The sequence below is a fragment of the Gammaproteobacteria bacterium genome, from assembly GCA_013214945.1.
In the GTDB taxonomy this organism is placed as follows: domain Bacteria; phylum Pseudomonadota; class Gammaproteobacteria; order Enterobacterales; family Psychrobiaceae; genus Psychrobium.
Genome location: JABSRT010000021.1, coordinates 1 through 57,671 on the forward strand (window position 1 = coordinate 1; position 57,671 = coordinate 57,671).

At 42.3% G+C, this 57,671-nt stretch carries 42 protein-coding genes and 1 tRNA gene (1 of these 43 running past the window's edge); 31 read left to right on the forward strand and 12 right to left on the reverse strand.

Annotated features, from left to right (window positions below):
• Positions 1-2,440: ribonuclease E (rne, locus tag HRU23_15290; protein NRA55504.1), on the reverse strand; the 2,440-nt coding region annotated here is incomplete at its 3' end.
• 821 nt (positions 2,441-3,261) lie between these two features.
• Here rne and rluC point away from each other — a divergent pair.
• Complete coding sequence (rluC, locus tag HRU23_15295) at positions 3,262-4,221, forward strand: 23S rRNA pseudouridine(955/2504/2580) synthase RluC (GenBank protein ID NRA55505.1); 960 nt, start codon at positions 3,262-3,264, stop codon at positions 4,219-4,221.
• 54 nt (positions 4,222-4,275) lie between these two features.
• Positions 4,276-4,923 (forward strand): HAD-IA family hydrolase, encoded by a 648-nt coding sequence (locus tag HRU23_15300; GenBank protein NRA55506.1) that lies wholly within the window; start codon positions 4,276-4,278, stop codon positions 4,921-4,923.
• Here the strand turns inward: HRU23_15300 and maf are convergent.
• Positions 4,900-5,499, reverse strand: a complete 600-nt coding sequence (gene maf / locus HRU23_15305) for a septum formation inhibitor Maf (GenBank protein ID NRA55507.1) — start codon at positions 5,497-5,499, stop codon at positions 4,900-4,902. The genes HRU23_15300 and maf overlap by 24 nt on opposite strands.
• A 145-nt stretch (positions 5,500-5,644) precedes the next feature.
• Between maf and yceD the strand changes: the two genes are divergently transcribed.
• From yceD to HRU23_15345, 8 genes are all read left to right on the forward strand, one after another.
• The gene (gene yceD / locus HRU23_15310) at positions 5,645-6,166 is read left to right on the forward strand and encodes a 23S rRNA accumulation protein YceD (protein ID NRA55508.1); all 522 of its coding nucleotides are present in this window, start codon (positions 5,645-5,647) and stop codon (positions 6,164-6,166) included.
• 21 nt (positions 6,167-6,187) lie between these two features.
• On the forward strand, positions 6,188-6,358 hold the full coding sequence (rpmF, locus tag HRU23_15315) for a 50S ribosomal protein L32 (protein ID NRA55509.1): 171 nt from the start codon (positions 6,188-6,190) through the stop codon (positions 6,356-6,358).
• Between the two features lie 12 nt (positions 6,359-6,370).
• Positions 6,371-7,396, forward strand: coding sequence for a phosphate acyltransferase PlsX (plsX, locus tag HRU23_15320; protein NRA55510.1), 1,026 nt, complete (start codon positions 6,371-6,373; stop codon positions 7,394-7,396).
• A 172-nt stretch (positions 7,397-7,568) separates the two neighbouring features.
• Entirely contained in the window at positions 7,569-8,495 is a 927-nt protein-coding gene (gene fabD / locus HRU23_15325; protein ID NRA55511.1) for an ACP S-malonyltransferase, read from the forward strand.
• 34 nt (positions 8,496-8,529) lie between these two features.
• A complete protein-coding gene (gene fabG / locus HRU23_15330) occupies positions 8,530-9,270 on the forward strand; it encodes a 3-oxoacyl-ACP reductase FabG (GenBank protein NRA55512.1) in 741 nt (246 codons plus the stop codon).
• A gap of 196 nt (positions 9,271-9,466) precedes the next feature.
• A complete protein-coding gene (gene acpP / locus HRU23_15335; protein ID NRA55513.1) occupies positions 9,467-9,703 on the forward strand; it encodes an acyl carrier protein in 237 nt (78 codons plus the stop codon).
• 267 nt (positions 9,704-9,970) lie between these two features.
• Positions 9,971-11,215, forward strand: coding sequence for a beta-ketoacyl-ACP synthase II (fabF, locus tag HRU23_15340; protein NRA55514.1), 1,245 nt, complete (start codon positions 9,971-9,973; stop codon positions 11,213-11,215).
• A gap of 204 nt (positions 11,216-11,419) precedes the next feature.
• Positions 11,420-11,995 (forward strand): DUF3047 domain-containing protein, encoded by a 576-nt coding sequence (locus HRU23_15345; protein NRA55515.1) that lies wholly within the window; start codon positions 11,420-11,422, stop codon positions 11,993-11,995.
• A gap of 35 nt (positions 11,996-12,030) precedes the next feature.
• Here the strand turns inward: HRU23_15345 and HRU23_15350 are convergent, their stop codons facing one another.
• From HRU23_15350 to HRU23_15370, 5 genes are all read right to left on the reverse strand, one after another.
• A complete protein-coding gene (locus HRU23_15350) occupies positions 12,031-13,278 on the reverse strand; it encodes a leucine-rich repeat domain-containing protein (GenBank protein NRA55516.1) in 1,248 nt (415 codons plus the stop codon).
• A 317-nt stretch (positions 13,279-13,595) separates the two neighbouring features.
• A complete protein-coding gene (locus HRU23_15355) occupies positions 13,596-14,795 on the reverse strand; it encodes a trans-2-enoyl-CoA reductase family protein (protein NRA55517.1) in 1,200 nt (399 codons plus the stop codon).
• Positions 14,796-14,944: 149 nt separating this feature from the next.
• Positions 14,945-17,065 carry an EAL domain-containing protein gene (locus HRU23_15360; GenBank protein NRA55518.1) on the reverse strand — a complete coding sequence of 707 codons (2,121 nt, stop codon included), beginning with the start codon at positions 17,063-17,065 and terminating at the stop codon, positions 14,945-14,947.
• 26 nt (positions 17,066-17,091) lie between these two features.
• On the reverse strand, positions 17,092-17,913 hold the full coding sequence (locus HRU23_15365; protein ID NRA55519.1) for a protein-glutamate O-methyltransferase CheR: 822 nt from the start codon (positions 17,911-17,913) through the stop codon (positions 17,092-17,094).
• Between the two features lie 6 nt (positions 17,914-17,919).
• A complete protein-coding gene (locus tag HRU23_15370; GenBank protein ID NRA55520.1) occupies positions 17,920-22,083 on the reverse strand; it encodes a response regulator in 4,164 nt (1,387 codons plus the stop codon).
• A gap of 324 nt (positions 22,084-22,407) precedes the next feature.
• Between HRU23_15370 and recC the strand changes: the two genes are divergently transcribed.
• From recC to HRU23_15425, 11 genes are all read left to right on the forward strand, one after another.
• Positions 22,408-25,824, forward strand: a complete 3,417-nt coding sequence (recC, locus tag HRU23_15375; protein NRA55521.1) for an exodeoxyribonuclease V subunit gamma — start codon at positions 22,408-22,410, stop codon at positions 25,822-25,824.
• A complete protein-coding gene (gene recB / locus HRU23_15380; GenBank protein ID NRA55522.1) occupies positions 25,817-29,461 on the forward strand; it encodes an exodeoxyribonuclease V subunit beta in 3,645 nt (1,214 codons plus the stop codon). Before recC ends, recB begins: the two co-directional genes overlap by 8 nt.
• A complete protein-coding gene (recD, locus tag HRU23_15385) occupies positions 29,461-31,620 on the forward strand; it encodes an exodeoxyribonuclease V subunit alpha (GenBank protein ID NRA55523.1) in 2,160 nt (719 codons plus the stop codon). Before recB ends, recD begins: the two co-directional genes overlap by 1 nt.
• A 79-nt stretch (positions 31,621-31,699) precedes the next feature.
• Positions 31,700-32,353, forward strand: a complete 654-nt coding sequence (pdxH, locus tag HRU23_15390; protein NRA55524.1) for a pyridoxamine 5'-phosphate oxidase — start codon at positions 31,700-31,702, stop codon at positions 32,351-32,353.
• Positions 32,354-32,392: 39 nt separating this feature from the next.
• A complete protein-coding gene (locus HRU23_15395; protein NRA55525.1) occupies positions 32,393-32,854 on the forward strand; it encodes an isoprenylcysteine carboxylmethyltransferase family protein in 462 nt (153 codons plus the stop codon).
• Between the two features lie 123 nt (positions 32,855-32,977).
• Positions 32,978-33,068: transfer RNA gene (locus HRU23_15400), tRNA-Ser, on the forward strand.
• A 1,028-nt stretch (positions 33,069-34,096) separates the two neighbouring features.
• Positions 34,097-34,945: a hypothetical protein gene (locus HRU23_15405; GenBank protein ID NRA55526.1), complete on the forward strand. Its 849-nt coding sequence runs from the start codon at positions 34,097-34,099 to the stop codon at positions 34,943-34,945.
• 688 nt (positions 34,946-35,633) lie between these two features.
• The gene (locus tag HRU23_15410) at positions 35,634-36,995 is read left to right on the forward strand and encodes an AAA family ATPase (GenBank protein ID NRA55527.1); all 1,362 of its coding nucleotides are present in this window, start codon (positions 35,634-35,636) and stop codon (positions 36,993-36,995) included.
• Entirely contained in the window at positions 36,992-37,756 is a 765-nt protein-coding gene (locus HRU23_15415) for an HNH endonuclease (protein ID NRA55528.1), read from the forward strand. The genes HRU23_15410 and HRU23_15415 overlap by 4 nt, the downstream gene beginning before the upstream one ends.
• Before the next feature lie 1,073 nt (positions 37,757-38,829).
• Complete coding sequence (locus HRU23_15420; protein NRA55529.1) at positions 38,830-40,248, forward strand: aldehyde dehydrogenase family protein; 1,419 nt, start codon at positions 38,830-38,832, stop codon at positions 40,246-40,248.
• Positions 40,249-40,314: 66 nt separating this feature from the next.
• Entirely contained in the window at positions 40,315-41,727 is a 1,413-nt protein-coding gene (locus HRU23_15425) for an APC family permease (GenBank protein NRA55530.1), read from the forward strand.
• A gap of 89 nt (positions 41,728-41,816) precedes the next feature.
• Here the strand turns inward: HRU23_15425 and HRU23_15430 are convergent, their stop codons facing one another.
• Positions 41,817-43,205: a sigma 54-interacting transcriptional regulator gene (locus HRU23_15430; protein NRA55531.1), complete on the reverse strand. Its 1,389-nt coding sequence runs from the start codon at positions 43,203-43,205 to the stop codon at positions 41,817-41,819.
• Positions 43,206-43,405: 200 nt separating this feature from the next.
• Between HRU23_15430 and HRU23_15435 the strand changes: the two genes are divergently transcribed.
• From HRU23_15435 to HRU23_15445, 3 genes are all read left to right on the forward strand, one after another.
• On the forward strand, positions 43,406-43,771 hold the full coding sequence (locus HRU23_15435; GenBank protein ID NRA55532.1) for a DUF861 domain-containing protein: 366 nt from the start codon (positions 43,406-43,408) through the stop codon (positions 43,769-43,771).
• 45 nt (positions 43,772-43,816) lie between these two features.
• Complete coding sequence (speB, locus tag HRU23_15440; protein NRA55533.1) at positions 43,817-44,785, forward strand: agmatinase; 969 nt, start codon at positions 43,817-43,819, stop codon at positions 44,783-44,785.
• A gap of 153 nt (positions 44,786-44,938) precedes the next feature.
• Positions 44,939-45,772 (forward strand): helix-turn-helix transcriptional regulator, encoded by an 834-nt coding sequence (locus HRU23_15445; GenBank protein NRA55534.1) that lies wholly within the window; start codon positions 44,939-44,941, stop codon positions 45,770-45,772.
• Between the two features lie 89 nt (positions 45,773-45,861).
• Here the strand turns inward: HRU23_15445 and yjjG are convergent, their stop codons facing one another.
• Positions 45,862-46,539, reverse strand: coding sequence for a pyrimidine 5'-nucleotidase (yjjG, locus tag HRU23_15450; protein ID NRA55535.1), 678 nt, complete (start codon positions 46,537-46,539; stop codon positions 45,862-45,864).
• Between the two features lie 266 nt (positions 46,540-46,805).
• Between yjjG and HRU23_15455 the strand changes: the two genes are divergently transcribed.
• The 3 genes from HRU23_15455 (at position 46,806) to HRU23_15465 (ending at position 50,894) form a co-directional block, all read left to right on the forward strand.
• Complete coding sequence (locus HRU23_15455) at positions 46,806-48,209, forward strand: FAD-dependent oxidoreductase (protein ID NRA55536.1); 1,404 nt, start codon at positions 46,806-46,808, stop codon at positions 48,207-48,209.
• 475 nt (positions 48,210-48,684) lie between these two features.
• Positions 48,685-49,284: an acetate uptake transporter gene (locus HRU23_15460; GenBank protein ID NRA55537.1), complete on the forward strand. Its 600-nt coding sequence runs from the start codon at positions 48,685-48,687 to the stop codon at positions 49,282-49,284.
• A gap of 362 nt (positions 49,285-49,646) precedes the next feature.
• On the forward strand, positions 49,647-50,894 hold the full coding sequence (locus tag HRU23_15465) for a threonine/serine exporter family protein (GenBank protein NRA55538.1): 1,248 nt from the start codon (positions 49,647-49,649) through the stop codon (positions 50,892-50,894).
• 72 nt (positions 50,895-50,966) lie between these two features.
• Here the strand turns inward: HRU23_15465 and HRU23_15470 are convergent, their stop codons facing one another.
• Positions 50,967-51,323, reverse strand: a complete 357-nt coding sequence (locus tag HRU23_15470) for a hypothetical protein (GenBank protein ID NRA55539.1) — start codon at positions 51,321-51,323, stop codon at positions 50,967-50,969.
• Between the two features lie 10 nt (positions 51,324-51,333).
• Positions 51,334-52,662 (reverse strand): amino-acid N-acetyltransferase, encoded by a 1,329-nt coding sequence (gene argA, locus HRU23_15475; protein NRA55540.1) that lies wholly within the window; start codon positions 52,660-52,662, stop codon positions 51,334-51,336.
• A gap of 199 nt (positions 52,663-52,861) precedes the next feature.
• On the opposite strand from argA, the gene HRU23_15480 reads away from it, so the two are divergent.
• Positions 52,862-53,713 carry a chemotaxis protein CheV gene (locus HRU23_15480; GenBank protein ID NRA55541.1) on the forward strand — a complete coding sequence of 284 codons (852 nt, stop codon included), beginning with the start codon at positions 52,862-52,864 and terminating at the stop codon, positions 53,711-53,713.
• Here the strand turns inward: HRU23_15480 and HRU23_15485 are convergent.
• On the reverse strand, positions 53,710-54,432 hold the full coding sequence (locus HRU23_15485; protein NRA55542.1) for a methyltransferase: 723 nt from the start codon (positions 54,430-54,432) through the stop codon (positions 53,710-53,712). The two genes, HRU23_15480 and HRU23_15485, sit on opposite strands and share 4 nt — an antisense overlap.
• Before the next feature lie 214 nt (positions 54,433-54,646).
• Between HRU23_15485 and HRU23_15490 the strand changes: the two genes are divergently transcribed.
• The 3 genes from HRU23_15490 to HRU23_15500 all read left to right on the forward strand — a co-directional run.
• Entirely contained in the window at positions 54,647-55,675 is a 1,029-nt protein-coding gene (locus HRU23_15490) for a site-2 protease family protein (protein NRA55543.1), read from the forward strand.
• Positions 55,675-56,367 carry a pseudouridine synthase gene (locus HRU23_15495; GenBank protein NRA55544.1) on the forward strand — a complete coding sequence of 231 codons (693 nt, stop codon included), beginning with the start codon at positions 55,675-55,677 and terminating at the stop codon, positions 56,365-56,367. Before HRU23_15490 ends, HRU23_15495 begins: the two co-directional genes overlap by 1 nt.
• 82 nt (positions 56,368-56,449) lie before the next feature.
• Positions 56,450-57,671: the 5' portion of a methyl-accepting chemotaxis protein gene (locus HRU23_15500; GenBank protein NRA55545.1), read on the forward strand. It continues 1,103 nt past the right edge of the window; the window shows 1,222 of its 2,325 coding nt (coding positions 1-1,222); the start codon lies at positions 56,450-56,452; its stop codon lies off the right edge, out of view.

Genomic DNA, 57,671 nt, shown 5'->3' on the forward strand with positions numbered 1-57,671 from the left:
CTGCTACTTCAACAGTTGCTTCAACTTCAGGTGCTGCTACTTCAACAGTTGCTTCAACTTCAGGTGCAGCGACTTCAACAGTTGCTTCAACTTCAGTAACTGGATACCTAGCTTCAACGGCTGCGGTTGGCTCATCACTGTTGCGTTCTTGACGTTGACGACGTTGACCTGAAGATCGTAGGTGACGTGGTGAACGACGATTGCGGCGACGGTTCTTTTGCTGTTGCTCATTACTGGCTTCAATCGAACTTTGCTCGGCAGAGATATCAGTTACCGGTTGTTCGGCATTTAATTCCTGCTCATTTGAGTTGAAAACAGCAGTTTCTTTAGTAGCTTCTTGCGACGTTTCATTTGTCGCCGAGTTATTAGTACGGACTTTACGGCGTAAGTTACGGCGTTGGCGGCGCTGAGCTACTTGCTCTTCTTGTGCTACTTGTGGTACTTCAGTGGTTTGTTGTTCAGTTTTTGGCTTGTTGCGCTGACGTTTAGGTTTGCTGGTTTGAACCTCTGAACTTATTGCTTGTTCAGCAGTTTCAATGTTCTCTGAGCTAACCTCTTCACGTGCTGTGCTGGTACCACGAGAGCGCTGCTGATTACGGCTACGATTACGGTTGCGGTTACGGTTTCTGTTTGGTGACGGTCTTGGCGTTGGCTCCTCAACGACTTCAGGCTTAACTTCAACAGGCTCTGATGCAAATAGTCCTTTAACAAAAGTGCTAAACTTTTTAAATAGTGTTTCAGACGGTGCTGTTACTGCAGTCGTCTGCACTGGAGCGACTGGAGTTACTGGAGGCGCTGTAGCTATCTCAGGTTGCTCTACATTAATAGGTGTATTAGCTTGGATTGGTGCTGACATCCCTTTTAAAATAGGCTCATTTTTACTAATTTCAGTTTTTAATAATCGTGACTCATAATTATTCTCTGAACTCGTCTCTTTAACCATCTCGTAGCTATTGGTTGCTAATTCGACGTCATTGCGATGTCTAATCACTTCAAAGTGAGGCGTTTCCATATTAATGTTCGGTACGATAATTACTCGTACATTATGGCGGTCCTCAATGACACCTAACGCTTTACGTTTTTCATTGAGTAAGTAAGCTGCAACATTAACTGGTACTTGTGCTTCAATGTGTCCAGTAGAATCCTTGATTGCTTCTTCTTCCATCAAGCGTAAAATTGACAGTGCAAGAGATTCGTTGCCACGAATAGTACCTTGGCCAACACAACGTGGACATACGTGAGTGCTGGACTCACCTAAGCTTGGACGGATCCGTTGACGTGACATTTCCATCAGGCCAAAACGAGAAATTCGGCCAACTTGAATTTTTGCTCGGTCAATTTTTAACGAATCACGCAGCTTGTTTTCGACATCGCGTTGATGGCGCACAGAAGACATATCGATATAATCAATAACGACTAATCCGCCTAAATCACGTAATCGTAGCTGTCGAGCAATCTCTACTGACGCTTCTAAATTGGTATTGAAAGCCGTATCTTCAATATCTGTGCCTTTAGTTGCACGGGCAGAGTTAATATCAATTGATGTTAATGCTTCGGTAGGATCGATAACAATAGAACCACCTGAAGGTAAACGCACTTCACGTTGAAAAGCTGATTCAATTTGCGTTTCGATTTGATAGTGAGTAAATAGTGGCACTTCACCTTGATAAAGCTTTAATCGATTAAGGTAGTCAGGACGAACTAATGCAACGTGTTCTCTGGCGCTTTCATACACACGAGGATGATCGATAAGAATTTCACCGATGTCACGACGTAAATAATCACGCATAGCTCGTACAATAACGTTACTTTCTTGATGAATTAGAAACGGAGCAGCACTTGACTCGGAAGCCTCTTTAATTGCTTGCCAATGATTGCCTAAGATATCAAGATCATACTGCAATTCTTCAACAGCTTTGCCGACGCCAGCAGTACGAACAATTAATCCCATGCCTTTTGGCAGAGTTAATGCAGACAGGGTTGCTTTTAATTGGGTGCGTTCATCACCTTCAATGCGACGTGAAATTCCGCCAGCTCGAGGGTTATTTGGCATTAATACAAGGTAACCACCAGCCAGGCTGATATAGGTCGTTAAAGCCGCGCCTTTATTGCCACGTTCTTCCTTGTCGATTTGCACGACAACTTCCTGACCTTCACGCAAAACATCTTTAATGCTTGGGCGACCTTGAAAGGTATAACCTGCAGGGAAATACTCTCGTGAAATTTCTTTTAGTGGTAAGAAACCATGACGATCAGCGCCATAGTCAACAAAGGCAGCCTCTAAGCTAGGTTCAACTCGGGTGATCTTACCCTTATAGATATTGGCTTTTGTTTGCTTGTGTCCTGGACTTTCGATATCAAGATCATACAGGTTTTGGCCGTCGACAAGGGCGACGCGCAACTCTTCCGATTGAGTTGCATTAATTAACATTCTTTTCATTTGGAAACTCTTATATTTGTGAGTTGCCAAAAGATCTAGTAATAACGCTCCGGTGCCATTGCAGGCCGTCTCTCGACGGGTATTGGCTAATAACAGACTAAATTGTGCCAAAATACGAGTTGTAATTGTATTAATAAATAATCTGTCGGCGCTTGAAGCGTTTGACGCTACTTATTAAATATCCATTAACAACAGCTGGTTACAGGCGTTTGCCGTGGTGCTGTTGAACAAGTAATGCTTTGCTAATTAATAAAAGTCGACTTCGTATTGCTTGTGGGGTCTGACTTTTACCGGACGAACATCGGTTCGTCACTTTTATCTGTTCGATTGAATATTGCCTCATCATCTCGACGGGCCAAATCGTATACCGGGCACAATTCTATTGATCTTCTATGCAACGGGTCAGTGTAATTCGTGTTTGTTGTCTTGTTGTGATAAATAACTGAAAATAAAGGCGAGCATTCTTTCCATTTCTCTTGATGAATGGAGTTTTATTTGTTTATTGCTAATGCTGTCTTTATAACATTCTACTTAAGGGCAATTGAATGCAAATAATAAAATCAGAGGCCATAGTGGGAACTTATTAACCATAGTGGACTTTCCAACGTGATGGCGTTCCACCTTACCTTATGAAATATAATTCATTCCGTGTTGGATAAAGGTATTAAACTATTTTTACTGATTTAAAAGTAGGTATTGCAACAAGAGTCAAGATTATCACATTAAACTCGTGAAACTGCTACTAAATATTTCGATGTAATCACATTATTTAGTCGTATTATCTTTGCCCGCTTGACGTTGGATAAGGTACAATTAAGACTATGACAACGATACCAGAACAAGTCGCGACTAAAGTGCAATTTGTCACAATTGATGACAATCATGCCGGTCAGCGCATCGACAATTTCTTAGTAACCCTGTTAAAAGGGGTTCCAAAAAGCCGGGTATACCGTATTTTGCGTAAAGGTGAAGTACGGGTTAATAAAAAACGGATTAAGCCTGTTTATAAATTACAAATTGATGATGTGGTACGGATACCACCAATCAAAATAGACGAAGAAAAACCACTGCCTAACCCTAAACTCGCCAAAATAGCGGCATTAGAATCGCACATAATCTTTGAAGATGATTATTTGCTTATTATGAACAAACCGTCTGGAATTGCAGTGCATGGCGGTAGCGGACTCAAATTTGGCCTGATCGAAGGGTTGCGAGCACTACGACCTGACGCTCGATTTTTGGAACTGGTTCACCGACTTGACCGAGATACCTCAGGTTGCATCATGGTGGCCAAAAAGCGCAGTACTTTACGCGCACTGCATCAACAATTGCGGGAAAAAACAGTCGAAAAAAATTACTTGGCTTTAGTCAAAGGGCAATGGGAAAAAACCGACAAAGCCATACACGCACCACTGCTTAAAAACACCTTAAAGTCTGGCGAACGTCTTGTTCGAGTGGATGAAGAGGGTAAAGAAAGTCATACCAAGTTTAAAATTATGCAACGGTTTGAAGACTGCACGTTAGTTCAAGCTAGCCCGGTCACAGGGCGAACCCATCAAATTAGGGTGCATACCCTTTATGCTGGGCACCCAATTGCATGTGATGATAAGTATGGCGATCAAGGATTTGATAAAGCGATGCAAAAAATAGGGCTAAATAGACTATTCTTACACTCATCAGTTTTACGTTTTACCCATCCAAACACTGAACAAGAAATGCGTTTTGAAGCGCCGATGGATGATTCGCTTAAACGAACTCTTGCAGCATTACGTAAAACCTAAAGCTACTTTGCCCTGCACACGTGGGGTGAGTATCACTTAATTGACGGATGTATCATGAAATATAAGTTAGTTATTTTCGATTGGGATGGCACGATTATGGACTCGGTGGGACGAATTGTCTCCTGTGTTAAAACGGTGCAGCAAGCGTCCGGCCTTGAATTATCATCGGAACAAGCCATTAAAGATATTATTGGCTTGAGCTTAGATAAGGCCTTATTAACCTTAACTCCAGATCTTAATTCGCAACAATTGGCGACAATGGTTGAGGCCTACCGGGTTGAGTATGTCGAAAACGATCTAACACCTACGCCAATATTTACCGCGTTTGAGTTTTTACTCATGGCATTACGTCAACAAGGTACCTTGATCGCTATTGCGACAGGCAAAGGGCGCAGTGGTTTAGATCGGGTGATTGCGCAAAGTGGCTTTGGCCATTATTTTTGCGATACGGTTTGCGCGACAGAGGCCAATTCTAAGCCTGACCCACAGATGATTGAATTATTATTAGCCAGATTAGGGATAGATCAAGACCAAGCCGTAATGATTGGCGACTCAAGTCTCGACATGGCTATGGCGCAACATGCTGGGGTTGATGCTATTGGCGTAACCTATGGTGCTCATACTCGACAATATTTAGCCCAACACCAACCTGTTGCTATTGTTGACCGACCTGAAGAGTTAGTCACGCATTTGGTGATCTAGTACATTAACGCCTTCATTGGCTAACATCTCGATCAGGCTGATAAGAGGAAGACCGACTAATGTATTGGGATCCTTGCCTTCAAGGCGAGAAAATAGCGCAATACCTAAGCCTTCACTCTTGAAACTACCAGCGCAATTAAAAGGTTGTTCATGATTAAGGTAGTTGGTGATCATGGTGTCAGATAGCTCACGAAAGTGTACATTAAATGGCTCAACGATCACTTGGTGGCTTTTTTTCGCATTGTTGAATAGGCAAAGGCCGGTATAAAAGGTTACAATTTTATTACTCGCTGCTGAGAGTTGAGCAAAAGCGTTATCGAAGTTATGTGGTTTACCAATAATTTTCCCATCGATGACGGCAACTTGGTCACCGCCAATGATTAATGCATTGGCACAGATATCAGTTGCAGCTTTAGCTTTAGCAATGGCTAGTCGTTGGACTAGCTGTTCGGCATTTTCTGCCGCTAAAGGTGTTTCATCGACTTGTGGTGCAACACAACGAAATGGCAGATTAATTTTCGCTAACAATTGTTGGCGATAAGGCGAGGTTGACGCCAAAATAAGTGATTTATTCATGATGCTAGCGATAGTTTCATAGTAGGATGCTTGTTAAGGTGAATTTTAAAATATGAATGAAGTGTATCACGTCATTGAAAAAAACCGCTAGTTTTAGCGATTACCCTTTGACTACTACACCCATGATCTATAAGATGCGCGTCCTATGCAACATGTAAAGATACCTTTGACGATAGATCCAAAAAGAGCGGCTAAGATGCATTCTGAATACTCCGGTATTTTAGAAAACAGCAGATTGCCACGATTAATGGAGACGTCCGCCGGATTCTGTAGCGACATACAGGTACAGTTTTCTTGTGACACTGACAGACAGGGCTTAGTGACTTTAATCGGTCATGCAAAAGGTGAGCTCACCCTGACTTGTCAGCGTTGTATGAGTGAATTTAACTTGCCTATGGCAGTTGAATTTAGTTTTACACCTGTGACTGCAAAGACGCAGGTCGAAGAGCTTCCGGAAGTTTATGAACCAGTTGATGTGGATGAACATGGATTTTTCAATATTAGTGAACTCATCGAAGATGAGCTGCTAGTATCGATACCATTTATTCCGATGCATGCTATTGAAGATTGTTCTGTTTCAGGACATGATACTGTAGTAGGTAAAATTGAAGACTTAGTTGATGAACGTCCAAACCCGTTTGCGGTGTTAAAAAATTTAAACAAATAAAGTTTATCAAGGAGACAGCCCATGGCCGTACAAAAAAGTAAGAAATCTCGTTCTAGACGTGGCATGCGTCGTTCTCACGATGCATTAACTGGTGCTCAGTTAAGCGTTGATGCAACGACTGGTGAAACTCATCGTCGTCACCACATCACTGACGACGGTTTTTACCGTGGTAAGAAAGTAATCGAGCTATAATAGGCGATTACTTTGTCTAATCTAACCTTAGCGTTAGATGCGATGGGGGGCGATTTCGGTCCCCAGATAACAGTGCCTGCATCTATGCAGGCACTGTTGCGTTACCCGCAGTTAAAAATTACCCTCTTTGGTGATAAACAACAAATTGAGCGTTATCTCACCCCCGAATTTAGCCAACATCCTCGTCTAACATTAGTGCATTGCGAGCAAGTGGTGACGATGAGTGATAAACCCCTAATAGCTATCCGTAAACGCCGCGACTCTTCAATGCGTAAAGCCATTGATATGGTGCAACAAGGTCAGGCTGATGCTTGCGTTAGCGCCGGTAATACCGGGGTGTTAATGGCCATGGCTAAGTTGATTTTAAAAACCTTGCCTGGCATTGATCGACCCGCGTTAGTTGCTTTACTGCCCAGTGTTAATAATAAACCTGTTTACATGCTTGATTTAGGCGCCAATGTTAGCTGTGATTCAGAAGCCTTGTTTCAATTTGCAGTGATGGGTTCTGTCCTGGCGAACACAGTTAATGCAATAAAATCCCCTCGAATCTCATTACTAAATATTGGTGAAGAAGACATCAAAGGTAACGATGTCGTACGGCAAACAGCCGATTTACTTAAAAACTCTTCAGTCATCAATTACCAAGGTTTTATCGAAGGGCATCAAATATTCGATGGTAATACTGATGTGATCGTTTGTGATGGTTTTGTCGGTAATATCAGTTTAAAAACCACCGAAGGCGTTGCCAACCTTATGCTTGAGCATATTAAGCAGTTGACCAATAAAAACTTTTTTACCCGCATTGTTGGTTTGCTCGTTAAGCCATTTCTAAAAAATGCCTTTTGTAAGATGAAACCCGACCAGTATAACGGTGCAAGTCTGTTAGGATTGCGCGCCATCGTGATTAAAAGCCATGGTAATGCTGACGAAAAGGCTTTTCTTAATGCAATAAAACAGGCAGTCATCGAAGTTGAACAGCAAGTACCCCAACGGATCCAAAGCCGTTTAGAGTCAGTGTTACTTGAGAAAACCTGCTAAAATTGAGTGCGTTCACTATTTATAGTACAAGCGGCCAATGAGCTATAAATAACGATTAATAGGTCTAAAGCCGGAAATTACTTTGTTATATCAATGCTCATAAGTTGTACATTAGCGATTTGTTAGTATTGCTATGATTTGATAATACGGTTAAAAATAAGGAATCTATTGTATGTCGCAACTCGCGATTGTTTTCCCTGGGCAGGGCTCTCAGGCGTTGGGAATGCTCAGTGATATTAGTGAGCAATATCCTCAAATTGAACAAACTTTTTCCCAAGCGTCGCAAGCGCTTGGTTATGATTTATGGCAACTGGTCCAGCATGGCACTGTTGAGCAGCTCAATAGTACCGATGTTACGCAGCCAGCATTATTGGCCGCCAGCGTGGCGTTATGGCGTGTTTGGCAAGATAATAACGGTAAGACACCAGCGTATTTAGCCGGTCATAGTTTGGGTGAATACTCAGCCTTGGTTTGTAGCGGTGCGATTGATTTTCAAGCGGCAATTAAACTCGTGCAGTTGCGCGGTCAATATATGCTGGAAGCTGTGCCAACAGGCACCGGTTCAATGGCAGCCATTATCGGCTTGGCCGATGATTTAATTGCCACAGCTTGTGAACAGGCTGCTCAAGGGCAGGTTGTGTCGCCAGTGAATTTTAATTCGCCAGGTCAAGTCGTGATTGCTGGCCATAAAGAAGCGGTTGAACGTGCATCAGTGTTATGTAAAGCAGCGGGAGCAAAACGGGCATTACCCTTGGCCGTTTCAGTACCCTCACACTGCTCATTGATGTTGCCTGCTGCTGAAAAATTAGCACAACAGCTGGCTAGCATTACGATCAACACGCCAATGATCCCTGTGATTAATAATGTTGATGTGATAGCTCAGACCGATCCTGACGCTATTCGACAAGCGTTAAAGCGTCAATTGTTTAGTCCAGTACGATGGACAGAGATTATTGAATTTATTGCCAAAACAGAGGTCGATACCTTAGTTGAGTTGGGACCAGGCAAAGTATTAAGTGGCTTAACCCGTCGTATTGATAAAACACTTACGGGTGTCGCAACCAATGATTTAGCTGGGCTTGAGAAAGCGCTAGCATAATAGCTGCCCGCGTCTCGGGCAGAAGGAGAATATAATGAGTTTTGATTTTTCAGGTAAAGTTGTCTTAATTACTGGCGCTAGTCGTGGTATTGGCCGCGCTATTGCTCAGGCTTTTATTGAGGGTGGCGCTACCGTCATTGGTACAGCAACAAGTGAACAAGGTGCTGAAAAAATTAGCCAATATTTAGGGCAGCAAGGTAAAGGACTGGTGCTTAATGTTACTAGTTCTGATTCAATCACCCAACTTTTTAGTGATATAAAAGAGGGCTGGGGCGGGGTTGATATTTTAGTTAATAATGCTGGGATTACTCGTGATAACTTAATGATGCGAATGAAAGACGACGAGTGGGACGATATTATAAGTACTAATTTAACGTCGGTTTTTCGTGTTTCAAAAGCAGTATTACGTTCGATGATGAAAAAGCGCAATGGGCGTATTATCAACATCGGATCGGTTGTTGGCACTATGGGTAATGCTGGGCAAGTAAATTATTCTGCAGCTAAATCTGGACTGTTAGGCTTAACAAAATCATTAGCGCGTGAGGTTGCTTCGCGTGGGATTACAGTTAATACTGTATCGCCTGGTTTTATTCAAACTGACATGACAGAAGAGCTTAACGATGAACAAAAACAAGGTATCTTGTCTCAAGTTCCTGCTAAGCGTTTAGGTAAGCCTGAAGAAATTGCCGCTGCAGTCACTTTTCTAGCCTCTGATATGGCGGCCTACATCAATGGTGAAACCTTGCATGTAAATGGCGGAATGTATATGGTTTAACTTCTGTTGTTGATACTCGTTAGTTTTATTGTTGACCTAAGTTGAAAATAGTAGTAAATGTAAACAAATGTAGGGTAACGTCGGTTAAAAGGCGTTATAATTGTGGTTCGACCAGCTGTTCAGCAGTTGATTTGTCTGGTTAAACCTCTAAAATACCCATTAATTTTAGATAGCTGTAATAAACAGGAAAAATATAATCATGAGCATCGAAGAACGCGTAAAGAAAATTGTTATCGAACAACTAGGTGTTAAAGAAGAAGAAGTAGTAAATACTGCATCATTCGTTGACGATCTAGGTGCTGATTCGCTAGATACAGTAGAGCTAGTAATGGCGTTAGAAGAAGAATTTGATACTGAAATTCCAGATGAAGAAGCTGAAAAAATCACTACTGTTCAAGCAGCTATTGATTACGTAAACAGCGCACAGGGTTAATTTAAACCCTAGTGAAAAGGCGGCGCAAGCCGCCTTTTTTGTTTATAGTGGTACAATAATACCAATACCGATAACTAATTGATCATTATTAGTGGTTAAAAAAATGATAACCGCGTTATTTATATTCTGTTTAGAATCACTAAACAAATGCTCTTTCATTCTTTTTTTCCTCACGAATAAACTGACCGCTGAATTACCGGGTGTGGTATATAATTTGTTATGCGTATTGCGCCACCAATAAATATTGCAAGAAATTGAAGGTGAATAATGACTAAACGTCGTATCGTAGTTACTGGTATGGGAATGCTATCACCAGTAGGCAACACAGTTGAACAAAGCTGGGACAGTATTAAATTAGGTCAAAGTGGTATTGCTAACATTACCGCATTTGATACCAGCGCATTCGGAACTCACTTTGCAGGTGAAGTTAAAGGCCTTGATACCCAGTTGTATCTGACCAAGAAAGATGCGCGTCGAATGGATAAATTTATCCAATTTGGTTTAATAGCTGGTATTCAAGCGTTTGACGATTGTGGGATTGACGTCACAGAGGCGAACGCTAGCCGGATTGGGGTAGCGATTGGTTCTGGTATGGGCGGATTAGGATTAATAGAATCTACTCACAACGAAATGGAAAAGTCAGGTCCGCGCAAAATCTCGCCATTTTTTGTACCTGGCACAATCATCAATATGATTTCTGGTAACCTGTCGATTAAATATGGACTACAAGGTCCAAATATTGCGATTACGACAGCTTGCACAACGGGCGTTCATAATATTGGTCATGCTGCACGCATGATAGCCTATGGTGACGCTGATGTGATGATTGCTGGCGGCGCTGAGGCAGCGACAACACAATTAGGCTTGGGTGGTTTTAGTGCCGCTAAAGCGTTATCAACCAACAATGACAATCCACAACAAGCCTCTCGTCCTTGGGACAAAGACCGTGATGGTTTTGTAATGGGTGAGGGTGCTGGTGTGATGGTGCTTGAAGAATACGAGCACGCTAAAGCACGTGGTGCCAAAATCTATGCTGAACTGACTGGGTTTGGCATGAGCGGTGACGCTCATCATATGACCTCACCACCAAGTGATGGTGCAGGAGCTGCTGCTGCTATGGTTAATGCGATTAATGATGCTGGTATTTCGCGTGAAGCAATTGGTTACATTAACGCGCATGGCACGTCAACAAATGCCGGAGATCGTGCTGAAACTGCCGCGGTTAAAGCCGTATTTGGTCCACATGCATATAACTTAGCTGTCAGCTCAACTAAGTCAATGACCGGGCATTTACTCGGTGCAGCAGGCTCAGTTGAAGCGATATTCACCGTGTTGGCCTTGCAAGAACAAATATTACCACCAACCATTAATCTTGATAATCCAGATGTTGATTGCGATCTTGATTATGTGAGTGATGGTGCTCGCTCAAAAACATTTGAGCATGCGCTGTGCAACTCGTTTGGTTTTGGTGGCACTAATGGTTCATTGTTATTTAGTAAAATCAGTGACTAATTAGTATTCGCTGCACTTATTTTGCATGTATAGCGAGATATAGCTGCCTTACTTGGTGATAAGCTTATTGAAATAATCTTTTTATTAGGTGATTATTTCATTGCATAACACAAGAAGGCAGCTCACATGAATCAACTAACCTACCGCCGTTACATTTTATCTTTTCTATTAGTTTTCTCCCTAGCAACTCATGCTAACACCTTACTGATTGATGATTTTTCAGCGCCAGATTTATCGTTGTGGCAAACCAAAGAATTTAAAGGACAAACTCAATATAAGCTTATTACACTCGATGGTAACTCGGTGCTCCAAGCTCAAAGTGTTGCTGCTGCGTCTGGTTTATATAAAAAGTTAACGTTTGACTTGAGCAAGACACCTTATTTAAATTGGCGCTGGCGAATTGAAAATAAACTTGGCACGCGCAATGAAATGGAAAAGTCGGGCGATGACTACGCTGCACGGATTTATGTGGTTGTTTCGACCGGGTTCTTTTTTTGGCAAACTAAAGCGCTTAACTATGCGTGGTCAAGTCAGGAGAGCCCACAGGCTAGCTGGCCAAATGCCTTTGCGCCGAACAATGCCTTAATGATCCCGATTAGAACCAAACGCGATCAGATTGCTACTTGGTACGTAGAGAAACGTAATGTTCACCATGAATTAAGTCAGTGGTTAGGTAATAATAAGTTCTCAGTTACTGGCTTGGCAATTATGACCGACACCGATAACAGTAAGGGCCAAGCGACTGCTTACTATGACGATATCTATTTTAGCAGTGAGTGACCTCTTAATATGTCATCATCAATTATTAATCTGGTTTAATTGCTGCAAGTTCCAATTTGAACGATTTGCTCGCCAATAATTGCCGTTAAGTTCGCTAAATCAGTACAGAAAATGGCTTCATTTTGTTGTAAATTCAGTGCTGATAAATTAGTTAAAGCCAAAAGAGGACTAATATCCCCAAGCTGATTATTAAACAAATTTAGGCTATTGAGCGTCACTAAATTTGCTACTGCACTAATATTATCTAGTTGATTACCTCCAAGATTAAGATCCGTTAATGATGTTAGATCACCTACTGGGCTAATATCAGTAATTTGGTTACTAGACAAATCCAGTGCTAATAATGATATTAATCCGCGAAGTTCCGTGACATCAGCTAGTTGATTCATCGATAAGTTTAAATTCGTTAGGCCGGTTAAATTTGATAAATCAGTTAGGTTAGTAATGTGATTGTCGGTTAATGATAAGAATGTTAATTCGCTGTGATTGCTGATTGCTTCAACATTTTGTATTTTGTTATGTTCTAGCACCAGTAAATTCAAACTCGATAATTGGGCTAACGCGCTAATATCGACAATTTCATTATCGTCTAACACTAAGATGGTCAAATTGGTTAAATTGGAAAGTGCACTGATATTGCTAATTTTATTTTGAGACAACACTAATGCTGTTAGCATTTCTAAATTAGCGAGCGGACTTAAATCAATGATCTCATTTTTTAATAGCCCAATTCCAATTAACGATGTTAAATTTTCGAGCCCATTTAAGCTTGTTATCTCGCGAGAATTACAATTAAGATGACTAAATTGTTCGACTTCTAGCCATTGGTTTTGGGTCACTGTTTCTGTGATACATTGGGCCAAGTATGGATCCGCAATAGCTATTTCACTCACTAGTAAGTTAGGTATGACCGTAATATTTACCGTGTCGATACTTGTAGTGCCAGTATTATCTGTTACAGAAAACTCAAAGGTAAGTAGCTGAGGGCCATCTTCCGCGGTAATAGACGGGGATGAAAAGCTGGCGTTAGCCTGATTGGCATCAATAATAGAGACGTCAATTCCCGATACCTGTTGCCATTGATAATGCTCTATACTGCCATCGTTATCGATGCCACTGCCAGAAAGATCAAATGAAATATTTTCATCAATCGTTTGATCTAGTCCTGCATTGACTAAAGGGGGAGAGTTTTGTCGTGATTGACTTTCATCGCCACCGCCACCGCCACCACACCCAACGAGAACAACCAGAAAAATAAGGTTTAAAATGACATATTTCACCATGGTATATCTCCATATAATCCATCTGCTTTATTAGTACTTTATATTTTTCAAGGAGTTTTGCTAAAGCCATAACGTCATTTGTGGCAACGTAAAATTTAAGATTAACGCTGATTCAAATATAATGCGGCTTATCCCTTGCTCACTCCATAATTATAGTAAAGGAATTGATATTGGGTCTTTATCTTGAGTTAGGGGGTTGGTATTCGTGGCTGAATAGTTGATTGGATGGCGTAAAGGGCAGGTTAGTAAAATTGAAAGCTAGCGATAAAAAAACCAGCCTAGGGCTGGTTTTATCTCAGGAATCAACGTTAACGATATTAAATATCGATGACATCAAAATCAACAAAGGTATTTACTTCAGCGTCATAATCAACACCTGCTACTTCAAAGCCGAAAAGCTGTAAAAATTCCTTTTTATACCCCTGATAATCGGTTAAATCAAATAGATTTTCAGTGGTTATTTTTTCCCAAATTTGGAGACATTCTTGCTGTACATCGTCACGTAATTCCCAGTCATCTAAGCGAAAACGATTTTTATCATCGGTACTAACGTCGGTTTGTTCGGTAAATAGTTTAGTACTAAACAGACGATAAACTTGATCCATACAGCCTTCATGAATGCCTTTTTCCTTCATGACCTTAAAGGCCATTGAAATATATAATGGCATCACAGGAATGGCAGAACTTGCTTGTGTAACGACACTTTTTAGCACGGCAACATTCGCTTGGCCGCCAGTCGTTGCTAAGGTATTGTTGATCGCACTTGCCGCGCGGTCTAAATCTTCTTTGGCTTTGCCTAATGCGCCTTCCCAATAGATCGGCCAGGTTAACTCGGTGCCAATGTAGCTATAGGCAACAGATTTACAACCATCAGCCAAAACACCCGCGTCGTTAAGGGCATTCATCCATAATTCCCAATCTTGTCCACCCATTACCACGGTAGTATCAGCAATTTCTTGCTCAGTTGCTGGCTCTACTGAGGTTTCAATAATTTTATCTTTATTGGTATCGATAGCTGTCGAGGTATAAGTTTGTCCGATAGGTTTCAAACATGAACGCACCACTTCACCAGTATCTGGTAACTTGCGCACTGGCGAGGCCAAAGAGTAAACAACTAAATCAATTTTACCTAGATCTTGTTTGATTGTTTCGATAACTTTGTCTTTAGCTGCATGTGAAAAGGCATCGCCATTAAAACTTTTAGCATAAAGACCAGCTTCATGGGCGGCTTTATCAAAAGCTGCAGCATTATAATAACCAGCTGTTCCAGTTTTACGCTCGGTCGGGGCCTTTTCAAAAAACACACCGATGGTTGCGGCGCCGGCACCAAATGCAGCGCTGATGCGAGAAGGCATACCATAACCACTTGATGAGCCGATAACCAAGACATTTTTAGGGCCGTTGGTTAATTTTGGTTGCGCTTGTGTAAAAGAAATTTGCTGTGCGATATTACTACTACACCCAGTCGGGTGAGTTGTCGTACAAATAAAACCACGAATTTTAGGTTTGATAATCATAAAGTTACTCTTTATTTTGTCTTTTTTACATAATGTTGCCTATTATACAACAATTATTGGATATGCCTGATCTGATTAGTTGTAAATTATTGTCAGAGTTACATAATGACGAAAACTTGCGCCCTCAACAAGCGTGTATATTAGATAAATTAAATCACTAGGATTTTGCGTTTATCTATCCACTCTTCTAGAGCTAGGGCATCGATTGGTTTGGCAAATAGGTAACCTTGCAGGTAATCACAATTACTATTGATCAGATACTGCCGTTGCTGTTCCGTTTCTACCCCTTCTGCGGTAGCGGTCAGGTTTAAGCTGTGTGCTAAATTGATGGTCGCCGTGACAATGGACTCATCGTTTTTATCTTTGCCAATACCATTGACAAAATATTGATCAATTTTTAAATTATTGACGGGTAACTTCGATAAATAGGTTAAAGAGCTATAACCCGTTCCAAAGTCATCAATGGCAATATTTACCCCTAATGCTTGTAATTTATTTAAGACTTTTATCGCATTTTCGATGTCATTCATCATGGTGTATTCAGTGACTTCTAACTCTAAACACTCTGCAGCAAGGCCGCTCGCCTCTAGTACTGATTCTATCGTGGGTACCAGCTGGCCATTACTAATTTGTTTTACTGAAATATTGACCGCCACCTTAATGTTAGGACTCACAATGCCTTGATCTATCCATAATTTTGTTTGGTGGCAGGCCATATTGAGCATTTGTTTGCCCAGTTCAATCACTAGCCCGGTATCTTCAACCAATTCAATAAATTCGCCCGGATAAAGCAAGCCACGAGTTGGGTGCTGCCAGCGCGCTAAAGCTTCATACCCTGTTAGCTCATTATGAATATCAATTTTTGGCTGATAGTGGCAAATAAATTGTTTTTCTTTAAGCGCTTTTATTAATTCTTTTTCCAGTAAATCTTTAGCTAATACACGTTCTTGCATTTCAGCTGAAAAGAATTGAAAAGAATTTCGTCCAGCCCCTTTAGCGTGATACATCGCGGTATCTGCCGCTTTGATAAGTTCTTGAATATCATCGCTACCTTCGGGATAAGTCGCGATACCGATACTCGCTCCGATAGTGATAGAATGGCCATCTAACTGATGTGGCACCTCAAAAGATTGCAGGATTTTTTTAGCAACTTTACCGGCATCGTCAGAAATTCTAATTAAGGGCAAGATAACCCCAAATTCATCGCCACCAAGGCGCGCAACCAAGTCACCTTGGCGCAAACACTGCTGTAAACGCACTGATACTGATTGCAGTAATTTATCGCCGATATCATGGCCTAATGTATCGTTAACCCGTTTAAAGTCATCCATATCAAGTAACATTAGCGCTAAACTTTTGCTATCTCTGAAGCGTTCTTGCAATGAGCAACGCAAAAACTCATGAAACAACGAACGGTTTGGCAACTGAGTTAGTGAGTCTTCCTGAGCTAAACGGACTAACTCATTCTCAGTCCACTTACGCTCAGTAATATCTTGGAACGAAAATACCCCGCCGGGGTTTAATTCCCCTTTATAACTGGCCGTTGAATATTCGATTGGGAAAATTGAACCATCTTGACGACGAAATAAATTGGTTGAATTACGATACTTAGCTTGGCTTGTGAGTGCTTTATAAATAGGGGTATCTTCCCACGTCATCAGGTTGTCATCGCCTTCAAAGTGAAAATAATTGAGTAACTGAGAGCCGATCAGTTCATTGACATTGTAGTGCAATAAATCACTGGCGGTCGGATTGGCCCATTCGATTATGCCTTGGGTATTAATGGCCAAGATGCCTTCACTGACACAGTCGAGCACGGTTTGGTTTTGCGCTGCCATTTTTTTATTGCTGAGAATGGCACTTTCAAGCTTCAATCGTTGGTTTTCTAATTCAAGAAACACTTTGACTTTACTGACTAAAATATCGGGAGAAATAGGTTTAAATAGATAATCAACAGCCCCTGATTCATACCCCTGTTCAACAAACTGGCGCTCTTTCGATATGGCGGTCACAAAAATAACCGGCACATTTTTAGTGCTGTCATAATCTCGCATCAGGCTAACGGCTTCAAATCCGTCCATGCCTGGCATTTGAACATCCATTAGAATTAACGCAAACTTTTCTCTTAGTACCTGTGATAATGCGGCTTCACCAGACGTTGCACGAAACAACGTCGCATTGAGAGGCTTTAAAGTTTGTTCCAGAGCAAACAAATTTTCTGGCCTGTCATCAACTAATAAAATTTTAGGTCTACTGAGTTGTTCTATCATTTTACTACATCCGTATAGTGGTGATACTAATCACATTTTCGATATATGCGTTCTTGCTCAGCAATAGTATTAAAGCGAGATCTTACTAAAGAGTGTGTTATTGATTCATGCGAACCCAAACACATAAATCCAAGAGGCATTAAACTGTCATAAAATAGTGAAAACACTTTGTTTTGTAAGGTGTTATTAAAGTAGATCAACACGTTACGGCATAAAATTAGATTAAACTGGCCAAATACCTGATCGACGGCCAAATTATGTTTAGCAAACACAATATTATTAGACAAGCTTGGGATCATTTTTACGCCTTTTTTATGGGCTACATAATAATCTGAAAATGAGGATTTACCCCCAGCCTTATAATAAAATTCGGTATAACGCTGCATTTTTTGCATTGAAAAAACCCCTGATTTTGCTTGTTCTAAAACGGCGTCGTTAAAATCGGTCGCGTATATCTTGCAGTTATCATATAAACCCTCCTCTTTAAATATAATGGCCAATGAGTAAACCTCTTCGCCCGACGCGCATCCTGCATGCCAAATATTAATGCTCGGATAGGTTCTTAAAACCGGAATTATTTTTTCACGCAAGGTTAAAAAAAAATTCGGATCTCTGAACATATCAGTCACAGGTACTGAAATAGTATTAAGCAAATTCTCAAACTCTTGCTCATTATGTAAAATATCAGGCAACATTTGAGACAAGTACTGATAGCCTAATTTATCACAATGGTACTTAACCCGCCGTTGCAATGAATTACTGGCATAATTGTTGAAATCATGGCCATAACGTTGGTTTATTGCCCGTAATAATAAATTAAACTCTATTGTTTCTGTGTTAGTTAGCATCAGTGTTTATGCAATTTCCTGATAAAGCCACACTCTCATCATCGCGACTAATTTATCGATATCAACGGGTTTGGTGAGGTAATCACTGGCACCGGCTTCAACACACTTGCGGCGGTCTTCCTGCATTGCTTTTGCTGTAAGCGCAATGATCGGTAAATTTTTATATTGAGGCTGTTGCCTAATTCGCCTCATGGCTTCATGCCCATCCATCACAGGCATCATAATATCCATTAAAACGATATCGATTTTTTCGGCTTGCTCTAATTGCTCCAGAGCCATCTGACCATTATCGGCTAAAGTAACATTCATGCCTTGCTTTTTAAGCACCTTTGACAGGGCGAAGGTATTGCGTAAATCATCATCGACCAGCAAGACATTGCAACCTTCAATTGAGACATAACTCGCCTGTTCATGTGACGCATCAGACAGCTCAACATCGTTGGGTAGCTGTGAAGGGGTGATTGTATTGCCCATTGGTTGGGCATTGATATCGGATTGCGCCGTCAGTCCTGGCCAATCAGATTCAGGCGTTGAGGCAAGTTGTGCGCTTTTAAAATGAGACATGTTTAAATCAAGGTTTGATAAAAAATGGCTATCGACTGAGGTTAAAAATAATTCAACCTCATCTTGCAATCGAACCGCCGAGCTCGCGCCATTGATAATGACATGGCATTGATAGTGCTCTAACCATGCTCGTTGCTCATTGCTTGGTTCCTGCTCTAAGCAGAGAATAATTTGAATCTCGATATCGCTATTTAATCGATAGTAATCATCAAACCACTGCTGGGTATCTGGTTTGATCATGGTTAAATTAATAATTATGCCACTAATAGCCAGAGGATTGTTGCCTAATCGATGAGACAGCTCATCAAGCGAATCTACTTTTATTATTTCAGCGACCTCGAGATCGAGGAAAGACAAATCAACCGCTGATTGATCATTAAGCTCCGAATAGACCGCAATTTGCAATTTAACTGATGGATCACTCGCTAACTGAGGATCAACGCGTAGTTGTGACAATATATGCTCGATCTGGTTTTTTTCTAGCGGCTTTTGATGGAAACTATTGGCGCCTCTTTCCGATATTTCACGCGACTTTACTTGCCCTGAAATCACATGAACTGGGATGTTACGAGTCTCAGGGTTATTTTTAAGACTATCAAGAATATTAATGCCAGACATATCTGGTAAGCCAAGATCTAAAATTACCCCGCAAGGATTATAAGTATTAACCAATTCAATGCCTTGCAATCCATTGTTAGCAACGGCCGGTTTAAAGCCTGACTTGGCCGCCAGTTTTGCTAAGATTGCTGAAAATGCGGGATCATCTTCAATAATCACAATAACATCATCACCAACGGCTATTTCATTAGGAGCAATACCAGCAACCTGCACCAGACCATCGTTGCTGCTCTGATTAACTTGCTGGGTACTCATTATGTTCAGTGAGCTTGCAGGTGGTGCAATAAATCTGGCAGGTGCAATGGTTGGCTGGTAAATATCATTGCTTAGTTCACCTTCGACCAGCGGTAATAATAACGTGAAAGTACTACCACGGTTTTCTTCACTCTCGATGACCAGTTCACCACAGAGTAATTCGGTGAGGCGCCGCGAAATTGTCAATCCTAATCCGGTGCCGCCATATTTTCTATTGGTTGAACCGTCGGCTTGCTGGAACGACTCGAAAATAGATTCTTGCTTCTCTTTACTAATGCCAATACCTGAATCTATTACCGCAATTGCCAGCACTTTACTGCCAGCTTCTGCGCCAATCAGCTCGTAATTGTCAGTCACGTAAGCATGTAATTTAACCGAGCCGCTATCGGTAAACTTCAATGCATTAGATAATAAATTTTTGAGAATTTGCTGAGTCTTCTGAATATCTAACACAATTGCTGTTGGAATATTTTGGTCAAGTTCGATTGAAAATCCGAGACTCTTTTCATTGGCCACTGGATTGAACTGACCTAACAACTCATTAGTAATTTCAGCTAATTGCAAAGACTCGACACAAACTTCCATTTTACCGGCTTCAATCTTTGACAGATCTAAAATGTCATTGATTAATGAGAGCAGCTCTTTACCGCTGTTGTGAATTACTTTGGCCGACTCAACTTGATCCGCATCTAAATTCTTTTCATCGTTATCGGATAATATTCGCGACAAAATAAGCATCGAATTAAGCGGAGTTCGCAATTCGTGTGACATATTGGCCAAAAACTCAGACTTATAGCGACTAGAAGCCTCAAGCTGTTCGGCTTTTTCTTGCAGTTCCTGACGCGCACTTTCAATCACTATATTCTTGGCTTTAACCGCCGTATTTTGTTTTTCAAGCGACTCCGTTTTTTGCTCTAAGGCTGAATTAATATTGTGGACTTCTTGTGATTGTTCTTCGAGTTCTTTTTGTGATTGTGCTAACTGACTCGAACGTTGTTCAACCTCATCATTAATCGCCCGCAGTTCTTCTTCGCGAACTTGCAACTCTTCCATTTGCTGTTGCGATTGGTCTAGTAGTGTTTGCAATCTGTTGTGCGACTCGGCTATGCCCAGTGCCGTGGCAACCGATTCGCAAGTCGAGTTTAATAAGTCATAAGTTTGGGGATGCATCTCCGTTAACCAACCAAGTTCCAATACTGCAATGACTTGATCTTCTTTCATGATTGGATAAATTAACAAGGTTCGAGGTTGAATTTCGCCCATGCTTGAGCTAATCGACACATAATCTTCGGGCAATTCAGTTAACACATTCGATTTTTTCGATTGGGCAACCTGACCAATTAGGCCATCACCAAGCTCAATAATTTGGTTGCCAAAGTGAGGCACAAAAGCATAACCACCAATGAGCTCCAATTCTTGATTTTTGAAAATATACAATGAACCAACTTTGGCATTAAGATGATTGGAGAAAAATGCCACGATATTATCGGCCAAATCGGTGCTGATCTGATTGCCACGCATGGTTTGAGACAAGCTTTCGATACCATCTTGCAGCCAACGCTTCGACTCTTTGTCCTTAAAAGATTGGCGAATATGGTTTGACATTTCATTGATCGACGACGCCAATTGGCCTATTTCATCGGTTGAACTAATCTCAAGGTGCTGGTCTAGGTCACCGGCGGTAATCGCATTAGTGGTTTTTACCATGTTAATAATAGGGCGGGTGACGCGTCGCGAAATAAAGAAAGCGATCAATAACGACGGCACAAAAATAGCTAATGCAATCAATAAAACATAAATACGGCGATCGCTAATGTCTTTAAACGCTTCGGCTTTATCTATTTTTACCACCATGCCTAAATTATATTTAGGCAAATAGCGCCACGCGGCAATAATTGGAACATTGCGGTAATCAATCGACAAGCCCATGCCATTAATGCCTTGCACGGCTTCTTGAATCGGAATGCCACTGTTTGAATTTATGTTAACGCGGACTTGATTTGGCGCCGAAGCATTAAATCGTAACGGTGAAATAAACACCGCTTTATTACCATCTAATTTGGCTAACACGGTTTCACCCGTCGCCTGCAAGGCGGTGAAGTCTCGCATAATGTCATATAATATCTTCGGGGTCAGTTGCAGTGCAATTGCGCCTTTAATGACATTGTCGATATATATTGGCGCAGCGATAAAGGCCGAAAATGTGTTGTTATCACCAGCGTAATGGGTGAATTTTGAATGAGTTGGTTTTTGGCTTTTTAATACCTGCTGTACCACATTGGCCAATTGTGTCCGGTTATAGCGACCGCTAATTAGGTTAGTATCGCTATCTTGGCGCCGAGTTACGGAATACACCAAGTCCCCGTTAGCGGCAATAATATGGACATTTTTAAGTTTACCCGACTGTTGGTAATAGCTTAAAAATGGCATTAGCTTTTTGATCGCGTCGTGATAGGCCTCACTCTTGTTCGGCAAATTAAACTGACTAACCAGCAGCGGTAAAGACTCTATAATTTGTGGTGTTTTACTCAGCAGGTTGGCCCGTGCCAGTTGTGCATCAAACTGTTTGTCAATGAGGTTTATTTTTTGGCTTAAGATCGAATCAAGAGAGTCCATGCTATAAGTGGCTTGTGAGTTCTCTGCTGAGCTAATGGATAGGTATTCGGTGACCAACAGGGGGATCAAAGCGACAGAAACCAGGACAATTAATAATTTATCTTGAATTCGTTTCATACTACAATTTCCTTTTGAAAAGTATGATTATTATTAAGATGGTCTCGCTACTACATAAAATTAGTGATCATTAATCGCCACAAGTTTTTAAGCGCTGCACGAGAGTAAATATCCATTTACCATCATTTATTACTAGGTCGATCCAATTTGATAGTATTTTATAGCGACTAAATTTCAACATAACACAAATTCTCAGCAGTGTAACCTCAGCACCTAAAAGTTTTTATTGGCGATATTCGTGTCATCTGTTGCGGTTAGTTATTGTGTTTTAAAAGAGTTTTTAACATAATTCCCTTTATATCAGTTTGTGACAGTGGGGATACTGTGTTTCGTCTTTATCATTCAAATCAGCTCGATGTTTTAAAAGGCATATTGGCCTACGTGCTTAAAACTCAGCCAAATCCAGACCCTTTTATTAAAGAGCAAGTCTTGGTACAAAGCCCTGGCATGGCGCAATGGCTAAAAATAGAACTAGCCAAAGAGTTATCTATTTGTGCCAATATCGAGTTTCCTTTGCCGGCCAGTTTCATTTGGCAAGTTTTTGTCGATTTACTCGACGATGTGCCAAAACGCAGCGCGTTTAACAAAGATGCAATGGCATGGAATATTATGCAGCGTTTGCCGTTACATTTGGCGCGTGACGAATTTAGTGAATTGGCGCAATATTTAGCAGGCGATGATCAACTGAAAATATATCAATTAGCCTATAAAATTGCCGACATTTACGATCAATATTTAGTTTATCGTCCGCAGTGGATCGACGCTTGGGAGCAGGGCAGTAAAGAGTTTTGCCCTGATCAACCTTGGCAAGGTCTGTTGTGGAAAGATTTAGTTGATACCTTGATTGAAGGCGGGCAATCTCATTATCATCGTGCCAATCTATATCAGTATTTAATCGAGCAACTTGACGCCGGTGGGCCTAATTGTCAGGCCCTACCACAACGAATTTTTGTGTTTGGGATCTCCGCCTTGCCGCCGCGATATTTACAGGCGTTGCATAGCATTTCTCAACATTGCGAGGTTCACTTTTTCATCAACAACCCTTGCCGAAGTTACTGGGGCGATATTGTTGATGCCAAATGGCTGGCTAAACTCAACCAACCAAGCCGTCAGCAAGTTAATCCTAAAACCTTTGCCGATGCGGGTGCGGCGCAGGCGCTGCTAGCCAGCAATCAAACGGAGCAATTATTTGATCTTAACGGTGAACTGATTGTTGGTAATCCTTTATTGGCGTCAATGGGCAAGCTTGGTCGTGATAACCAACACTTGTTGGGCGAGCTACCCTGCGTTGAAATTGAAGCCTTTGTTGAGGCGACCTCAGCCAATTTATTAGGGCATATCACCAATGATATTCTCGACCTTCATGATCCGTGTTTTATCGCCAAAACGAGCGAAGACTTAAGCCATTCGCGGCACAAAACCCCCATTAGTGCCACGGACAACTCCTTGGTAGTGCATTCATGCCACAGTCCGATGCGCGAAGTTGAGGTGTTGTACGAACAACTGCTCGATATGTTTGACTCGCAGCCAGAGGCTGATAATAAGCTTACCCCGAAAGACATTGTGGTGATGATGCCCGACGTTAATGCTTACAGCCCGTATATTCAGGCCGTATTTGGCATGGCGAGCGGTAAGCGCCGCATTGATTTTTCGATTTCAGATCGTAGTGCCGAACAAGAAAACCCTATTTTATTTAGCTTTTTAACCCTGCTTAAAGCGCCGTTACTGCGCCATACCAGCGCCGAACTCTTTGCCTTGCTGGAAGTGCCAGCAATCATGGCCAAGTTTGAGCTAACGGCAGAGTCGATCGACATCTTAAAAATGTGGATAGAAGAGTCAGGGATCCGCCATGGTTTTGAACAAGACGTCAGCCTAAGCAATAGCTGGCAATTTGGCCTTAACCGGATGTTCAAAGGTTATAGCCAAGTTGAACCTGACATTACCACGACCGGCGTTGAGCTGTGGCAAGACATTTTTGCCTATTCACAATCGGTCGGTTTAGGCGCTGAATTACTGGGGCAGTTAGCCAGTTTTATTGAAAAAATCGAGCAAATCAGTCAACAGCTGGCCGCGCCGCGTCCTTTTGAGCAGTGGCAGCAAGCCATTGAGTCACTACTGGCAGACTTTTATGCCGACGAGCTGCAGGTAGCCCAAGAAATTCAGCTGATTAAAGACAGCCTAACCACACTCGCCGACGAATTGAGTTTGGCTCAGTTTAACAGTGACATCAGCGCCGAGGTTCTTTACGAACACTTGCGCAGCCACCTTAACCAAGCACAATCGAGTCAGCGCTTTCTGGCGGGTAAATTAAACTTTTGTACCTTAATGCCAATGCGCTCAATTCCTTTTAAGGTGGTGTGTTTGCTGGGCATGAACGATGGCAGTTATCCCCGCACCATCGCCCCTGTTGGTTTTGACTTAATGGCCGACGATCATCAAAAAGGTGATCGTAGCCGTCGTGACGACGACAGATATTTATTTTTAGAAGCAATGTTAAGCGCTCAACAGCGGTTATACATCAGTTATTGTGGTCGTAGCATTAAAGATAACAGCCCGCGCAATCCCAGCGTGTTAGTGACCGAATTACTCGATTATATCGAACAAGGTTATGTGCTCGAGGGTGATATTGAGCAACCGTTAGTGGTCAGTGGTGCTAACTTGCTAAATCACTTGGTGTGTCAGCAGCCGTTAACGCCGTTTAGTCGCGAATATTTTGGCTCCAATCCAAAGTTGTTTTCCTACCAGCACGACTGGCGTTTGGCGTTAGACTTTAACGATGATCCGCAGCGATTTTTTAGTGAACCATTGGCCCAAGATGACAGTTTGGCTATCCTAGAATTGCATCAGCTGATCCGATTTTACAAACAACCCAGTCAATATTTTTTGAATCAACGACTCGGGGTTTATTTTAATGACAGCACCAGTGACTTGGTGACCAATGAACCTTTCCATCCCGATGGGCTTGAAGGTTATCAAATAAAAACGACCTTGCTCGATAATTATTTGAATAACAGTGCCGACGCTGCTAGCGAGCGGATCAGAGCGCAAGGGGTATTGCCACACGGTCACTTTTCACAGCTGTACCTAGGCCAACAAACCGAGGTAATGGCCGCATTGGCCGACGTGGTAAAGCCCTATCTAACAAGCCCAGAGCCCGACATTGAAATTGATTTAACCATTAGTAATCTCACGATTCAAGGCTGGTTAAAGCAGCATGTTGGCGCTGGGTTAATTCGCTATAAATCGGGCAAGGCTAACATTAAGTTTTTCATTCATTGTTATATCGAGCATCTGTGTTATTGCGCAAGTTCGCCAAACTCGCTAAGCGATGAGCCCGCAGCTAAAGCGATGATCCTATGCGCCCAAGACGGTCAATGGCAATTTGGCCCAATGTCGGTGTCAGCAGCGCGCGAGCGCCTTACGGTGCTGGTGGACTATTATCGCTTGGGTCAAACTCAGCCGTTAGCCTTTTTTATTAACAGTGGCTGGGCTTACTTGTCGGCATTGTTTGAACCAAAAACGGGTCAACTGGCTAATGATGACAAATCTATCAACAGCGCATTGAAAAAATTTGAACAAGCCTTTAATGGCAGTTACATCTTTAGCGGTGAGGGCAGTGATCATTACATAGAGCGATGTTTTGGTGCGATGACGCCAGAGCTGCAACAGCAAGTGATTGGCTTAACCTTAGAAATTTTATTGCCACTTCGTCAATTATTAGAGGAGCTTGGTGATGACTAACTCTGACAGCCAAAATTCAGCAGCGGCAGCTGTCCAGCCGCTTAATGTCATGACCTTGCCACTGCATGGCGAGCGACTCATTGAAGCCTCAGCCGGTACCGGTAAAACCTTTACTATCGCAGGGCTCTATTTACGTTTGCTGCTTGGCCACGGTGAAAACGGAACCGCTCATGCAAACCCGTTGCGGGTTGACCAAATATTGGTGGTAACCTTTACCGATGCCGCCACCGGCGAACTGCGAGAGCGCATAAGGCGCCGCATTGTTGAAGCGCGCCACGCGTTTTTAACTGGCCACAGTAAAGACCCAATTGTTGGGCCTTTAGTTGCGCAACACAGCGACCACAGTGCTTGCGCGCGAGTTTTGCTGCAAGCATTACGACAAATGGATGAAGCGGCTATTTTTACCATCCATGGCTTTTGTCAACGGATGTTAAAACAGCACGCCTTTGAGTCGGGCAGTTATTTCGAAACCGAGTTTGTGACCGACCAATCGAACTTACGACTATTGGCAATTGAAGACTTTTGGCGCGAACATTTTTATGCGATGGACAGTCATCTTGATTTAACGCTCGCCAAGTTAGTGAAGACTTACTGGCAGCAGCCGAGTGATTTATTAAGAGAAATTAGCGGTTACCTGACCAACCCTTATTTAGTGATCCAAGCGCAAGGCCAAGATATTACTTTGCAGCAACATACCGAAAATATCATTGGCGAAATTGATCAATTAAAGCAAGCGTGGCTCGCGGTTGTCGATCAAGTGGAACCTGAAATATTAAGTAAGAAAATTGATAAGCGCAGTTACAGCAGCAAAAATTTACCGGCTTGGCTTAATGAAGTTACCCTATGGGCGCAAACGCCGTCAGATGATTTAGTGGTGTCTGAAAAATTAGTTCGATTTAGTCAAACCAGCTTAAGCGATAAAACCAAAGATGGTCCGGTGCCATCACTTGAAATATTTACCACCATTGAACAATTTCTTAGCCAGTCACTGACCATTAAAGATACTATTTTAGCCAAAGCGATTGTTTATGTGCGCCAACACATTACGCGTGAAAAACAACTGCAGTCGTTACTGTCTTTTGATGACTTACTGTCTGGTTTGTCACTGGCGCTCGACAATCAGCCAACCAGTGTCTTGGCGCAGCGCATTCGCGCTCAGTATCCGCTGGCGATGATTGATGAATTTCAAGACACGGATTTAATGCAGTACCAAATCTTTAATACCATTTATGGCGGCCAAACCACTAGCGGGCTGTTAATGATTGGTGACCCCAAGCAAGCAATTTATGGCTTTCGCGGTGCCGATATCTTTACCTACATTAGCGCGCGCCGTGCGGTGGCCGCTCATTACACCCTAGACACCAACTATCGCTCGTCAATAGAGATGGTCGCTGGGGTTAATGCTATTTTTACCCGTCACGATGCGCCGTTTATTTATCGTGACGACATTGGCTTTTATCCGGTTAAAGATTGCGGTAAAACCATAGACCTGACCCTCGACGGTCAGCCTTGTGGCGCGATCACCAACTGGCTAATGCCAAGTGACACCACTGTTAGCAAGGCCGATTACCTGCAAACCATGGCATACGCCTGTGCTACCGAAATAAATCACTTACTGACTAAAGGCCAGCAAGGGCAAGCGTTAATCGCGGGCAAGGCGGTACAAGCCAAAGACATTGCTATTTTAGTGCGCACCGGTGCCGAGGCGCGATTGGTTAAAGAGCAACTTGAGTTGCAGGGCATTAGCAGTGTGTATCTGTCTAATCGAGACAGCGTATTTAATGCCCGTGTTGGCCAAGATATTTGGCGGATGTTAATGGCGTGTCTCGAGCCAACTAATGCCGAACGTTTACGCAGCGCGCTAGCGTCATCAATGCTTGATCATAATGCCAAGCAGCTAGACGCCTTTAATAACGACGAGCAATTGTGGCAACAAGCGGTTGACGATTTTTGTCGTTTTGCCCAGCGCTGGCAAGACGTTGGCGTGTTGGCGATGTTACGTGAATTAATCCATCATTATAACGTGCCAGCGCGGTTGTTGGCTCAACCCGGCGGTGAGCGTCAGTTAACCGATATTTTGCATCTTAGTGAAGTGTTGCAGCAGCAAAGCCTTGAAATGGAAGGTGAGCACGCACTAACTCACTGGTTAAGCGACAAAGTGAATAACCCGTCGCAAGAAGATCAAGAGCAGCAACTGCGTTTGGAGTCGGATCGCGACTTAGTGCAAATTGTCACGATTCATAAATCCAAAGGCTTAGAATATCCGCTCGTCTTTTTGCCTTTTATTTGTAATTTCCGCAAAGAAACCCAAGCGGTATATCATCAAGACAACCAAACGATTGTTGATTTAAGCATGGCGAAAGACTCGTTAGAAAAAGCCGATCACGAACGTTTAGCCGAAGATTTACGCTTGTTATATGTAGCAATGACCCGAGCCGTGAGCCACTGCTGGTTAGGCATGGCCCCGTTAAAATCAGGGCGTGCGACCAAAGAGGCCAAAACAGATTTACACTTTAGTGCAATTGGCCACTTGCTGTTTGGCGGCGAGGTGGCAACATCGACTCAGCTGACTGAGCAACTGCAGCAACTAGATCGTGATTTCTCAATGATTAATACGATTGCGCCGCCTAGCGAAGCACTGCCGCCTTTGGTGGTGACCGACACCGACCAAACAATATTACCGGCTCGCACGTTTAATGGGGCAATAGAAAACAACTATTGGATCACCAGTTATTCAGCGCTATCAAGATCAAACCACAGCAAGCAGCGGGTGAGTGTCGATGCCACAGTCGAACAATTTAATATCGACTGGGAAGCGAGTGAAGACGCGCTCAATCAATCGATTGCCGCGGCTGAGCAAGCTGAAAATGCAGAGCCAAGTATATTTAACTTTCCGCGCGGCGCCGATCCCGGCACGTTTTTACATACCTTGTTTGAAGAAATCGATTTTTCAAGCATTGACCCAACAAGCCTGCAACAGCAAGTCAGCAAGTTGCTGGAAGATTCTGTATACGACGAGTCTTGGTGCGACGTATTGTGCAAGTTGGTTAATGATGTGCTCGATGCCAATTTAGCGGATAATTTATCGCTGCGTGGGTTAACTAATCGCAATAAATTGGTTGAAATGGAATTTTTTATTCCACTGGCGGCTTTTAATAGCCAAGATCTTAATCGGTTATTGGCGAAACATGATCCGCTGTCTAAACTTGCGCCGCCGTTAGGGTTTGGTCAAGTGCAGGGCATGTTAAAAGGCTTTATCGATTTAGTGTTTGTTGATCAAGGGCGCTACTACGTGGTCGATTACAAGTCGAATCATATGGGCGACCAGCTCAGTGACTATGATCAACCGCAACTGGCGCAAATGATGATCGATCACCGCTACGATTTTCAATATCAGCTTTACAGCTTAGCCTTGCACCGATTGCTCGCCACCCGAATACCAGATTATGATTTTGAGCAGCATTTTGGCGGCGTTTATTATTTATTTTTACGGGGGATTGATGCCAGCGCAAGTACTGATTCCGCTGCTAATGCCAGTACTGATAACAGTGATTCTAACTTTGGCATTTTCCATAACCGCCCCAGCCAAGACTTTATCACGCAACTAGACACCCTCTTTTCTGACGGAGCAACCTGATGGACAACTTTTCATTGTCGACAGTCTTAACCGGGTTAGCGCAGTTAAGTAATGATCGAAAAATACGACCGCTAGATTATCAATTTGCGCGGTTTATCAGCGGGTTTGAGCCCGAGCCCTTAGTGGTGCTAGCCGCAGCCTTGGCCAGTTATCATTCCGGCCAAGGCGATGTTTGCCTGTGGTTAAACCGCCTAGGCCAGTCACCCTTGTTTGGTTTAAGCCATTATGAGCAAGGGCAGTACTTACCCGACGTGCAACTTAATAAGGCTAATTTGGCGTTATTAACAACGCAGCTCAAGCAAAGTAAAGTGCAGGGCACCAATGCGCCATTAGTCTTGGACAATGGCCGGTTGTATCTCCAGCGGTTTTGGGTTTATGAGCAACAAATTAGCGCCTTTTTACATGCGCGCAGTGCCAGCGGTGACATCGCTGATATCGATCAAATCATTGGTCATTTATTTCAGCCCGACTATGGCTTTATTTGGTCAAAATTAACGGCGTTACGCGAAAAATCAAACGATACTCATTTGTCGCCAGCGCAGTTACGAACTTTTTGTGATGATTTTTTTAATTTACGCCCCGATGTAACCCTAGACACCAGCGCCATAGAGCAAGTGCTTATTAGCGCGACAGGCACTGAACATATCAAGCAGGCGCATCAGTTAATTGCGCCCGAGCATTGCATTAACTGGCAACAAATCGCGGTAGCTATTGCCAGTCGCCAGTCTTTCTCTGTTATTTCTGGTGGCCCGGGCACGGGTAAAACCACCACGGTCACTAAATTGTTGGCGTTATTGGTTGAGCAGCATGCAAGTCAATTTTCCTGTGAACCAGTTAGTGACAGCCAGCACCCAGATAAACAGGCACAGCCAAATGCCCCTGTCACTCAGTTAAAAATAGAGCTGGTGGCACCAACCGGTAAAGCGGCAGCACGTTTAACCGAGTCGATCACCAATGCGTTAACCACGCTAGCGGTTGCGCCGCACATTAAAGCGCAAATCCCGAGTCAGGCCAGTACCATTCATCGGTTATTAGGGGTAATTCCCAAGCGGCAAGAGTTTAAACATAACCGCGACAACCCGTTGCATCTTGATGTGCTCATTGTTGATGAAGCCTCAATGGTCGATATTAGTTTAATGGCCAATTTACTGAGCGCAGTGCCACCGCACAGCAAGTTGATTTTACTTGGCGATAAAGACCAGCTGGCCTCAGTTGAAGCTGGCGCGGTGTTTGCTGATATCTGTCAGGGGCTAGCGCAAGGGCCAAGTTATGGCACCGCGTTTAACCAATGGTTAACCAAGCTGTTTGGTTATAATGTCGCGCAATTAGCAACGCCCTTAGTCAAAGAGCGCAGCGTAATTAGTGACAGCTTATGTTTACTGCAAAAAAGTTATCGTTTTGGTCAGCACTCTGGCATTGGTCAATTGGCGAAAGCGGTTAATCACGGCGACTTAAATCAGCTTAAACAAGTGTGGCAGCACGGTTACACCGACATATGCTTATACACGGGTGGTGACAAAAGCTTAGGCGAGCTCACGCAATTGGTGGTCAATGGCTATCAGGCCTATTTACAAGCGTCAGCACAGGTTGAAAGCTTGGCCGATGTCGTGCAAGTGCTCAATCTCTTTAATAAATTTCAACTGTTATCGCCGTTACGCCAAGGCAACGTTGGCATTGATGCCCTTAATGAGCAAATCGAAGCTAAATTATCACAACATCGATTTATTGAACTGAGTCAAGGTAGCTGGTATGTCGGGCGGCCAGTAATGGTTCAACAAAATGATTACCAGCAACAGCTGTTTAATGGCGATGTTGGCATTGTGTTACCCGATATTGATAACCCACAAAGTAGTCAATTACGGGTGTATTTTAAAATGGCCGATGGTCAAATAAAGTCATTTTTACCGAGCCGATTACCACAAGTTGATACCGTGTATGCAATGACAATTCATAAATCACAGGGATCGGAATTTGACCATGTGGTGATGGTGTTGCCAGCAACGTGGTCGCCATTATTAACCAAAGAGCTAGTTTACACCGGGATCACTCGTGCTAAAACAACGTTTGACTTGTTTTCACCTATTGCGGTGCTTAAGAAGTCGACGGTCAGTTTTACTGAGCGTAGCAGTGGTTTAGCGACACTTCTAAAAACGGTTTAACCGCGCTATGAGTGTTGTTATACTCGAATCCAAGATTTTGAATTGAATTAAATTATATTAATTGTGTAGTGAGAAAAGAATGTCATTTTTAACCAAATTAAGATGCCTATTTACCGCAGGGCAAGGCGTCACCGGCTCAAATGTGAGTGTAGAGGTCCTAGATAACCCAATTAATATGTTTGCTAAATGGTTTGAGCAAGCAAAAGACAGCGGCATCATTTTACCTGAATCGATGACAGTAGCGACTGCTACCGCCGATGGCCGTCCATCGGCGCGCGTCGTACTACTAAAATCATTTGATCAAGACGGCTTTGTATTTTTTACTAACTACAATAGCCGCAAAGGGGGCGAACTTGCCCAGAACCCTCATGCAGCAATCGTTTTTCATTGGAATATCTTACAACGCCAAGTACGCATCGAAGGGGCAATTGAAAAGGTAAGCGAGCAAGAATCTTTGGCTTATTTTCATTCGCGCCCGCGCGGCAGTCAAATTGGTGCGTGGGCATCACATCAAAGTCAGGTTATTGAGAGCCGTGAAACGTTAGCGGCAACGGTTAAGCAATTAGAGCAACAGTATGCCGGACAAGAAATTCCACTACCGCCTTTTTGGGGTGGTTTTCGGGTGAAGCCTAGCCATATTGAATTGTGGCAAGGGCGTTCTGATCGTTTGCATGATCGTTATAGCTTTAACGCCAGCTCTACAGGCTGGCAACGTGAATTATTGGCGCCTTAATTAGCTGCCATTGATCTCACTAACAAGAGGATAAGACAGATGTTAGATAAATTACAACATAAGATACCGCCGCCGGTTTGGGGCCTATTTTTTGCTGGCATGATGTACTTAGTCGCCCAGTGGTTGCCGTTAATCAGTTGGTCAACCCAATTGGCTACCATCAGTTTTATCATTTTGGCAGGGGTGGGCATGAGCATCGATCTCTATGCGGTTGGCGGATTTTTTAAAGCTAAAACCACAATTAATCCTTTAAGCCTAGGTGCTTCGACCTTAATTACACATGGCTTATACCAATACAGTCGTAATCCGATGTATTTAGGCATGTTATTTATCTTAAGCGGTTGGGCTTGTTATTTAGGCGCTTTGTCGGCGTTATTAATCCTACCCTTGTTTGTGCTGGTTATTAATCAATTACAAATAAAACCAGAAGAAGTTAAATTACAGCAGTTGTTTGGCCAAGAATATCTGCAATACTGCGACAAAGTACGGCGCTGGTTATAGCAATAGGGCAGTTTAGACTGTTTTTTGAACTTGATTGAGCAAAAAATATTCGAGCAGTAATTTTTTATCAAACAGGGCTTTACAAGCGCGGCATAAGTCCCTATTATTCGCTTCGACTTCAGTGGAGAGATGGCAGAGTGGTCGAATGCACCGGTCTTGAAAACCGGCATGGGTTTATAGCCCATCTAGGGTTCAAATCCCTATCTCTCCGCCACTATTTAGAAAAGCCCGTTAAATCGAAAGATTTAACGGGCTTTTTGCTTTTCAGAGAAAAACTTCGGGTTTATAGCTGTACTACAAAGTCAGGGGGCAAATATCTATGTCTCCGCCACTAAATACAGGCTAATTATCTAGGTGATAAAATCTTTTTATTTTCAATTCTATTATTATGTGTGTCCCATCTTTGCACTCAGAACATGAATTCGGGAGCTGTTTTAACGCTGGAAGTTCAGTGTTTTTGCCGCGACATTCCCGAATGCAACATCGAGCAGTTGTCACTCAGTGTTATGATCTGCTGTTGATATTCTGATGTATTCGATATTTTCTGACATGACTAGTATCGTATATTTTAAGTCTAAGATGTCCAATATAACTGGTCATTTTAAAAGCAGTAGGGTCTAAATAGGCACTTATTTCAGGCTTCGCAGCCGTTTATTTTGGCTGTACTTAAAACATGCATTGATGATTCGTTTAGTCGTTACGGCTCAAAGAAAAAGTTTGTCTGTGTACATGGAAGATACTATGAAGGAAATTTATTACCTCAGTTACAAGGTATTAGAATAAGTGTTTTTATTTGCTTGATGGAAATGTTAAATCACGTAAACAGCTTGGGAATTAACCCAAGCTGTTTATTATAATTAATCCAAATAATCATCATTGTTTGGATTATGGGTATCAGCCCAATCATCCATATCAGCATCATTATTTGGATTGTTAATATCAGACCAGAGATCTAACTCTTCATCTGACATATCCGATGAATCTGGCATAAAATGCTCCTTACTTTCCTTTAGACGGATTATTTCCACGGCCTTTACCTGACGGTTTCCCTGTAGTGCTAGGACCGTTTGGTGGGCGAACTGTGCCTGAAGGAGTTGCAGCAACGGTTTGTGTAGTAGTTCTTTTAGACATGGTATTTCCTTATTTTAAAGTTAGAATTTTCCCTTCTTGCTGGGATATGCATACAATAACAAAGGGATAGGGGACAACCCGGGACAGAATTACTATTAAAGGGATTAATTTGTGGATTATTTTAAAGAATTAGAGATCAGACGAATAAAAGAGCTGCAGCAATCGATTAAGCAAACAATTGCACTACTTGGTTGGAGTATGAAAGATTTTGTAGGTAAATACATGATTGATACCCATGACTCCGTTGACGAAGAAGATATTAATCAGTTCTATGAGACGGTGCGTAAGCAAATGGAACGTGATTCTACGAAGGAAGAGTTATTAGTCAAATATCATTCATTTTTATTTGCCACCGATGAATATAAGGTACTGCGAACAATGTCGGATAACTCTGCAAACACAAGTAGTTACCCATTGATGAATATTTCTGAAATTACGTATGAACTACCTTCTGATAGGTCACAGCAGCTGGAGGAGGATAAAGTGTTAAGCATGGCCATTTCGCACGCTGAGAGAATGGGAGATTGTTGGGACTTTACTTTAATAAAGAATGAGTTGGCGATTAAAGATTCGATAACTGAATATGAAGAACCATTTTATGTGGTTATTTATCAATGCGATTTTGGTTTTAATGGTGGTAGTGGTTGTTACGGTGTTGGAGTAATTGAAATTTGGTCTAGATATAGTGGCTTTGGAGATTTTTTCATTGCTGATAAAAAATGTGAGATTGACTGCGGAGGTGGTAGGTTTTCTCATGTGGTTGCAATGAAAAAAGGTGAGCTTATTATAGTGGTCAAAGACTTTGATTCACTAGACCCTCAGCCTATACAAACTCTTTTTGCTAAAATTGTTTTATCCAGATATCTAAATAATTCAAATGTATGGCAAGTTAAGAGTAAAGAATATATTCATAAAGATTTAGAATTTGATCTTAGTAAATTGGAATCAGGCCGCACTTAATCCGTTTTATTCTGTAGCTAAGTGAGCATTGTCAGGGTTCGGATTCAGAAAACGACCGCTATATTGCTTCATCATCATAATTATTAATCACTTTCAATCAACATGCCAGCAACAAAGATCGCTGACAATATCCATTGATAGACAAATAACGTGATTATGAGCTTAGGTAATATTCTCACTGGCTTATAGTTGAGCGATTGAAAAATAAATAATTTTATAAATCCAGCTCCACATCAATGAACCATCGTCAAGCCAAAACATCATCCTCCACCATCACGGATCAAATCCATGATGTTTTGGCTTCCATCCACGTATTATTGATTGATATTTAAAATAATTGAATTGAATAGAATATTTTTGGTTGTTTACTAACCGCTTAGGGGAGCAAAGCGACTTACAAAATATTATATGTTGCTTGTATTGCTCGCTTTATACCTAGTTATTACTTGTGTAAATAACATAAAAAGAGAGATTTTATGTATCTGTAATTAATCCCGTACGTTGTAGACCTAAGTAACAATATTCTAGCTGTGAAGTAAAGACTTATAGGTAGTAAAAAGATAAACTGTATATACATAGGTAAGTCGCGAAGGTACATACAAAATATGCCTTCTATTAAAAATAAGTGTTGAGCTAATTATTATGAGCAATGTAATATTTAGTTTACCTTAAACAGTAGTAAAAAAACATGAAACTTGATTCCATTGAAATTGAAAATTACAAACTATTTAAAAATGCAAAGTTTGAATTTAATTCAAATTTCAATCTAATTATTGGTGTAAACGGTAGTGGGAAAACATCTCTCTTAAATGCAGTTGCAGTTGCAGTTGCAGGGTGGTCGCACGCGTATATAGCAAATGAATATAATCTTAGAGCGATTGAAGATGATGAAATCCGAGAAATTCAAATAGATCAAAGATTTGATAAAACAAAGTTCACAAAAATTGAGGCTGTAGGAAAAGCGCTTGTGGTTAGCCCATTACAGAAGCGTGCAGAAGGCTTAGCATCCTGGAAGCGGACTAGAAGACAAGGAAGCTTAAACACAATAACTACAGCAGGAATGAGGTACGCTCATCCGCATAGTGAAGGGTATTCTGAGAAATGTTATAACGTTAGATTTCAGAACTTAACTCAAAATATTTTTAACTACATCGAAAAGGGAAATAAGTTTGATCTTCCTGTTATCGCTTTTTATGAATGTGATCGATTATGGAAGCCGAGTAAAAATATAGACGTTGAAGAAACTGCACAGTTGAAATATTCAAGATTTGATCCATATTTAGACTGCTTCCATACTGGTGCCGATGATAAAGCTATTGCTCAATGGCTATTAAGTGAAAAGTTAATTTCATTAGATGAAGGCGCTGATACACAAGTATTAAAAGCAATTAGATACGCAGCTGTTTCAGCCTTGGAAAATTGTTCTGATTTTAAATTCGACTTCAAAGAAAAGCGTGTGATGGTTGAATTTAATAATGGTAATACTATTCCTTTCGAGCACTTAAGTGACGGACAAAGAACTATCCTTGGATTATTTTGTGACATTGCAAGGAGGGCTGCAATTTTAAATCCTCACTTAGATGGGGAAGCGAGTGAAAAAGTGAAAGGGGTAGTTCTAATCGATGAATTAGACCTGCACTTGCACCCTAAGTGGCAGAGAAGGGTAATTGAAGATTTACGTAAAGTATTTCCAAATATCCAATTTATTTGTACTACTCACTCCCCATTTTTAATTCAGTCTTTACGACATAGTGATGAATTAATAATGTTAGATGGAGAGCCTCTTTCACAGTATTCAAATTTAGGAATTGAAGAAATATCAAGAAATATGGGGATCAAACGACCTGATGTTTCAATTGAATATGAAAAAATGAAAAAGATCGCAAAATCCTTTTTGCAAGAATTAGATGAAATGGAAAATAGTCCAGAAGAAAAGCAAGAGGAATTTAAAAAGCGCTTAGCATCTAAAATAGCGCCTTTTGCAGATAATCCTGCATATCAAGCATTTTTAGAGCTGAAATATTCCGTAAAAACAGGCAAAGAATTTTGAGGCCGGTAAGACGTGGTAACTCACCTATTGCAACTGATTTTACAAAATATGAATATGCGAAAGATGACTTGATCGCACAGATTAGTAAAGGGGGATTTAATGGAAGGCATATAGGGTCATATTGCAGTTACTGCGAGCGTTCAATCCCAACTAATTTGGCGGTTGAGCATATTGAGCCCAAAGGTGGTGTGCATGGGAAACCTGAATTAGAATGCACATGGACCAATTTCCTTCTTGCATGTGTTAACTGCAATTCCACAAAAAAAGATAAGCTAGTTGTTTTCAATAGTTTGTTTTTACCCGATAGAGATAACACGTTTTCCGCGTTCTTGTATTCAGCAGACGGAACCGTTGTACCTGCGGTACACTTATCAGCAGCACACTCTATTTTAGCGAACAACTCCTTGAAATTAGTTGGATTAGACAAAGGTTTACGAAAAACTTATGACGCAGATGAAAATGTAATAGCTCAAGATAGAGCTTCTCAAAGACTTGAAATCTGGGGGGTCGCCGAAGACTCTTTAGAAGGTTACCGTTCTAATATAAATAATGTGGCTGTAGTTAATGGAGTTATAAGGTCTATGTTGGGAACTGGATTTTTCAGTGTTTGGATGACAGTATTTAAAGATTATTCTGAAATTAAAACCCTTTTTATTGATGCTATAAGTGGAACGAGGAGAAGTGGCTGCTTTAACGTTGACGGAGATACTGTTTCTCCGCACCCTAATGATGATAACTTGGTTGCAGGTGGAAAAATATAGACCATTACCCTATTGTGGCTTAATGAATCTGTACACCAGCAACGGTGTAAGATCATCGATGGTGAACTAAATATAAGACCAAGAAAACGATTAAACTATGAAACACTAAAGGGATGCTTTCATGAATAATTATTTTTTATTTAAATAAATACACATAACTTGGTTATTATATTCAACTTTCCACTCTTTAAGCATACTGATGACCTTTGCTGAATTCTTCGATTTTGTTGTTTTTTCTTTGGCTTAGTTGTGCCGATATCAACACCAGATAGTTCTTTGGTAAACATTTTCGGTACCACATGGCTATAGTGTTGCTCAAGCGTTTGAATACTGGTGCCACATTGTTTTGCTAGAACTTCCATACTGACATTGCCAGTCATTAGCTGCCAAGTAATATAGCTGTGGCATAGAGGGTATAGTGTTCAAACTCTACGTGTTGACTGTCTCTCAGAAAATCATTTCGGTCTGTTACACGGTTTGCTACACTACTTGTTACACACGTGAATGGTCACTATCTATGAAAGTCTTTAGAAGAGCAAATCAAGAGCTTACGAAGCTGACTTATCGACCAACTCCCATTTTAATTTATTTAAACCCAGACATTGATAAGCTACGTTGATCAGTTAGCTCAATACGATTGCTCTACCAGCCCCTATACAAAACTGAATCCCCAAATCAAATTGACACAATCAATCGTAAGCCACTTTCCCCCACTATCTAAAGAAGCCCATTTCGATTAAAACCCCGCTGCAACGTACTAATTATTAACGTTTCCCCTACAGCCAATACATTTCAGTGCTGACTTTATTGATGTTATTTGTTTTTTGAGTCGAGATAATTTGCGTGTGCTGGCGTTTATAGGTATTTTTATCGCCGGTTTTGATTCAATAGTGCATTAAGAGTCATATTTGAATTGAAATTGTGTAACATTTTGTTCACTTTTGAATTGGCGTTACTTAACCTTTTGTTATGTATGCTTATTTATATTTGGCATCATTCTGGCATTGTACCCCTATCATTAGCCATCTAACGTTGCGCAATCGTTAATAATAATTAAAACATCGAGACTTCTTATGAAAATTTATAACAAACTCTATATCAATGGCCAATGGGTTGAGCCTCGTGGCACCGAGGTTATAGATGTCATTAACCCTGCTACTAATCAAGTGATTGGTCAGGTACCGCTTGCTAATGCCAGCGACGTCGACTTAGCCGTTACTGCAGCTGCCAATGCGTTTAAAAGCTGGTCGCAGCTAAGCAGCACTGAACGAGCGCGTTATATCACCGCCATCGCTAATACACTAAACGACTATAGCGAAGAAATGGTCAATACCATTACCGCTGAAATGGGCGCGCCATTAGATTTTTGTCGTGAGGTGCAAGTACTAGATCCAATTGAAGCGCTGCATAGCCACGCGACACATGCTCAGTTGATCAATGAGACTCAAACTATTGGCAATAGCCAAGTCAGCAAAGAGCCGATTGGTGTCTGTGCTTTTATTAATCCGTGGAACTACCCGTTGCATCAAATGATTGGCAAAGTTGCTCCTGCGCTTGCAGCAGGTTGCACCATGGTGGTTAAGCCAAGCGAGATTGCGCCACTGCATGCTTTTTTATTGGCTCAGGTTATTGATCAGGTTGGTTTGCCAGCGGGCGTGTTTAATTTGGTTAATGGTTATGGCGATGAGGTTGGTGAGGCAATGTGCAGCCATCCTGACGTTGATATGGTGTCCTTTACAGGTTCGACTCGCGCAGGGATTAGGATTGCTCAAGCTGCAGCGCCAACCATTAAACGTGTTTGCCAAGAGCTAGGTGGTAAGTCGCCATTTATTATCTGTCCTGATGCTGATTTGGCGACCGCCGTGACTTTGGGTGTTGAAGACGTGATGTTTAACTCTGGCCAAACCTGCACGGCATTAACCCGAATGTTGGTGCACCAAGAGCAGTATCAAGAGGCGATCGAGTTAGCTAAAAAGGCTGCTGAATCTTTTGTCGTGGGCGACCCATTGCATCCTGATTCGATGATGGGACCGATGGTATCGCTTAATCAGCGTCAACAGGTGCGTGATTATATTGAAGTGGGCTTGGCTGAAGGGGCACGGTTAATTACTGGCGGGGTCGAACTTCCTGCCGAGCTTAGGGAAGGTGCGTATGTGATGCCGACCATTTTTGCCGACGTTAACAATCAAATGCAGATCGCTCGCGAAGAAATATTCGGCCCTGTGTTATGCCTGATCCCTTATCAAAATGAACAACACGCAATTGATATTGCCAACGACACGCCTTATGGCTTGTCGGCAAGAGTGTGGGCGACAGATAAGGACGTTGCGTTAAAAATTGCTCGCCAGATTAAAGCCGGACAGGTTTATATCAATGATGGCCAGTGGAACAATCAAGCGCCGTTTGGCGGCTATAAACAGTCGGGCAATGGGCGTGAGCTGGGCAGTTTCGGCGTAGAGGAGTTCTTCGAAACGAAATCAATTATCTCTTAAAAATTACGGCATTAAATTAAAAATCGTTAAACATACTATAACAAGAAATTAATGAGGAAGAGTTACATGACAACCGAAAATAATCAGCGCAATATGTTCCGCTTTAAGGACATTGTGATCTATTGTATTGCGGCCATTTTGTTGGTCGATCAAATTGCTTTATCTGCATCCGTTGGCCCTTATGCCGTGTTTTGGTGGGTTGTAACTTTAGTACTCTTTATGTTGCCTAATTTGTTGGTAACGGCTGAAATGGGCGCCACTTACCCCGACCAAGGCGGTATTTACGCTTGGGTTCGAGATGCTTTTGGTACGCGCTGGGCAGCGCGCATCACCTGGATGTATTGGATTAACATTGTACTGTGGGTGCCTTCGGTCTTTATTATGTTTTCAGGCATGTTGTCGGCAATGTTCTTCCCTGATATGACACTTTGGATGCAAATTGGGGTTGGCATTGTTATGTGTGCTTTACTTGGTATCACTAACTGTATGCCACTGTCGTTAACTAAATGGATTTTGGCCTTAGCAACACCGCTTAAGTTTGCTGTTATCACTATTATTGGGGTCGCTGGTCTTAATTATGGTTTAGACAATGGTTTTGCCAATAATTTAAGTTTTAGTGCGGCAATGGACGATCTTAGCGCTGGTTTTGCTTACATTCCGGTAATTGTTTATGGCTGTCTTGGGTTAGAACTTATTATGTCTGAAAGTAATAAGATTATTAATCCGGGCAAGAATATTCCTAAGGCGATGTTTGTAGCAGGTCTGTTAACGTCAATTTTTTATATTTTTGGTACTGCGGGTATTTTGGCCGCAATTCCGGCTGAAGATGTTGAAATTGTCAGTATTTTCGCGGTAACGCTTAATGAACTATTTGGCTCGTCTGAAATGGGGCAGTTAGTGGTAACAGTATTGGGCATTGCGACCTTGTTTACCTTCTTTGCGACTATGGTTGCTTGGACGTTAGGCGGCAATGGTGCGATGGCTGAAGCGGGACAAGAAAAAGAAATGCCTGCGGTATTTGGCATTGTTAACAAAGAGCACGGCGCGCCAGTAGGTTCATCAATTTTGTTAAGTATTACCAGTGGTTGTATTTTAATTATTTATGGTTTGATGGCGAGTTCTGCTGAAGAGCTATTTTGGACCCTGTTTTCGTTTAGTGCGATTATCTTTTTAATGCCTTACATTGCAATGCATTGTTCGTTTTTAAACTCGAGAGCACGTGAGCCAATGCTGGAACGACCATTTAAGTTAGCTGGTGGTCCATTGGTTGCTTATTTGGTGTCGGGTGTTTGCATCTTGATTTTATTGCTGTCAATTTTGTTATTCTTTTGGATCCCTGGCGAGCCATTAGATGTAACTTATGTGATGCAAGTTGGCGTTGGTCTTATTATTACCTTAGCGTTTGGTGAAGTATTGGTTCGAAAAAACGTTAATAAAAGCGGTAAAGTGGCGCTGGAGACTGCGCCAAGAAGCTCATAACACAAGCTCATAAGAATAGGCGATGTTGGTTAGCCTGTTGCTCAATAAAGCCCGAGTGGATTATCACTCGGGCTTTTTCTTTTGGATAGTTAATTTAAACCGTGTTTTTTTAGTTTGCGCGATGCTGTGGGCTGGCTAATGTCGAGATAGCGCGCTAACTCATAACTGCCTTTGCAGTGTTCAAGCGCATTTTGTAATAGCTGTTTTTCAACCTCGTCCATGGCTTGGGCCAAGGAGCGTTGGCCCGGCACCACTTGCGATATTTGGGTGTTAGTGGTGGCTTGGTTATTTGTAAGTTCAAGCGATGGCTCATTGCCAGAGAAATCGTCAAAGGGTTGCAGCATTTTACCGGTGCTGGCCAAATACGAGCGTTCCATTGCGTTTTCTAATTCGCGCACGTTGCCTGGCCAATCATGGTTTAAAAAATTGCGTCTTAAGTGGCTTGATATAATTTTGTCTTCGCCGTAACGCTTATTAAGATTCGCTAAAATATAATCGAGCAACACCGGAATGTCTTCAATTCGATCTCTAAGCGGTGGGATCGAAATAGGAATTACATTGATCCGATAATACAAGTCGAGTCTGAACTCGCCATTGTCGACCCGTTTATTGAGCGCTTGATTGGTTGCAGTAATCAGCCTGAAATTTATTTGTTTGCTGGTGGAGCTGCCAAGGCGACAAACCTTACCGTCTTGCAATACTTTAAGCAGCTTGGCTTGCATTGCCAAGGGCAGTTCACCAATTTCATCAAGAAATAACGTGCCATCTTGTGCTTGTTCAATGAGGCCCATTTTTCCTTGCTTGCTGGCACCGGTAAAAGCGCCGCCGCTATAACCGAACATTTCAGATTCGAACAAGGATTCAGGAATAGTACTGCAGTTCACTTCAATAAAAGGACCGTCGGCACGGTTACTTAAATTGTGAACTAGTTTTGAAAAGGCTGTTTTACCGACCCCAGACTCGCCTAAAAATAAAATACTGGCATCAGAATGAGACACCCGATTGAGCAGTTGGTGAATTTTACCAATAACCTGACTTTTTGATGGTAGCTCGAGTTGGTCATTGGAAGCTTGCTCGGTAGGTTGGCGCATGAACTGCGACTGCAACCATTCGTATTCTTTCTTTAATTGCCGTATTTCGGTTAAGTCGGTGGCAAAGCTGATGACACGGTACAGCTGATTGTTTTGGTCAAATATTGGGTAACCCTGAGTCATCATTATTCGACCATGGTGAGTTACCTGCATTACTTGCGCTTCTTTGCCGGTTCTTAATACTTCTAACGACACCGAAGGGTTCAAAATGCCCTGTGCCTCTAAATCATAAAGCGAGGCACCGATAAAGCTGTCGTTATTTACGCCATAAATAGCTGCGTTGCTGGCACTGGCTTTAACAATAATGCCTTGGGCATTCGAAATAACAATATTGCCAGGGGAATAAGCCAATGCGGCGGCAAGTTCTAATTCAGGATCGGTAGACATATTAAGGTTCCTTAACGGAGAAAACAGCGTTATTCATTTGTGAATTGTAATTCATAAATGAATGGTCGGCCAGTAACTTATAATTCAATATAGAATTGTTTGTTTTTAAGGTGATGAATAATAATGAAATTATGTTTTGGCATATGTTTTGCTATATCAATAGAAAATAACACCATAGCAATAGATGTTGGAGCAATTTAGTGAGTTCGTTAATCAGAATTAATAAAGAGGGCATAGGTAAAGAGCCGTTAAGTATGTGCCGCGCGGTCCCGTCTGAAGCTGTGCTTAGTGGTACCTGCAACGAAACCGGAGCAGTTCATTACGAAACCAGTGATGGCAAGGTAACAACAGGTACTTGGCAATGCACCCCTTACGCTGAACAACTTATTTGTGATGGTTTTAGCGAGTTTGCCACCATTATCTCAGGCACTGTCGCGCTAACGACGACGGGTGGTCCCGTTGAGCATTTTGGACCGGGCGACTCTTATGTGCTGCCCGTAGGCTGGCACGGTCGGTTCGAGGTGCTTGAAACGCTGCGCAAAATATACGTTATCACGGTTGTTTAGGCAGCTATTTCCATTATTTATTAAAAATATCAGAGGCAAAATATAATGTCCGACAACCAAACATCAAACAAATTTAATCAACCACTTAGCGGTAATGAAATGCCTCGTTTTGGCGGCCCAGCCACAATGATGCGCTTACCTGCTCAGGAAACCGCACAGAACTTAGATGTTGCGTTTATTGGCGTGCCATTTGATTTGGGTACCTCAAATAGACCCGGTGCGCGTTTAGCACCGCGACAAATTCGTGATGAGTCGCGCATGTTACGCCCTTACAATATGGCTACGCGGGCCGCGCCTTTTGATAGTTTGCAAATTGCAGATATCGGCGACGTTCCAATAAACCCATTTAACCTAATGAAAAGTATTGATATTATAGAAGATTTCTATGATGACGTGCTCGAGCACAATTGTATTCCGCTGACGCTTGGTGGTGACCATACTATCGCGTTACCAATTTTACGGGCGCTGGCGAAAAAACATGGTCCGATCGGCATGGTACATATCGATGCGCACGCCGATATTAATGATCACATGTTTGGTGAAAAGATTGCCCACGGCACTCCATTTCGCCGCGCAGTTGAAGAAGGGTTACTAGATCCAAAGCGAGTAATACAAATCGGGCTACGGGGAACGGGCTATGAGGCTGAAGATTTTGATTGGCCAGCAGATCAGGGATTTCGGGTGGTAACGGCTGAGCAATGCTGGCATAAATCATTGGTTTCTTTGATGGAAGAAGTCAGAGAGCAAGTGGCTGGTGGTCCGGTTTATATTAGCTTTGATATTGACGGCATTGACCCTGCTTATGCACCGGGCACAGGAACGGTCGAAATTGCGGGTTTAACCGTACCACAAGCACTTGAAATTATTCGAGGCTGTAAAGGTTTGGACGTTGTTGGTGGCGATTTGGTCGAGATATCACCAGCTTACGATACCACGGGCAATACAGCGCTGCTGGGTGCTAACTTGCTCTATGAAATGCTGTGTGTATTGCCGGGCGTAAAATATCGCGGCTAAACGGCAACTGGGCACTGATAAATATATGTTTATATCAGTGCTTTAATTTTGGTGTCGTTAAGAACAATGCGATGCCAAAGGGTGCTGACTTTGGCCGTTTAATTTATAATGGCGGCTTTGTTACCCTGTCGACGCTAAAAGATTGCTGGTTTTATGAATCATATTAATAAATTAACGCTATGGTCTGAGGTCGTTGCTCAGGTTATTAACCACAATTTTAATGCTCAGGCGATTGGGCTATTATTAAAAGGTTTAGAGCAGCTGATCGACGCAAGTAGCGGCATGATCACCGTTTTCCCTGCTGGCCAATCTCCGCAAACCGTCCACCATCGCTTGCTCGCCAATGAAAAGGTTGAATCGCACATTGAGGCTTATGACAATGGCGCTTACCTGTTAGATCCTTTTTACTGCCAAGCTGTTGAATCGAAAATTGCAGGGGCATTTACCATTAAGGACGTTGCGCCCGATAGTTTTGAGCAATCTGATTACTTTCGTTATTTCTATGCGCAGCTAGGCTTTCGAGATGAAATTTGTATTTTGTTTCAAGCGCCAGATGGCGTCATTATATCGATTTCGTTTGTACGCCATAGCAACGAGTCACCTTTTGTGGCTCATGATATTGAGCAGCTTAATATTGTTTATCCGTTGCTTAAAAGCATCATCAATAAATGGCGACAACAGCTCAGCGAACCTAAATTACCCAACCTTGAACGCCAACTTGATAATGCGCTGGTTAAATTTGGCAGCTCAATTTTAACTCCGGGCGAGGGGCGAGTATTGAAGTTGATATTGCATGGTCATTCAATAAAGTCTATTGCCGATAAGCTAGAAAATAGCGCAGAAACAATTAAGTATCATCGAAAAAACATTTACATAAAGCTTGACGTTAGCACGCAATCGGAGCTGTTTTATTTGTTTATCGCGTCTCTTAAAGCGATACCAGATGGCTTGGCTGAAATGGTCGATCCTTTGACCTTTTTAAGATAAAGCCACGGCGCTGCAATTAACTTTCTTGTTGATGTTGCAGTTAGTCGTGTAAGTCGCCGTAACTTTATTGATGGGGATTAGCTGAGTTTTTAATCGATTTTTAATAGTTGATTAAGTTCACCTAGCGTTGCCACTTGGTAGCTTGGTTTAACTCCCTCGGGAACAGGCAGCCCTTGAACATTAAGCCAACAAGTATCAATGCCTGCATTATTGCCGCCGAGAATATCGGAATGGGGATTGTCACCCACCATTAAAATTTGGTCTTTGTTTGGATGGTTCATTTGCGAGAATGCGGCGTCGAAAATAGCGGGGTCGGGTTTAGCAACGCCGACTTGTTCAGAAATAATCAGCACTGAAAAACGATCTTGAATTCCCGTTTTCTCTAAACGTATTTGTTGTAGCTCGGTGAAGCCATTGGTAATGATGCCAAGTTGCGCACGGCCTTGTAAGTTATCTAATAGTTCTTGTGCGCCGGGTAATAGGGCACAAATGTCGGCCATCGCACTGAGAAAAGCACTGTTGATGGCTTGAGTTGTTAGGTTTAACGGCTCAGCCCACGGCTGAAAACGAATGTTTTGCAGCTGCGTCGCACTGATCACCCCATTTTGGTAGTCGTCCCAGAGCGGTTTATTTACTTTTTGGTATTGAGCAAAATCTTGCTTGGTAAATGTAATGCCAAACCGGGAAAACATTAAGTGTAACCCTTGATAAGCGTCAAAGTGAAAGAGGGTTTCATCGGCGTCAAACAGGATCCATTTATACTTCATTTAATATCGTCCGCTATTTAGGTACATAACTTAAGTTCTGGGTAAGGTTTTTTGCTACACCTTGAATAAGACAGGTATGTTATGCCACTTAATCCCTTAAATACCAGTAGTTATTCGGTATGGCTCCCGATGTTGCTGTGCAATGGCAGTAATGGTGGTGTTATTCCCCCCTGATCGTGGGATTGCGAGTTGTGGCTAAGGCAGGCACTGTAATCGCCTACAGTTAATCTGATCCCAACAATAAAAGTAAAAAAAGGGCATAACCAATGGTCACCAAATCAACCGCCGAACAGGCCCTACTTAAAACGAAGTTTTTCCCTTATTGGTTAGACAACAAAGCCGCGCCACAACCAGAGCCTAGTTTGCAGCAAGATATTGATTGCGACTTGTTGATTGTTGGCTGTGGATTTACCGGCTTATGGACAGCTATTCATGCCAAAGAGGCTGATCCGAGTCGCGATGTCGTTATTATTGAAGCGCAATGCGCAGCTATTGGTGCTTCAGGTCGTCCTGCCGCTATTTTGTCAACGTCGGTAATGCATGGTCTGGTCAACTCTGAACGGTTATTTCCTAATGAAATGGTCGAGCTTGAACGGCTCGGCAAAGAAAACATGGACGGATTTAAAGCAACGATAGCGCGTTACAATATCGATTGCGATATTGAGTGGGGCGGTGAGCTGACCGTTTCTATTGGCGATGAAGGTTTAGATGATATTTCAACTGAATTTGAGCTGTATAAAAAGTACGGTCATGACGCCCACTTATTGGATAAAGAGCAGGTTCAACAAGAAATAAACTCGCCTTTGTTTCATGGTGGTTTGTGGTCTAAAAAACGCAGTGGTACGGTGCACCCAGCTAAGCTGGCTTGGGGCTTAAAACGAGCAGCGCTAAGTTTGGGGGTTAAAATTTATGAATACACTCCTTTGGTCAGCTCGACTCATCTTAATCCTGGCGTGGTAGTTAGTACTCCTAACGGCTCGATAAAAGCGAATAAGGTAATGCTTGCGACCAATGCTTTTGCAGCTGGCAGTAACAAAATTAAAAAGCGGGTATCGGCTATTCGTGACAGGATAGTGGTTACTGAGCCATTAACGGATGAGCAAATGGCTGAGCTTGGTTGGAAAAACCGTCAAGGTATTTATGACACCAGAATTCAGCTCAATTACATGCGACTTACTGCCGATAATAGAATTTTATTTGGTGGCCGGCTCGGTTACTTTTTTAATAATGATACCGATCCTAAAGCGGATAAATCAGCAGAGAACTTTTTACCGTTAGTTGAGCAATTTTATCGTACTTTCCCTAGCCTAAAAGCAATTAAATTTTCGCATGCTTGGAGTGGGCCCATTGCCCTTACTACTCGAATGGCCGTGCATTATCAGCATTATTACAATGGTGATATGATTTATGCCGGTGGCTATTCTGGTTTTGGTGTAACAGCGACCCGTTTTGGCGCGCGAGTTGGTTTGGCTATTTTAGATAACAATGACATTAGTGAAACCAAATTAAGCTTTGCTACCTCATTGCCTGGCTATATTCCCCCTGAACCACTACGTTGGATCGGCGCTAAACTGACCATGTATGCAATTGACACGGTTGAACACAAGGGTGGCTGGCGCAAGCCTTGGGTGAAAATGGTTGAAATGATGGGGTTTCCGGTAACGCAATAACAGATTGCTTTGCCGTTTTCTCCTGTTGTTTGTGGTCTTGGGGATCGGCGCCCAAAGCGATATGATAGCTTTGATAATACGACCATTCTCGAGCCCACCATGGTATTGGCTGACTTCGTTACTTTAACGAGTTCAGCCGGTACTAAATCAAACTTCTCTGCAAAACACACTTCAACTTGTGCGTTAACCTTTACCGTAATTAAGCCAATAAATAATATTTAACCTACTAGGTAATATCTCTTCGTACACGTTATTTACGACGGTTATTTGTTAGTTGAATAACAAAGAAATCACCATAATTTGTTAGCGAAATGTTTTGGTTTTGTGACGGCAATAGGGCGGGCTAAGTTGTTGCTGTACGAGTTTTAAACAAAGATTTGAGCTGGCTAACAAAGTTTAAAATATCGCAAGATTTAACTACCTATGGCTGCATTATATTGCTACCTTAGCGCTCTTTTTTATTTTGGAGCCGACAATGTCGACTAATTACGCAAACCCTGCACCGCTGGGCCTAATGGGCTTTGGCATGACCACTATTTTACTTAATATTCACAACGCAGGTTTTTTCCCGCTTAGTGCTATGATCTTAGCAATGGGATTATGTTACGGCGGCTTTGCGCAAGTTATCGCTGGTATTTTAGAATTTAAGAAAAACAATACTTTTGGTTTAACTGCTTTTACCTCTTACGGATTTTTCTGGATCAGTTTAGTTGCTTTATTGGTCTTTCCAGAATTAGGTTGGGCTGAAGCAACCGAACCACAGTTTATGGGCATGTATTTATTAATGTGGGGCATCTTTACTGCATTCATGTTTATTGCTACCTTGAAAATGAACCGCGCTACTCAATTTATCTTTGGCAGCTTAACTGTACTGTTCTTTCTACTAGCCGTTAAAGATTTTACCGGTTCTGAAGTTTTAGGAGTGATTGCTGGTTATGAAGGCATTATTTGTGGCGCAAGCGCAATTTATGCAGCAATGGCGCAAGTGATCAATGAGCAATATGGTCGAGTTGTTTTGCCTTTAGGTGAACCGAAAGTTCAAGAACCGGTAACTAAGCTTGCTCAAGCGGCATAAATTATCGATAGCAAGCTGTGAAATTATGGCTTGCTGTTCAATTACTGTGCTGTTGTCGGGTTGTTTATCGCGCTTAAGATCATAAATGATTGAAGTGCTTGTAATATTTAATTATCTAATCGATATTAGTTATTTTTACTCAAAATATCCATTAAAGCTAAATATAAAAATCATCTAAAAAACAATGAGATATGTTGTTGTTTTGTTATTCTATCTGCTTTGTCATTCTTTCTTGGTTTTTCTGGTTACAAAAAAGCTTTACTCTTGGTTAAATCAGGATAAAATCGCGCTTTTTATTGTTCAGCTACTTTCATTGTACTTGAAAGTGAACTTGTCCCAAATTGCTTATTTAGGAAAAACTCGTGACATCGTCAACATTTGCCCAGCGTCGAAGTTTTATAATTAAACTCGGTAAATCGTTACATAAAGCTGGCACCTCCGCCAATCGATTAGAAGAACACTTAAGTAATGTCGCTTCAATTCTTGGCATGGAAGGATCTTTTTTGGTCTCGCCGACCGCATTGACTTTCGTGATGTGGGAAAAAGATCAATTAAACGATGATGCTTTTGGCGAGCGTCAGCAGTTTCATCACGTGGTACGCGTTAATCCTGGTGAAATAGATTTGGGTTCGTTGGCACGGACCGATGAATTAGTTGACGAGCTTGCGACGGGTAAACGCTCGTTAGCACAAGCCCGTGAGCGTCTTGATGAAATCGAAAACAAGCCCAACCCTTATTCGCAACTAACGACGTTGGTCGCTTTTGCTATTTCAGGCGGCGCTTTTGCGATGTTAATGGGCACCAGTTGGAGTGATGTGTTTTGGTCGTTCTGGCTCGGTCTTCTGGTGTATGGCTTTGTTTATTGGTCGACATTTTCAGAGCGGCTTGCTCATACTCTCGAACCATTAGTGGCACTTATCTCGGCATTTATTGTTACGGGGGCAATGCATTTAGATCCCAGTATTAATGCCTCATTAGTTGTATTGTCCAGCATCATAATATTTATTCCTGGTTTGGCGTTAACCCTTGGTTTACGTGAGTTGGCCGCGCGTAACTTGGTTTCTGGTACTGCCCGAATTATGGATGCCATTATGCTGCTGTTTAAGCTATATTTTGGTGCGGTATTGGGTTTGGAATTAGGATATGCCTGCTGGGGCAAGGTTGAGTTTGTGCAGCCGACGCCCATTCCACAATGGACCGCTTGGTTTGCGGTATTGCTGTTGTCTGGCAGTTTAGTGGTGATGTTTAAGTCGCGGCTCAAAGATGCATTTTGGGGCGTGATGTCTGGTTTTATTGCTTATTCAACCAGTTTATTAGCCGCTAGCTATTTTGACATTGCGTTGGGCACTTTCTTTGGCGCTTTTTGTGTTGGTATTTATGCCAATGTTTATGCACGGGTGCTAAAAGCTCCGGCTGTTATTGTGTCTTTGCAAGGCTTGGTTATTCTGGTGCCAGGCAGTAAGGTTTACATCGGCTTAAACACCATAGTCTCTGGCGAGAACATGCTAGGAACGGAGCCGATGGGCACTCAAGCGTTAATGATTTTTATGTCGTTAATTGCTGGATTGATTTTTTCAAACTTGGTGGTGCAGCCACGCCGCACTTTATAGCGTTAAGCTGTGTTTTAAATAGAGTTAAGGCGAGTTTAAAATTAATCGAATGTAAGCCAATCTAAGATTGGCTTAGTCTTTGTCGTCTTGGTAAAACGAGCTCGGTAACAGGTCTACTCCAACCATTTTCGCGAGCTTAATTAGCAGTGGAATGGTGATTGGCGCAAAAGGTAATAGCGCAAACACGCCTAAGCCGAGCCCCTTCAATATATCCAAAAATTGCTTATTGGCACTCGTTATCTCAGCTTTGCTAGCATTGCCCTTAGTTAACTTGGCATAAATAGTCAGCATTTCTTTGGTTTCTTGCTTTTCTTGCGCCAGAGCTTGTTTAAGACTGATCATGCTCCACCGAAAACGCAGTTTAGCGCGTTTCCGGTTTAGCTTGAGCACTCTTATTGGGGCTTTGCTAAATTTGTTTAAGAATTTCATCTGCTCAATATTACTTAATATTCTTGATCATAATTTTCGAATTACGTTGAAAATTATACAAGGCTTGCTTTTCGATTGGCAGCTGATCTAAACCAACGGGTTCAAAACCGCGTTCGCGAAACCAATGAATCGAGCTGGTTGTTAAGACAAATAATTGCGTTAAACCAAGTTCTTTTGCTTGCAGGCTTATTTGGTCTATTAAGGCATCACCACGCGAGGCATTACGATATTCAGGGTGAGTTGCAACACAGGCTAATTCTCCGGCCACACCATCTTTAGACGGGTATAGCGCGGCACAGCCGATAATTAAGCCGTCACGTTCAACCACGGTAAAACGATCGATTTCAACCTCAAGTTGCTCGCGTGAGCGTCGAACCAACAGTCGTTGTTCTTCCAGCGGCTGGATTAGATCAACGATACCGGCAATATCAGCAATGCTAGCGGGGCGTAACTGCTCAGAACTGGCCATTACAATTTGAGTACCGATGCCGTCGCGTGAAAAAAGCTCTTGCAGCAATGAGCCATCTTCGCGGTAGCTCACTAAATGACTGCGCGGCACACCCGCGGCGCAAGAGGCAATAGCAGCGCGTAAATAGATTGCGGTGCCGGTTAAAATTCCCCCTGAGCTTTCTAACTCTGCTAAGCGCTGCTTGGCGTCGCGTGGGAACATTTCAGGGATAACTTGATGATTAGCGTCTAACACGCCATTTTCAGAGCAGAACCCGATCATTTTGTCGGCTTTTAAGCGGATGGCGACTTGAGTGGCGACATCTTCAGCACTGAGGTTAAAGCTTTCACCTGTTAATGAATAACCAATGCCACTAATCACAACAATAGAGTTATCAGCCAACTGGCGTTTTATGCCTTCAACATCAACCCGGCGTATTTTTCCTGTGTAACATAAATCGACGCCATCGGCGATACCAACCGGCTGGGCGGTAATAAAGTTACCGCTAATAACGTTAATGCTAGCGCCTTGCATTGGGGTATTAATAAGGCCTTTCGATAGCTGAGCGTTAATTTCTAACTGTAATTGACCAACCACTTGCTTAATGTAGCCAAAGGCTTCTTCTGTGGTGACGCGCTGCTGCTGATGAAAAACACTTTCCACGCCATTTTGTTGCAAGCTTTTTTCAATTTGCGGGCGGGCACCGTAGACCAATACAATCTTGATGCCTAGCGTATTAAGCAAGGCAATGTCATTGACAATATTAGGGAAATTTTGGTGGGCGATACATTCACCACCAATCATGATCACAAAAGTTTTGTGACGATGAGCGTTTACATAAGGTGCCGACTGGCGAAACCAGTTAACTAAGCGGGTATCTCGTTGTTCCAACATATGCTCCAGCGCATGTAGCTAAATAAAAATATTACCTCAAGTATATGTAAATATCGGGTTAAGACAAAGCGCTTTTATTGGCTTTGAGGTTTATGGCAATAGTCTTTTTAGAGCTTTGACGTTATAATCGCCACCAAATGACCAATCAACATCTTTCCAGCCGATGGCAATAAATAAATAAGCAATGAAAAATCAAATGACAGATCAGCAAAATATCCTACGTTTTAGTCTTAGTGGTCGTGGCAGTTACGGTATTAATGTCTTAAAAATTAGAGAAATAGTACCTTATAAAAAACTTAATCGACTGCCAAGCTCAAAACCGGGCATTGCTGGCTTAATTGAATTGCGTGGCCAAAACATTCAAGTTATTGACTTATCACAGGTCATCGGTCAACCGAGCTTAGTTGGTGATGATGCGAGCGAAACATCAATTATTGTGACCGAGTTTAACCGGACCATGCAAGGGCTGCTCGTTAAGAAAGTCGATAAAATTATTAGTATTGATTGGCAAACCGTTAGTGCGTTACCGCGTGCGACGGGTAACAGTCATTATTTGTCTGGCGTGCTGAAAGTAGACAATGACTTGGTTGGCTTGATTGATGTTGAAAAAATTCTTTATGAATTAACCCCACAGATGAACAAAGTTGCCTTACCTAAATTCGACACCACTAAAATAATCGACAAAAAAATTCTAGCAGTCGATGATTCTAGAATGGCACGAAAATTAATCGCTAATACCTTAGATCAAATGGGTGTTGATTACATTATGGCGAGTTCGGGTCAGGATGCACTCGATATAATGGGCGAAGACGGCGTTAAGATTGATATGGTCATTTCGGATATTGAAATGCCACATATGGATGGTTACGCGTTGAGTCGCCAGTTGCGAAAATTGTCTCATAGCAAAGACTGTTATATTTTATTGCACAGTTCGCTAAGTGGTAATGCTTGCCAAAATATGAGCGACCAGTCGGGAGCCAATAGATTATTGACCAAGTTTGTCGAAAATGAACTCGCCGACGCTGTCACCCAGGCTTTGTGTGCTTAACGCGCGAAGCGTAATAAAAATTCACTAAGATAAGCGGCACTTTGTGCCGTGTACTGCTGGTGACTGGCGTAAATGGTTAATTGATCTTGCACAGGGGTCATTACAGTGATTGATTTTTCAAAGGTTAGCGCAGCCAGTTTGGCCTTGCCGTTAACTTGAGTGATTAATGATCTTTGGTGAGTGAGTTGCAGTTGTTGACTCTGGGCCAAATCCACGATGGTATCGACCTGATTTAAAGGCACTAATAAATAACAGCGGCCATTCGTTCGCAATAACCGCCCGCATACCGCTAATAAATCCTTAAACGATAAGGTATCGGTATGGCGGGCGGTATTTCTTAACATTTCTTGATTTTTTAAATGATTATCGAAAAACGGCGGGTTAGAGATAATCAGGTCAAAACAAGGCTGGTTATACTGCTGGGCCGCGTAAGCAGTAATGTCTTGCTCTATCACGGTTATTTGTTGTTCCCATTTACTATTACTGACATTAAGCTGGGCTTCTTGAGCGGCCTGTGGGGTGAGTTCAACGGCCGTAACGTCGGCTGCACCGAGCTGCATTGCCATTAACGATAATAGACCAGTACCGGCGCCAATATCTAATACCTTATCAGCCGCTGTTAGCGGGATCATTGCACCAAAAATTAAACTGTCGGTGCAAACCTTCATGGCACTGGCAGCTTGCGTTACAGAAAATTGCTGAAGTTTGAATACAGACATTATTAGCTTTATTAAGTTGAAACTGTGGCCATTATATACCGCTTGGTCGGCTATTTTCACCATCTAAGCCACATCGGCTCACTAATCCTTAAACTAATGCTTGCCTCGGCGGTAAAAATCGCGATAATTCTTGCGATATTAATTTGAGCTGGTGATGTTAGTGCAACTGTTAAAGATAGAATGTTTAGGTCGTGAATTACGATTAGATGGTTCAATGGCCGGGTGGCAAGCCCTGTATTGGGACAATCAGTTGGTTTCTCAGCGCGAGGCGAGTGCTGAGCCAAACGAGCAGCAATGCCATGAGTTTTCCCTGCAAGCCGGTGAGCAAACCATTAGTTGCCAACTCAAGGTCGAATTAACGTGGCAGCCCTTTGATTTAAGCTACCAATTACTGGTCAATGATGACGAAATCAGTCAGCAGCAATTGAACGAACACGACATTGAGCGCCGCTCTGTGGCTGAACGTGAGAAAACACCCACTAAATTTAGCTTAGTAGGTTTGGGATCGTTAGCGCTTAAGTTATTTAAAAGTGCCAAGGTGATTAAAGTATTATTTGCCGCGGGCAGTTTGGCCGCTTACGCGTGGTTGTTTTCAATTCAATTTGCGATTGCATTGATCTTATGTCTGGTTTTTCATGAATACGGTCACATTCGGGCGATGAAATATTTTGGCTTAAAAACCAAAGGCATTTACTTGATCCCCTTTGTTGGTGGTTTGGCGATGTCCGATGATAAAATTAATACCCGCTGGCAAGATGTTGTCATTTCGATCATGGGACCATTTTTTGGTTTAATTTTGTCTTTGGCTTGTTTAGTGGGCTATTGGATCACTGATCTTGAAATATTGGCTGGTTTGGCGGTCTTTAATGCTTTACTCAATTTGTTTAACCTGTTGCCGGTATTGCCGCTTGATGGTGGCCATATTTTAAAAAGTATAGCCTTTTCAATTAACTCAAAACTCGGTTTGGTGGCTTGTGTGGCTGGCGCGGCGTTAGGTGTTTATGCCAGTTATTATTTCGGCTTGGCGTTATTGGGCTTTCTGCTATTGATTGGCAGCGTTGAAATATTGTTTGAATGGCGTGGTCGTCATCACAGTCAACTATTACCGCTTAACCGTTACGCGCAGGTGGTTTCTAGTGTGTGGTATGTCTTAACGTTAGGCGGTTTGTGCGCCATTATTTATTTTGTTGGCCAGTCAGGCAATGACGCGTTAGCGTTACCGATGAAAATTTTAGCGAGCTAATGCGATTAGCGCAGTTTATTAGCCGCAGCGGATTTTGTTCGCGCCGTGCTGCTAGTCGTTTAATAGATAGTGGGGTTGTGACGGTTGCGGGCAAGTTGGCTGGGCATTTGAGTTTTGTCGATGGCACCGAAGAGGTTGCCATTGCCGGAACCGTGGTGACTTTAGCCAAGCAAGCTCGCTATGTTATTTACAATAAGCCAGTTGGCATTGACTGTAATTGTAATGAAGACGATCCCGACAGCATCATTAATCAGCTTACTTTTAGCCCACGGCTGTTTCCGGTCGGGCGACTCGATAAAGACTCGCATGGTTTATTACTGCTCACTAATGATGGTGACTTGTGCCACCGTTTATTAGCACCGCAATTTAATCACCCTAAGACCTACTTAGTGACGGTTGAACCTTATTATGGCATGGGCAATATTAATGATGAGTTTGTGCTTAAAATGAGCCAGCCAATTACCTTAAAACAAGCTACCACTAAAGCATGTACGGTTGAATTAGTCGGGCTTAATCAATTTAAAATTACCCTAACCCAAGGGCTTAACCGACAAATTCGAAAAATGGCACAAGTGTGTGGTTATCGGGTGGTCGATTTACAACGCTTAACCCTGGTTAACCTTGAGCTAGGCACCTTGGCGTTAGGGCAATGGCGCGATTTATCGAGTGCTGAGCTAGCTGATTTGAAATAAGCAGACGTATTCGCGAGCAACCGCTAAATAATCGCTGTAAAAAGTAGAATTGTCTCCTAAACTATTTGTAAGGGGCATTACTATGACAATCAAAACTCGAATTCTTCTTGCGATAATATCTATTGGGATCTTGCCACTGCTTGGTGCAAGTTTAATCATTGGTTATTCAATATCCGATCAGATTAGTACCACACTTAACGGCACGGTTTCAGCAAAACTGGTCGCCGTAAGAGAAATGAAAAAATCCCAACTCGTTAATTACTTTCATGATTTAGAAATCTTAGTCGCTAGTATTTCGAGTGAAGATTTGACAGTAAAAGCAACCGGTTATTTATCAAAATCCTTTAATCTTGATATTCAAGCTGACGAGGTTGAACAACAAAGCCTGAGTGAATTTTATAATCAAGCATATTTACAGCGTGCTCAAGCGCTCGACCCTTCTCTTAAACCGGCGCAGGTAACGTCGGTGCTGGCGGCTTTAGATCCTGCTGCTAGTTTTTATCAGGCGCGTTATATCAGCCAAAACGAAAATCCGCTGGACTCAAAACATGCGCTTATCCAAGCGAAGAAAAAGGGCCGGTTTAATGCGCGTTACGATATTTATCACAGCGAGTATCATCCTGAATTAACTAAAATCCAACAAGAGTTTGGTTTCCCCGATGTGTTATTAGTGAATGCCGTTGGTCGAGTCGTATACTCGGTGGTTAAAAATATTGATTACGGGACGTCGTTAGAGCAGGGTGCATTAGCTGATACTGGTTTGGCGAAAGCATGGCGCAAGGCAATTAATGGCGCTCAAGGAGAAGTATTTCTCACTGATTTGGCGAGCTACCTACCGTCATATGGCGCGCCTGCTGGCTTTATGTCAGCGCCTGTTTATGAGCAGGGTAAAATGATTGGTGCTTTGGTGGTTCAGTTACCTCTGGCGCGTGTGACGCGCATTATGACCAGTTCAAGTAAATGGTCAGATGTTGGCCTTGGACAAACCGGAGAAGTTTATTTGGTTGGTGCCGATCAGCGATTACGTTCTGAAGCGCGTTTACTGATTGAGGATATTAGTCTATATCTCGAGAAAATTGCAACGACGGGTTGGCAAGATAAGATTGCTACGATACAAAATAGAAATACTGGCGTAACTTTGCAAAAATCAGTGGCAAGCAGCGTGACGAAAGCATTGGCTGGCGAGACAGGCGTGGTGCTAACCGATGGATATTATGGTGAGCAAGTATTGTCGGCATATACGCCTCTAAACATCAAAGATCAGCATTGGGCATTAATATCAGAGATTAGTGAGCAAGAGGCTT

Coding starts and splice junctions, on each gene's coding strand:
- pdxH (NRA55524.1), top strand. CDS start 31,700: ATGTCATTTTTAACCAAATTAAGATGCCTATTTACCGCAGGGCAAGGC.
- HRU23_15460 (NRA55537.1), top strand. CDS start 48,685: ATGTCGACTAATTACGCAAACCCTGCACCGCTGGGCCTAATGGGCTTT.
- speB (NRA55533.1), top strand. CDS start 43,817: ATGTCCGACAACCAAACATCAAACAAATTTAATCAACCACTTAGCGGT.
- HRU23_15445 (NRA55534.1), top strand. CDS start 44,939: ATGAATCATATTAATAAATTAACGCTATGGTCTGAGGTCGTTGCTCAG.
- fabF (NRA55514.1), top strand. CDS start 9,971: ATGACTAAACGTCGTATCGTAGTTACTGGTATGGGAATGCTATCACCA.
- yceD (NRA55508.1), top strand. CDS start 5,645: ATGCAACATGTAAAGATACCTTTGACGATAGATCCAAAAAGAGCGGCT.
- HRU23_15370 (NRA55520.1), bottom strand. CDS start 22,083: ATGAAACGAATTCAAGATAAATTATTAATTGTCCTGGTTTCTGTCGCT.
- HRU23_15350 (NRA55516.1), bottom strand. CDS start 13,278: ATGGTGAAATATGTCATTTTAAACCTTATTTTTCTGGTTGTTCTCGTT.
- HRU23_15300 (NRA55506.1), top strand. CDS start 4,276: ATGAAATATAAGTTAGTTATTTTCGATTGGGATGGCACGATTATGGAC.
- recD (NRA55523.1), top strand. CDS start 29,461: ATGGACAACTTTTCATTGTCGACAGTCTTAACCGGGTTAGCGCAGTTA.
- HRU23_15430 (NRA55531.1), bottom strand. CDS start 43,205: ATGTCTACCGATCCTGAATTAGAACTTGCCGCCGCATTGGCTTATTCC.
- HRU23_15355 (NRA55517.1), bottom strand. CDS start 14,795: ATGATTATCAAACCTAAAATTCGTGGTTTTATTTGTACGACAACTCAC.
- rpmF (NRA55509.1), top strand. CDS start 6,188: ATGGCCGTACAAAAAAGTAAGAAATCTCGTTCTAGACGTGGCATGCGT.
- fabD (NRA55511.1), top strand. CDS start 7,569: ATGTCGCAACTCGCGATTGTTTTCCCTGGGCAGGGCTCTCAGGCGTTG.
- HRU23_15455 (NRA55536.1), top strand. CDS start 46,806: ATGGTCACCAAATCAACCGCCGAACAGGCCCTACTTAAAACGAAGTTT.
- rluC (NRA55505.1), top strand. CDS start 3,262: ATGACAACGATACCAGAACAAGTCGCGACTAAAGTGCAATTTGTCACA.
- yjjG (NRA55535.1), bottom strand. CDS start 46,539: ATGAAGTATAAATGGATCCTGTTTGACGCCGATGAAACCCTCTTTCAC.
- HRU23_15485 (NRA55542.1), bottom strand. CDS start 54,432: ATGTCTGTATTCAAACTTCAGCAATTTTCTGTAACGCAAGCTGCCAGT.
- HRU23_15410 (NRA55527.1), top strand. CDS start 35,634: ATGAAACTTGATTCCATTGAAATTGAAAATTACAAACTATTTAAAAAT.
- HRU23_15360 (NRA55518.1), bottom strand. CDS start 17,065: ATGATAGAACAACTCAGTAGACCTAAAATTTTATTAGTTGATGACAGG.
- maf (NRA55507.1), bottom strand. CDS start 5,499: ATGAATAAATCACTTATTTTGGCGTCAACCTCGCCTTATCGCCAACAA.
- fabG (NRA55512.1), top strand. CDS start 8,530: ATGAGTTTTGATTTTTCAGGTAAAGTTGTCTTAATTACTGGCGCTAGT.
- HRU23_15395 (NRA55525.1), top strand. CDS start 32,393: ATGTTAGATAAATTACAACATAAGATACCGCCGCCGGTTTGGGGCCTA.
- recB (NRA55522.1), top strand. CDS start 25,817: ATGACTAACTCTGACAGCCAAAATTCAGCAGCGGCAGCTGTCCAGCCG.
- HRU23_15365 (NRA55519.1), bottom strand. CDS start 17,913: ATGCTAACTAACACAGAAACAATAGAGTTTAATTTATTATTACGGGCA.
- HRU23_15495 (NRA55544.1), top strand. CDS start 55,675: ATGCGATTAGCGCAGTTTATTAGCCGCAGCGGATTTTGTTCGCGCCGT.
- HRU23_15425 (NRA55530.1), top strand. CDS start 40,315: ATGACAACCGAAAATAATCAGCGCAATATGTTCCGCTTTAAGGACATT.
- HRU23_15490 (NRA55543.1), top strand. CDS start 54,647: ATGGCCGGGTGGCAAGCCCTGTATTGGGACAATCAGTTGGTTTCTCAG.
- HRU23_15420 (NRA55529.1), top strand. CDS start 38,830: ATGAAAATTTATAACAAACTCTATATCAATGGCCAATGGGTTGAGCCT.
- HRU23_15480 (NRA55541.1), top strand. CDS start 52,862: ATGACAGATCAGCAAAATATCCTACGTTTTAGTCTTAGTGGTCGTGGC.
- HRU23_15470 (NRA55539.1), bottom strand. CDS start 51,323: ATGAAATTCTTAAACAAATTTAGCAAAGCCCCAATAAGAGTGCTCAAG.